The sequence below is a fragment of the Micromonospora sp. NPDC005215 genome, from assembly GCF_040607915.1.
Classification (GTDB): domain Bacteria; phylum Actinomycetota; class Actinomycetes; order Mycobacteriales; family Micromonosporaceae; genus Micromonospora.
The window spans coordinates 1-55,799 of the sequence record NZ_JBEXHQ010000043.1; the positions used below are offsets into that span (position 1 = coordinate 1).

Genomic DNA, 55,799 nt, shown 5'->3' on the forward strand with positions numbered 1-55,799 from the left:
GCCCCACACCGCGGCTAGCGCGCTCCGGCGACGGACGCGGTGATCATTCGCTGCCGGGAGGGACCGGATCACACGAGGATCGGGCGGTCCGGGCCACCTGACTGGCCACGGTGTACGACAGCATCAGCACACTCGACGGTGTGGTCGCGCCGTCGGTCGACGAGCCGACGGCACGCTCGATGCGGCCTGAGCGGATATGCCGGACTTGACTCTGCTCTCAGCCCTCGCCTCGCGAGCGGTGTGCACGTCTGCTGGTTTAGGGTCCCAGAGATGGTCATGAGCGCGCAGGACGTTGTGGGCGTGATCGAGTCAGACCCGGGAGCAATGCGCGTCCTTCGGGCTGTGGCCGACCTTGGATTACCGGACTGGTGGATCGGTGCCGGCTTCGTTCGCAACCGCGTCTGGGACGCGATCAGCGGCCTCCCCGTCTCGCCGGAGCGCGACGTGGATGTCGCCTACTTCGACCCGGACAAGCTGGACCCGCGTGAGGACGCACGCGCCGAAGCCCACGCCATCGTGGCCCTACCTGAGGTGCCGTGGGAGATTCGAAATCAAGCACGGATGCATCTGCGCAATGGCGACGAGCCCTACATGTCCGCCCTGGACGCGATATCGCGCTGGCCCGAAACGGCGACGTGCGTCGCGGTGACTCTGCGGAATGACTCTGTTCGTCTGGTGTCCAGCCACGGTCTGACTGATCTTGTGGGAATGGTTGTTCGCCCGTCTCCGGCCATGGACAACGCGACGGGCCGCGCGACGGTACAGCGCCGCGTGGAGGTCAAGGGATGGCTTCACCGATGGGCCGGACTGCGGCTGGAGATCTAGCGCTCAGACAGCCCGCCAGGTCGGGCCGGGCGGCCCGATATTCGTACGTCCCGCCGGGGTACGTCCACTGGCGTGCCGCCTCAGAATGAGTTTCCGCCTGGGTGCCGGGTTTCGCGGACGAGAACATCCTGCAAGATCGGGACCTGGTCAGCGCCGACTCGCAAACCGTAGGCGGCCAGGTGCTGGTCGGCGTCCCGGTCGTTCCGAAATCAATGAGAGGTGCGGAAGTGCCCGACGGCCGTGACAGCGACATCATCACCAGGATCGGGCAGATCCTCATGTCGATTCTGCCCGACAACGCGGTAGCAATCACCGTCAACGGTGAAGCCGACGTTGACTACGCCAACGCGGCCCTCGAGCTCCGGCGCCCCGACGGTACGCGGCCGTCAGGTCGACGTGTCGGTAAAGATCGACGCGGATTCCCGAAACGTCGATCTCCGCGCCGAACTCCCACTGGAAGCCGATTGCCCGGCGTATCCGCCGCGCCGTGATCGACCCGACGACTCCCCGACCCTGCCCGCTCCGCAGGCGTCCGTCAGGTGGTGAGCGCGGAACAGGCCGTGGCGATCGCGGACGGCAGGCCGGTGTCACCGCAGTCGAGTCCCGCGTCGGCACTGCCGACGAACTGCCAGGCCCCGGTCACCTGCCGCAGGAAGAGCTGGGGCTCGGCGAGGACACTGTCGCCGGCCGGCCTGACGACCACCCGCGCGTAGCCGTTCCGGCAGCCCAGTACGGCAACCTTGGCCACGCTCAGCCCCGGCTCCTTGCCGTCCAGGGAGTCCTTCGCCGCGGCCGACAAGGTCGAGACAGCGCACGAGGCGTCTGCCGTCACCACTGCGGCGGGCCCGGTGGTCACCGGGCGGACCGGCGGGTTCGGTACGGGGTCCGTACCCTGCCTGGTCTCACCCGTCGTCGGCTGGGCAGCCGACGGCGGCCCGGACGGGGTCGGCGCGGACGTGGCGCTCGGGATGGGGGCCGTCGGCGTCGTCGTTGGCGCGCTTGTCGTTCCCGACGCGGTCGGGGGCGGCGAGGCGGCCGTCCGATCCGTACCGCTGCCGCAGCCGGCGCTGACCGCCACCGTCGTGACGACGACGGCCGTCGTCCAAGCGACTCTTCGCATTCCCATGTCCGCTCCTGGTGAGTATCGCCGACCGGCTCGGCCGGGTCGGCCGCTGGCTGGCCCGAAGGTAGACGGCCCACCGGAGCGAAACCTGGAACGAACCTTGACGAGCCTTTCAGCTTTTCGACCATCCCGGACTGCCACTGTGCTCGGGCCACCGTCGGTCCGGACGAGCGCCTGCCGTAGGCGCCGAATCGACGCACGCCACCCTGGCGCGAGTCACGACGGCGGCGGCTATGACCGCGCCCGGTCCCAGGGCGCCCACGGGAGGAGAACGGAATGAGTTTGTCCGACAGACGGTACGGGCCGCGAGGAGTGGCTCGCCTGGTCGCCAGCGCGATGACGCTGCTGGTCCTGGGGGCCGGCGCACTCACCGTCGTCGCCACACCGGCGCAGGCGTCCAGCATCAACGGCCCGATCACCCGGGACGAGATCCTGGACCGGGCGCAGAACTGGGTAGACCGAGGCCTCACGTACACCCAGGACCAGGGCGTCGCGGCCTCCGACGACGAAGGTTCCCACAAGTACCGCCGGGACTGTTCCGGACTGGTCTCCATGGTCTGGCACCTGAACAAGAAGTCGGACGGTTGGGACTACAACACCGACGACTTCCTCCGCGACGGCAACTCGATGTGGTTCACCCTGGGCAGCATCAACGAATTCCAGCCTGGTGACGCCATGGTCCGGGACGGTCACATGGAGCTCTTCGCCTTCTGGGCCAGTAGCAGTGACCACACCAAGGGCGCCTACGTCTACTCGTTCAACCAGACGGGCGAGACGGTGCGGAACCCCTACCGGAACAGCAACATGGGGAATCTGGGCAAGAACACGTGGACGGACCTCCAGAGCTTCCGACCGATTCGCCGCAGCGGTCTGACCGCGCCCACGCCTCCGCCGGCACCCCCGGCCTCCGGCGTCTCCGGTGACTTCAACGGCGACAACAAGGACGACATCCTCGCCCGCAGCGGCAGCACTGACGAACTGTTCCTCTACCCCGGCACCGGATCCTTCACGACCGACCGGATCCTCGGGTCATCGATCCGGGTGGGCACCGGCTGGGGGCAGTACGACCGCATCGTCAGCGGCGACTACAACAACGACGGCAAGTCCGACGTCATCGCCCGCAAGGCCGCCGACGGCACCCTGTGGGTGTACACCGGCACCGGATCGTTCACCACGGACCGGGTGTTGAACTACCCACCCGTACGTGTCGGCACCGGCTGGAACCAGTTCGATGCGATCTTCAGCGGTGACTTCAACCAGGACGGCAAGTCCGACGTCGTGGCTCGCCGGGCCGCGGACGAGGTCCTGGTGCTCTACCCCGGCACGGGAACGCTCGTGACCGACGCCGTCCTGGGGTCCTCGATCCGCGTCGGCGTGAGCTGGGGCCGCTTTGACGTGTTCACCAGCGGCGACTTCAACCAGGACGGCAAGTCCGACATCGTCGGCCGAGCAACCGACGGGGTGCTCTGGCTCTACCCGGGCACCGGTTCGTTCACCACCGACCACGTGGTCGAGCCGGCCATTCCGATCGGCTACGGGTGGAACAGCATGAACGCGCTGACCGCCGGCGACTTCAACCAGGACGGTAAGTCCGACGTCGTGAGTCGCAAGTCCAGCGACGACACCCTCTGGATGTATCCCGGGACGGGCTCGTTCACCTCCAACCGGGTCCTCTCGTCCCCGGGACGGGTGGGAACTGGCTGGGGCGGCTTCGACCGGATCAGCTGACACAGCACCTCGCACGCGGCCGGGCCCGTCATCGACGGGTCCGGCCTGTTCCACGAGCCCGCAGCGGCGCGCCCACGCCGACGTCGCTCGGGTGTCCGAACCAGCCGTTCACTGCATGGGACGCCGGGCAGCGAGCACGCAAGCCCACTGGACGGCGACGTACCCGTTGCCCGCGTTTTCCTCGGCTTCTCTGTCATCGTGGCGACCCAGCCCGATGAGGAGGGCGGTTGGTAAGCAAGCTGTCCGGCCGTGTCCAGTCGCGTCCAACATCTCACTCGCGGCCCCCACCCGATTGCGAGGATTGCCGTCCGGTCCGGGCCGTTCGGCTCCTGACCCAACCCACCAGTCCCCTCGTGATGGGAGCGGTGAATGTCAGAACGTGTTGTCAGCCACCCGCGTACGAAAAGACCGAGCCGCAGGTCCCTGCTCGCGATGGCACTCGCCGTCGTGGCGCCGATGGCCTTCCTCCCGACGGCCGCAGCTGCCGGACCGGTCGACCGGCCGTCCCAGCCCGGGGGCGCGGCGGACCTGCCCCGAACCGATGGCCGGGCAGCCCTGACCCCCACCGGCGGCGTCGCCAACAGTGCCCGGGCGGACGAGGCGGCGGACATGGCCGAGGCGATCGCCGAGCAGCGGGGCATCAGCCGCGATGCCGCCGAGAAGCTGATCAGTGCCGAGAACGCCCAGGTGCGACTCGCCAACCAGTTGACCATTGAGCTGGGTGCCAGCTCGGGCGGCGCGTACCTGTCCGACGGCGACCTCGTCGTCACTGTCACCGACGCCGCGGCCGCCAAGAAGGTGACCGACGCTGGCGCGAAGGCGCGCCTCGTCGCTCGTGGCGAACGGCAGCTCCAGACCATCCAGCGGGCGCTGGAGGCCGCGCCGAGTGACCCGAACACGACCTGGGGGGTGGACCCGGAGACCAACCAGGTGGTGGTGAGCCTGCCGGCGTCGGGGGCGAAGAACGCCGCGCAACGCTCGGCGGCGCGCAAGTTCGGCGCGGCGGTCCGGTTCGAGACCGCCGCCGGCCAGATCCAGCCGAACGTCGGGATCTCCAGCGCGGACGCGTTGGGCGGCTGCTCGGTCGGCTTCACCGCCACCGACTTCACCTTCAACTACATCATCACGGCCGGCCACTGCACCCAGGGCTTCCCGCACTGGACACTGCCGAACGGGCAGGACGTCGGGCCGTCGCTGGAGAGCAACTATCCGGAGGACGACTACGGCCTCATCTGGATGAACGGTCCGTCGGTCTGGGCGACCGGCGTCATCAACCTGTGGAACAACACAAGCCGGAGCATCCACGGTTGGGCGACGGCCGTGAGCGGGCTGTCGGTCTGCAACTCGGGCAAGACCACCGGATTCAGGTGCGGCTCCGTACTCAAGACCAACGTGACGGTCAACGGCGCGGGCGGCACCGTACGCCAGATGGTCGAGACCAACATCTGCACCCTCGGCGGCGACAGCGGAGGGCCGCTCTTCGCCACCAACACCGCGTACGGGCTGAACTCGCACGCCAACCGCAACGGCAGCCAGTGCAACTCCACGCCGCGAACCTGGCACCAGCCGGTGGGAGAGGCGATCAACGGATACCAGGTCGTCATCTACGGCGCGCCGTGACGAGCGGCGACGAGCGAGGGAGACAGGGATGAGAACCGCATTCACCAGAGCCGCACGCCTCACCGCCGCGGTCGTCATGGCGACGGCGGTGGCCCTGACCGTGGCCGTCGGCCCCGCTCAGGCGGACCTCTGGCAGCACACCGACGGGTTCGAGGGGGACCCGGCAGCGGTGTGGGAGTTCCACCGCTCCGGCGCCGGGAGCGGCGCCTTCGAGCTGGGCGTGGGAACAGCCCGGTCCGGCTCGAACAACGCCATTCTCACGACCTCTACCGGCGGCTGGTCCGGGGTGGGCAAGCTGCTCACCGTCCGGCCGCGTACCGCCGGGCACTCCACCACCTGCGGCGGAGGGTTCTTCGTCCGGGCGGTGAGCGGGCCGGCGGTGCTCAACGTCGAGGTGATCGACCCGGCGAGCTGGACCTACCTCGCGCTGCGCACCGTCCGCATCACCGACACCGTGTGGCGGCGGCATGACGTGGCCAGCTACGCGGACGGTCCGACCCAGGTGTTCATCCGGGTCTCCCTGCTCGGCGGCAGCGGTGCCGCGCGGGTGGACGACATGGCCTTCCAGTGCACCTACTTCCGCGCCTGAAGCAGCTTGACCACAGCGGGGCCGGCGCTCGTGGCGCCGGCCCCGCGACCGGTCCTAGGTCAAGCTCGCTGGTCCCGGACGCTCCCGAGCTGCTCCCCCCGGAATCGGATCACCGCCGTTGGTGCCCGCGAGATGGTGCTGGCGAGCTCAGCCGGTGGAGCGGAAGCGCCGCTGGTAGACCGAGGGCGGGACGCCGTAGGACGCGACGAACGCCCGCCGCAGCGTCTCGTCGCTGCCGAACCCGCTGCGCCGGGCGGCCTGCGTGACCGTGCCACCCTGTTCCAAGAAAGCGCGGGCGGCCTCGGTGCGGGCCATCTCGACGTACCGGCCCGGCGTGACACCGAACTCTTGCTGGAAGAGCCGCCGCAGGTGCCGCGGCGTGACAGTGGCGTCGCGCGCCATCGCCTCGATCGAGTACGCCCGCGCCGGATCGGCGGTCACCCGGTCGACGACCCGGCGCAGCCGCTGGTCACCGGTCGGCGGCAGCTCCTGCCGGACCGAAAACTGGGACTGCCCGCCGGGGCGTTGCATGAACACCACGAGTTCCCGGGCCACCTCGCGGGCCAGCTCGACGCCGTGGTCGGCCTGCACGAGGGCCAGCGCCAGGTCGATGCCGGCCGTCACTCCGGCGCTGGTGGAGAGGCGTCCGCTGGTCACGTAGATGGCGTCGGGTCGCACCTCAACCTCGGGGAACTCGGCCCGCAGCCGCGCCGCGTGCCGCCAGTGCGTGGTGGCCGGGTGCCCGTCCAGCCAGCCGGTGCGGGCCAGGACGAACGCGCCGGTGCAGACGGCGGCGAGGCGCGTGGCGGGTCGTACCAGCCGGCCCAGCCTGGCCCGGACGTCGGCCGGATCGGGCAGGGCGGAGAGATCGTCCGCGCCGGTGAGCACGAGGGTGTCCACGGGGCCAGCCTCGTCGAGGGTGGCGTCGGCAATCAGCCGCACCCCGGACGACGTACGGGCCTGCGCCGACCGCCACCCCAGCAGCCGCACCGAGTAGTCCGCGCCGTGCCTGCTCGCCGCCGCGAACACGTCGACCGGCCCGGACACGTCGAGCAACTGCACCCCGTCGAACACCACCACTCCGACCCGGTGCGCAGTGGTCGCGGCCATCGCGTGGCTCCTTTTCCCGGCCCGCCGCGCGGCGGTGCCGACGATGTCCGTATCTGTGGGTCAGGTGTCCTTAGGGACATGGCCCGGTGGAGTCTACCCCCGGAGCATTCGGGGAAGGCCGCGCGTCACCAGCGCGATCACGTACCGGAGGAGCACACGATGACCGAGAGCATCGCCGGGATCAGCATCCCGCAGACCCCCCTCGTCGCCGCCGCGACCGACCTCGTCCGGCAGGGCACCGACGACCTGCTCTACCACCACTCGCGCCGGGTGTTCCTTTTCGGCGCGCTTCAGGGCGAGAGACGCGGCCTCGCTCCCGACCTGGAACTGCTCTACGTGGGCGCGATGTTCCACGACCTCGGCCTGACCGGGCCGTACCGAAGCAGTGACCTGCGTTTCGAGGTCGACGGCGCACGAGCGGCGGAGCGGTTCCTGCTCGACCACGGACGCTCCCCCGCCGAGGCGCACAAGGTCTGGCTGGCCATCGCGCTGCACACCACGCCCGGCGTGCCCGAACACCTGGACCCGGAGATCGCCCTGGTGACCGCCGGTGTGGAGACCGACGTCCTGGGCATCGGATACCGCGATCTCGACCCGGTGCGGATCGCCGAGGTGACCGCCGCCCACCCACGCCCCAACTTCAAGCGCCAGATCCTGGCCGCGTTCACCAAGGGCGTCGCCCACCGACCGCAGACCACGTTCGGCACCGTGAACGCGGACGTCCTGGCGCACTACGACCCGACCTTCGTCCGGGGCGACTTCGTCCAGGTCATTCTGGACAACGACTGGCCGGAGTAGGGCGTACGTACCCGCCGCCGGTTCGGCGTTTCCCACGCCTTTCCCCACGCCGCGCGACGTGGGGAAAGACCGGATCACCTGGGTGGGATCAGGTAGTGGGGCGGCACAGCGAGTTCACGTTGGCGCTACAGTCGCTCAGTTGCAGTGTGTCCACGTGCATGGTCAGGGTCGCCGGTTGCGAACCACCGGCAGGCGCCACCACGGAGATCTGCACGGTGGCCGCGTTCGACGGTGCGACCGCTTGGTGGGACCACTCCAACCAGTTCGACGTCAGGCCAAACGAGCTGCTTGTCGAAGTGGACAGCAACGTGCCGCCGGAGTTGTACCACCGCATGCGCAGCGCGGCGGTGCCGGAGTCAGCGCGTAGCCGGACGAAGAACTTGTAGTTGTGCCCGACCGTCACCGACGGCTTACGGCTCACCACGACCGACTTCTCCGCGGACTGCGGCGAGCTTACGAACTGCAGCGAGCGACGGTTGTCAAAGTAGCGGGCGGAAACGCCGGTGTACGAGCCCTGCGGCGTCACCGAGATGGCGGCCCCGGAGCCGGAGGTGGTGAACCCGGTGGGGTTCGACGTGCCCGGCGTCTGTGCCTCGATGGTCCGCTCCTGCGCGGTCAGCAGGTCGTTGTTGGCACCGACGTCGCAGCACACCGGCGAGGTGAGCAGCGGGTGAACCGCCGCGTTGTCCGTCATCGTCGACGGATAATTGTCCACATAGAACGCCGCGCTGGTCTCGCTCGGGTCGTAGTTCTGGCGGTAGCCCAGATCAAAGGCCCACCAGTCGCCAAAGCACATCGTGATGTCGGGGCAGTATTGCTCGGCCTGCCAGTTACCGTTGGAGTCCTGCCAGACGTGCTCGGACATGTAGGCGTGGCCGGCGCCGAGCAGGTGCGTCACCTCGTGCCCGACGACTCCACTGTCCCACGCCTCAACGACGGAGATACAGCCGCCACCTCCACTGGTCTGGCACCAGTATGCCGAGTTGGATGGCGCGGCGAACTCCGTCAGGACCACGTACCAGCGGTTGCTGTCGTCGTACCCCTTGGCCGTCAGCTCGTTCGCGATCGACCAGAAGTCGGTGATCGTAGTGTCGATCTTCTCCGGCGTCACCACCGCCTGCGCGTACTGGTTGTACGTGCTGGTGGTCGTCGATCTGCAGCTGAACTTCACGTGCTGGTCGTAGTTGCTCGCCTGGTCGAGCAGCCAGTCAACGCGGTCCATGACACGGGCGGCGTTCTCGACGTTGGCCGCGTACTGGTTGCCGGTGGCGTCATTCCACGCGTAGATCACCTGCAGCGCCGCCGGACTGCTGACCGGCGGATTCTTCGGGTCGGTGGCGGTCGTGTCGCACCCAGCCCTGGGCAGGCTGGTGTTGTTCGGCTGAGCGTAGGGCAGGGTCGGCTCGCTGCCGAGGTTGGCGGCATAGACCGGCTGCCCGGACGACACCATCACCACCATGCTCACGAGTAGGGAGGCCAATCCCAGACGGTAACCGCGCCGAAGCAGGCGTCCGTTGCCAAACATGCGCATTCCCCCTTCCGTAGGGCTCTGCTGTGGCGTGCCGTCAGGTATCGACCCGCCGGATGCAGCAGACCCGATCAACCACATTGATCGCTATGTGTTGATGCCAACACTCTTCGTCACGACCAACAGCGGCATCTCGTGCTGAGATGGAACTGTCGGCGTTCCACACCGCACCGTGCGACCTGAGAGCGCGATTCTCATTGCTGTCAGTCGGGTGTGGTGAAGGTGAGGCGGTGTTGGCGGGTGGCGGGTCTGCCTCGGGTGAGGCGGCACAGAGGTCAGGCGGTCTGCCGACGCGTGTAACGGCTCGGTTCGGCTGGCCCGGATGCCGTACTTCGCTGCTGTACTGCTGGCTTCGACAGCTCGGCCTCAACCCTGAGTGCGTGGTGGGGACGGCTTCCCCCGGTTGCCCGGAGGGAAGTCGTCCCGTTGGAGGATGACGACCGTCAGCCGCAGATCGCCTTGTCCACGAACGCTTCGGCCGCGTCGTCGATGTCACCGTCGAAGTTGGGCGTCACCGCGACCGTCACCTGGCGGTGCCCGTCCTGGGTGGAGAAGGAGTAGGCCTGGTAGGCCAGGGCATCGCCGTCGTTGCCGTACACGCGGACTCCGCACGGTGTGTCCCGCCAGGCCAGCCCGAGACCGTACCTGCGGCTCTCGACACCCGGTGTCCTCATCTCGTCGAGCAGGTGCCCCGGTAGGAGGCGCCCACTGAGCAGTACGGCGAAGAACCGGTTGAGATCCTTCGTGGTGGAGATCATTTCGCCAGCGGCGCCGAACACCGACGGATTCATCTGCGTGTAGTCGATGAGCTGCCACCCGCCGTTCTGCTGCCTGATCGGCACGTACCCGTGGGGATGGGGTCCGCGAATCCGCGTCGACGTCCCCGGCAGCCAGGTGTCGTCCAACCGCAACGGCCGGATCACCCGGTGCTCGATCTGCTTGGCGTACGACGTGCCAGTCGCCTTCTCGACGATCTGGCCCAGGAGGGTGTAGCCGGTGTTCGAGTAGGAGAAGGCTGAACCAGGTTCTTCGAACACCGGCGGGTTGGCCAGCGCCCGCGCGACAAGCTCGTCCGCGGTCCAGGTCCGCCACCGGTTGTCCAGGAACGCCGGGTCCGGCGGCAGCGGCAGCGTGGGTATCACGTCGTACAACCCGCTGGTGTGGTTGAGCAGCTGCCGCACTGTGATGTGGTGACCGTTCGGGACGACTCCCGGCAGCCACGACTCGACAGTGTCCTCCAGCCGTAACTCACCCTCGTCGACCAGCTGCAGAACGACGGTGGCGAGGAACGTCTTCGTGATGCTGCCAACCCGGAACCGGCCGTTGACCGGGACCGCCCGCGTCCTGCCGTCCTCGGCGACGCCGCTGGTGCCCCGCCACACGCCATGCTCGTTACGCACCTGCGCCAGTGCGCCGATCGCGCCGGCGGCCACGACCTCGTCGAGCCCACTCTGCAGCCCGGCGCGATCCGCGTCCTGCGGAGCGGCAGTAGCGGCGGCCGGCGCCGCCATCACCGCCACTGCTGTCGTCGCAGTCACCAGCGCTCGAAGCATGTGCTTCATCCGACCCCCCCACGATCAGTTTCTCAAGGCCCAAGCCTGATGGACCGGGAGCGGCATTCCTATGGGGGGCCACCCTGGCTTCGCCCCGAAGGCCGGTACGGGGTCAACCCTTCCGGGTCCAACCGCTCGAAGCGCCATCGGCGCGCCGCGAACGGCATCGGCTTCCAGCTCACCGACGCCCGCCCCGGCAACGATCGAGGTGACCTGCATGGCGGTGCCGAGGTGGCGGAACACGATGAACACCGACACGAGCGTCGGCGCTCGTCGACCATGACGGTGGCGGCGTACCATTTGGCGTCGTCGACGCTCCGCCGCGGCAGAGCGACCGCCTCGTCGCTGATCTGCCAAGCTTCCGCACGTGCCCAGCTCGTGGGCGCAGACGGCCGGGCTCGATTTCGGGTCATTCCTCCGGCGCGATCAGCCGGTCGTCGGTGGCGTCGCGGACCGTGATCGCCTCCACCGGGCACGAGTCGGCGGCGTCGAGGATGACCTCGGCCGGGGCGACGACGTCGGCCAGCGGCGCGGACAGGCCGTCGACCAGGCGGAAGTGCTCGGGCGCGGTACCGGCGCAGATGCTCGTGCCGATGCAGCGGCGCGAGTCCACCCCGATCCGCCACGCGGTACTCACCAGGCCACCGGCATGCCGAGCAGGCCCCGCACCAACATGCCGCGCTTCCACTCCAGCTCGGCTTCCGGTACGGCGAGCCGCAACCCGGGCAGGCGAGTCACGAGGGTGGCGACGGCGACCTGCAACTCCATGCGGGCCAGTTGCGCGCCGACGCAGTGGTGTACGCCGTGCCCGAAGCCCAGGTGCGGGTTCTGCTCGCGGTCGAGATCCAGCCGGTCCGGGTCGGCGAAGACGGTACCGTCCCGATTCGCCGACGACAGTGAGCCGAGGACAGGTTCACCTGCCCGGACCAGCACCCCGCCGACCTCGACGTCCTCCTTGGCGTACCTGGCGAAGGAGGAACCGACGCCGAGCGGCACGTACCGCAACAGTTCCTCGACCGCGACCGGCACCAGCGACGGGTCGGCCCGCAGCCGAGCGAGCTGGTCCGGATTGTGCAGCAGGACGTAGACGAAGTTGGGGATCTGGGTCACCGTGGTCTCGTGGCCGGCCGCGAGCAGCCCTCCGGCCAGCTCCACCAGCTCGGTCTCGCTGAGCCGATCCTGATTCTCGTCGCGGGCCCGCACCAACGCGCCGAGCAGGTCGTCGATCCCCGGCTCGCGGCGGCGCTCGGCGACCAAATCACCGATGTAGCCCCAGAGATTGTTCAGGTACTCCTGGATCATCTCCAGGGGCAGTGAGGTGGTCGAGACGATCGCCTCGGACCAGATGTGGAAGCGGTCGCGGTCGGCGTACGGGACCCCGAGCAGCTCGCAGATCACCTGGATCGGCAGCGGCGTGGCGACGTGCTCCACCAGGTCGGCCGGAGGACCGAGCCGGAACATGTTGTCGACCAGTGCGTCGGCGATCTCCTGGGTTCGGGGGCGCAGCGCCTCTACCCGACGTGCCGTGAACGCCTTCGCCACCAGCCGGCGCAGCCGAGTGTGATCGGGCGGGTCCATGGTCAGCATGCCGCTGTACTGCTGGCGCGGGGTGAGCCTGGGCTCGTCGCGCTGGAGGGCCGGGGCGCGGCCGAACCGCACGTCGCCGAGGACCGTACGGACGTCCTCGTACCGGGTGGCGAGCCACGCCTCCTCGCCGTAGGGGAGCTTCACCCGGGTCATCGGCTCGTTCTCGCGCAGCTCGCCATAGGTCGGATCGACGACGAGGCGGTCGGGCACACTGAACGGGTACGGTCGCGCGGGCGGAACGGTGCGGCCCTCGGTGGTCTGCGCGCTCTCCGTCATCCGGATTCCCTTCGTCGAGACGGCGTGATCCGCAGGCCGGCACCACGTTCCTAGCGACGCCGGATTGCCAACGTCCAGGGCTTGCGGACAGCACGCATTGACGCTAAGTAATCTGTCGGTATCGGATCGTAGCGGGAGACGTCGATGATCGCCATGAAGGCTGGTCCGCGTCCGTACTCGACAACGTTCTCGTGGCGAACCGCTTGCGCGTCCTCGACGACCAGCCATTCCCCCGCGTCGGTCGTCGCGACGTCGACCAGTCGGAAACCTCGTCGGCAACGCGCCTCGGCCGCAGCGACGTAGCGCAGGTCGCAGTGGCTGGCGAACTCGTCCTCGCCGTCGTCGGTGGCATGCGCAGCCCACGGCGGCAGCAGTGTCTCAGCACGGCCTACTTCACGATCGACGTGGCGGCCATGGCTGCGCCCGGACCGCGCGTACAGTGCGCCGCTCGTTCTGCCGCACCCACGGATGGGCGGCGATCGCGCAGCACGTCGCGGACGAACAGTCGTGGCCGGCCGAGATCGGCCCGATCCGCAGCCCGGCGTCGTGAGACTCCTCCATCCGCTGATCTCGCCGAAAACCTCTCGGGCTTCATCGGTCGGTGCGCCAGGCCGTGAGGTGCTCCTGGTTCCAGCTACGCCCTCCTCGGCATCCAGGGGTGGCGCAAACCGCCCTTAAGGGTCGGAACGGTCTGCGAGGATGTGAGCGCCGGAAATGGCCATGGCTCAGCAGTGAGTGGATTCTTCACGAGGGAAGCGGATGAAGGCTGTCGTGTACGAGGAACCGAGGACTGTCAGCGTCAAGGACGTTCCGGACGCGAGAATCGAGAGACCGACGGATGCGCTGATCCGGATTACCACGACGAACATCTGCGGCTCCGACCTGACATGTACGACGGACGCACGGACATGGAGCCCGCTCGGGTGCTCGGGCACGAGAACATGGGTGAGGTGATCCAGATCGGCCAAGGGGTCGATCTGGTCAAGGTGGGCGACATGGTGTGCCTGCCGTTCAACGTCTCGTGCGGGTTCTGCGCCAACTGCAACCAGGTTTGACCGCGTTCTGCCTGGTGGCCAACCCGGCGGCCGGCATGGCCGGCGCGGCCTACAACCGGCAGCTGATGAACCTCATCGCGTCACACAGGGCCGACCCCTCGTTCCTGGTATCCCATGAACTCACGCTGGACGAGGCACCAACGGGGTACCAGAACTTCGATGCCCGCAACGACGGCTGGACCAAGGTTCTGCTGCACCCCGACGGTCGACGCTAGACCCGCCACAGCCGGCATTGGTGACGATGGACGGCGACGGGCCCGGCTAGCGGTGAGGAGCACCGATGACCGACAGCGAACGGAACCGTCCGGAGATCGTCGTCGGACTGGTGGCGACCCCGCCGGACCACCCGGCCCGGGTGGCCGCTCGACTCACCGCCGAGCTGGCCGGCCAGCTAGCCGAGCGGGTGGACGCGGACGTGCGGTGGACCATCCGGGAAGGCTGGGGTGAGGTGGCGCCGCGCCGTGACGGTGGCGTTGAGGCGCTGCTCGAGGATCTTGCCCAACGGCGTGCCGACGACCAGTGGGACGTCGCGATCTGTCTGACCGACCTGCCGCTGCACGCCGAACGGGTGCCGCTGGTCGCGCAGACCTCGGCTCGGCGTGCAGTGGCGATGGTGTCCCTACCCGCGCTGGGACTGCCTCAGCTGCGAGCGGCCCGCGCGGTCGTTCCGGATCTGGTGAGCCGACTGCTCACCGACGCTTCCGACCAGCGGGTGCCGCCGGCAGGCTGGACACCGGCCGAGATCACAAGCCGTGTTTCCGCCATCCACCGGGTGGTCGACGAGGCCGACGGGGAACTGGGCTACGTCGCCTCGCGGCTGATCGGCCGGTTGCGGCTGTTGATCGGAATGGTCCGCGCCAACCGCCCGGGGCGCGCCCTGCTGGGCCTGTCCAAGCTGCTCGTCGGCGCGTTCGGCACGGCCGCGTTCGCGCTCACCACGGACACCATCTGGCAGATGGGCGATGCGCTCGGAGGACTCAGGCTCGCCGTGATCATGGTGCTCGGGCTGACCGCTTTGGTGGCCTGGCTGATCGTCGCCCACGACCTGTGGGAGAAGCCAGACCGGGAGACGCCGGCTGAGCTGGCCCGGCTGTTCAACCTGGGTACGATCCTCACCCTCACTCTGGCCACGGCAGTGTCCTACCTGGTGCTGTTTGCTGGGACGGTGCTCGTCGGGGCGCTGCTGATCGACACATCCGTGCTGGAACAGATCTTGCAGCGTCCGGTCGATCTCACCGACTACCTGACGCTCGCCTGGATCACCAGTTCGCTGGCCACCGTCGGCGGCGCGATCGGCTCCGGGCTGGAGAACGAGGAAACGGTACGGGCCGCCGCTTACGGCTACCATCCCGAACCGGGCGGCGGGCCGCCAGGAAGGTGACCCAACGCGGGCGGCCGAGATCATCGTGTCCCTCGCACACAGCAACGAGGTGCCGCTGCGCCTACCGCTCGGGCGCGAAGCGGTCGAGCGGATCTCGGGCGTGTACCGGCGTGCTCTGGACGAGGTCGAGCGGTGGGCCGAGACTGCCCGCAGCGCCGACTTCGACGGCGTCCCGGCGTCGGTCCGGCCGATCTAGGGTGATGTCATGGCCACCGACGATCTGATGACCAGGGCCCTGGAAATGGTTGGGGATGACGGCCCGCTGTCGGTCGAGTCGAGGTGGCCCGCGACCGCTACGGTCATCGCGTCTACCACGCCGAAGCGGTGCGGCGCCTGGTGTTCCTCACCAGGATGCGGCTGTCCGGGATGCCGATGCGCGACCTACAGCACTACATTTCGCTCGTGGACGCCGGGCAGGACACGGTGCCCGAGCGGCTCGACATGCTGCTTGAACATCGCGACATCATCCGTCGCCGGATTCGTGAGCTGACCCTCTCGCTGGCGGCGACCGAGTACAAGATCGCCACGTATGGCGGCTCGACCGGACCAGACGTTGCGGCCCTCGACACCGCAACCGAACTGTAGGGCCGGGCCCGGCGATCGGTCGGACTGTCTCCGTCAGCCCGTGCGGCGAGCTCGGCAACGCGTTCTGGATAGCGGAGTGGGGCTACCCCGACATCACTGGTTGAACGACGACCTGAGCGGGGGGGCGACGGTAATCGAGCGTGACGGTGGGTGAGCCTTGTGTCCCTACGACTCCCGCACGCGGTTACGGCGGTGGTGCACGATCAGCGCGACCGCGCAGAGCACCGCCACCAGGCCGAACGCCGAGCTGATCCACTGGTTGTCCGCCGCGGTCGACAGCACCACGTTGGCCGCCGCGCTGACGAAGAGCACCAGCCACAGCAGCGGGCGGAGCAGGCCGCCGGGCTTCTCCGGTGCGGCGACCGGGGCCTCGGTGATGCGGTACGGATCGGTCATGACTGCCTCCTTCGGCGAACGTTCCTCGACGCCGTCAACGCTAGGCGGGCGGCGCGGCGGGGACGATCCCGCCAGCTCGACGACAGTGGTACAGCAGGCTGTACCTTCCGCGCCGGGCGTTGCCGGGCGGGGCGCGGGGTGGCCTATGTTGGCGGGGGAGGTGGGTCGATGGCGTACGTGCGGGGCCGGGTTCGTGCCTCGGTCGACGCCCTGGAGCACCTCGTCGGAGGGCTGGGCACCGCCACGCTGGCGCTGGGCGCGCTGCTCTGGGCGGCGATCGTGGCGGTGGCCTGCCTGGGCGGGGTGGGGCTGCTGGCGGTACCCGGTGCGTTGCGGGCGGTGCGTTCGGTGGCCGACCGCGAGCGCGCCCGGCTGTCCCGTTGGGGCGTGCCGATCCCCACCCCGGGGCCGGTGCCGGCCGGGTTGCGGACGGCGGCGCGCGATCCGTTCGTGCGCCGGGAGCTCGGCTGGGTCGCGCTGTACTCGCTCATCGGCCTGGTGACCGGGCTGGTCGGCATCGCGCTGCCAATCTATGCCGTGCAGGACGTCACATTCCCGCTGTGGTACCGGCTGATCCCTGCCGACGCCGGCGCGCCGACGATCGTCTGGTGGCGCATCGACGGATTGTCCGAGGCACTCGCGGTCGGGTTGCTCGGGGTGGGCTGGCTGGCCGCCGCGATCTGGTTCACCCCGGTCCTGTCCCGTCTCCAGGCATGGCCGGGCCGGCGGCTGCTGCCTCCACCGCCGGGTGTCGACCTGTCGCTGCGGGTGGCCGAGCTGACCGCCACCCGCGCTGCGGCGCTGGACGCCCACGCTGTCGAACTGCGCCGGATCGAGCGGTCGCTGCACGACGGCACCCAGAACCGGTTGGTCGCGGTCAACGTGTTGCTGGGGGCCGCGCGGCGGGCCCTGCGCCGCAATCCGGACCGCGCCGACGAAATCCTCGGAAAGGCGCAGGACGCTGCGGAACAGGCACTCGGCGAGCTGCGTACGGTGGTGCGCGGGATCCTGCCGCCCGTGCTGGACGACCGGGGTCTCGCCGGCGCGCTGGCGGGCCTGGCCGGCAGCAGCGTGGTGCCCTGCCGACTTGAGGTGGACGTGGCTGTGCGGTGTGCGGCCTCGGTCGAGGCCACCGCGTACTTCGTGGTGGCCGAGGCGCTGACCAACGTCGTTCGGCACAGCGGTGCGAGCCAGGTGGACGTGGCCGTGCGCCGCGAGCGCGGCCGGCTGCTGGTGAGCATTGAGGACGACGGGCACGGCGACGCGGACGAGACGCGGGGCTCCGGTCTCACCGGTATCCGGCGGCGGGTCGCAGCGTACGACGGCCGGATGACACTGACGAGCCCACGCGGAGGGCCGACGAGAATGGACGTGGAGCTGCCATGCGGATCGTGATCGCCGAGGACGACCCGCTGCTGCGTGAGGGGTTGGCGCTGCTGCTGCGGGCGGAGGATCTGGACGTGGTCGCCACGGCCGGCACTCCGGGCGAGTTCCTGGTCGCCGTCGACGAACACGCGCCGGACGTCGCGATCGTGGACGTACGGATGCCGCCGACCCACACCGACGAGGGCATCGTGGCCGCGGTGGAGGCGCGGCGGCGCCGCCCCGGCCTCGCGGTGCTGGTCCTGTCGGCGTACGTGGAGCAGGCGTTCGCCACCGACCTGTTCTCGGTCGGCGCCGTCGGGCTGGGTTATCTGTTGAAGGAGCGGGTGGGCCGGGTCGAGGAGTTCCTTGCCGCGCTGCACCGCGTCGCGGACGGCGGCAGTGTGATCGACCCGGAGGTGGTGGCGCAGTTGCTCGCCCGCAACCGCCGGACGGACACGGCGCTGAGCGAGCTGTCGCCGCGAGAGCGTGAGGTGCTGGGGCTGATGGCCGAAGGGCTTGGCAACAGCGCGATCGCCGAGCGGCTGTTCGTCACCGACGGCGCGGTGCACAAGCACATCCGCAGCATCTTCTCGAAGCTTCAGCTTGCACCGGACGACAGTGCCGACCGCCGGGTCACCGCGGTGCTGCGCTACCTGAACGGCGATCGGCGGTAGCGCCTGCTGTACCCGGACCTGGCAGCCCGCGGGATGGTCGCCGTTCTCCCACGTCAATAGCGTTTCTGGTGCGCGCAGTTCTTGCCGATGACACGGAGAGAGGCCACCAGAATGCCGGATTATCCGGGACAGACCATCGAACCGGCGGTACGCGTCGAACAACTCACCCGCGTGTACGACGCCGGCCGTAACCAGGTGACTGCGCTTGCGGGCATCGATGTCGGCTTCGACCGGGGCACCTTCACCGCGGTGATGGGGCCCTCGGGCTCCGGCAAGAGCACGCTGCTGCAGACCGCGGCCGGGCTCGACCGGCCCACCTCCGGTCGGGTGGTCATCGGAGGCACCGACCTGTCCGGGCTGTCCGAGACCCGCCTGACCGAGCTGCGTCGTACACGGATCGGGTTTGTCTTCCAGGCATTCAACCTGATCGGCGCGCTCACCGTCGAGGAGAACATCGTGCTGCCCCTGCGCCTGGCCGGCGTCCGTCCGGACCGGGCCTGGCTGACCCAGGTGGTCGAGCGCGTCGGCCTCACCGACCGACTGCACCACCGGCCGGCCGCGCTCTCCGGTGGCCAGCAGCAGCGGGTGGCGATCGCCCGGGCGCTGGCCACCCGCCCCGAGGTGATCTTCTCAGACGAGCCCACCGGCGCTCTCGACTCGCGGAGCGCGGCGGAGGTGCTGACGCTGTTGCGCGCGGTCGTGGACGAACATGGGCTGACCGTGGTGATGGTGACCCACGATCCGATCGCCGCGTCGTACGCGGACCGCGTGCTCGTGTTGGCCGACGGCGCGATCGTCGCCGACCTTCCGCAGCTCGGAGCCGCCCGTATCGCCGAGCACCTGGCGTCGCTGGATCGGCGGGCCCTCCGATGACCGGGCTGGCCGCCCGCCTGCTGCGGCACCGCGCCGGCCCCGCCGCCGCGACCCTGCTGGCGCTGATCGCCGGCGTGCTGATCCTGGTGGCGATGGGCACCCTCGTCGAGTCTGGGCTGCGTTTCCGGGCGGAGCCACGGCTCTGGGCGACGGCCGACGTGGTCGTCGCCAACCGCACGGTCAGCCACACGTTCGAAGAGTTCGACGGCGAAACCACCACGAGCACCGTCACGCTGCCCGAGGGCGGCACTGTGGACGCGGCCCTGGTGGACCGGATCCGCCAGGTGCCGGGCGTCGCGGCCGTCACCGGCGACGAAGGGGTGCTGATCGGCTCACCCGCTGCCGTGGGACACGGCTGGGACACGTACGCCTTCACCGGTCGTCCCATCGGCGCGGGTGCCGCGCCACGGGCCGACGACGAGGTGCTTGTCGACACCCGGCTCGGCGTGGCACCCGGCGACCGCATCGACCTGGTCGTCGGCGGGGTCGGGCGGTCGTACCTGGTGAGCGGAACCGCCGAGACCGGTTCGGCGGCCGTCTTCTTCACCGACGCGCAGGCCGCCCGGTTGTCCGCCCACCCGGGCCGGGTGGATGCGATCGGCGTGCGGATGGTGCCCGGCGCCGACCTCGGCGCGGTACGCGAGATCGCGTCGGCGGCCGGTGCCACGACATACGCCGGGAAAGACCGTGGGAACGTCGAGCAGTCGGAGAACCAGGCCGCCCAGACGTTGCTGGTCGGGGCCGGATCGGCTTTCGGGGGGTACGTCGTCCTGCTGATCGTCTTCGTGGTGGCCGGCACTATCGGGCTGTCCGTCCGGCACCGTCGACGTGACCTGGCGTTGCTGCGCGCGGTCGCGGCCACGCCGGGGCAGGTGCGCCGCATGCTGATCGCCGAGGCCGCGCTGCTCGCCCTGGTCGGCTCTGCGATCGGCGGCCCGGCCGGCCTGCTGGCGGCCCGCTGGGTGCACGGCGAACTGGTCGGGCGGGGGTTCGTGCCGGCCAGCTTCCCGATGGCCGGCGGCCTGTTCGCGGTGCCGGCCGCGGTCGGTACGGCGGTCCTCGTGGCGGTGCTCGCCGCGTTGGTCGCCGCACGCCGGGTCACCGGGATCAAGCCGATCGAGGCGCTCGGCGAGATCGCTGTCGAGCCTCGGCGTAGCGGCCGGGTGCGGCTGATCGCCGGCGTGCTGACGCTGGCGGCGGCCGGCACCTCCGGGGCGTTCACGCTCGGCGCCGCCGGGTCGACCGGGGCACTGGCCGGCGCGGTCGGCATGCTGTACCTGTTCGTCATCGCGGTGGCGCTGCTCGCACCGAGGATCAACGCGTACGCGGCACGCCTGCTCACACCGTTGTTGCCGCGGGTGTGGCGGGTCAGCGGCTACCTGGCTGCGGCCAATCTGCGGGCCAACGCGCAGGGCATGGCGACCGTCCTGACCGCCCTCGTGCTGTCCGTGGGGTTCGGCGGCTCGGTCTGGTTCCTGCAGACCAACCTGGAACGGCAGACCACCACGCAGAGCAGCGCGGGAACCCTCGCCGAGCGGGTGCTTGTCGCTCCGGGTGGGCTGCCGGCGGGCGCCGCGCGGGAGGTCCGCGAGTTGGCCGGGGTGCAGGCGGCCACTGGTGTGCACCGTACGCAGGTGCTGGTGCGGGGGCTCGACGGAATCGAGCCGGTCGGCGCGCAGTCGGTCGACCCGGCGGGCATCACGTCGACGATGGACCTCGCCGTGCGCGAGGGCAACCTGGCCGACCTGCGCGCGGGCACGGTCGCCGTGTCTGCGATGCAGGCGTCCTCGTCCGGCTGGGAAGTCGGCGATCAGGCGGAACTCTGGCTGGGCGATGGCACCCCGGTCACGTTGGACGTTATCGCGGTCTACGGCCGTGGCCTCGGCTTCGGCGACGTCACACTGGCTGCCGAGACGGTCGCCGGGCACACGGCCGGGAACACCAACGACGAGGTCCTGGTCAGCGCCGGCCCGGAGGCCGACACCGCGTTGGCCACGTGGTCGGCAGGGCAACCGGGCACCGAGGTTCTCGACGCCGCCACCCGTACGCGACTGATCAGCACCGATCTGGCGCTCGGCGCCTGGCTGAACCGGCTGCTGATCGGCGTGATGGTGGGGTACGCGGCGCTGGCGGCGGCCACCACGATGGTGATGGCCGCGCTGGCCCGCCGCCGCGAGTTGGCGTTGCTACAACTCGTCGGGGTCACCCGCCGTCAGATTCGCGCGATGGTCCAGGCCGAACAGGCCGGGCTGCTCGGCACCGCGGTGCTGATCGGCGCGACGATCGCGGCGCTGACCCTCAGCGCGATCGTCAACGGACTGACCGGCAGCCGGATCCCGTACGTCCCGCCGCTCGGTTGGGTGGCGGTGCTCGGCGGCACGACACTGCTGGCGTTGGCAACCACTGTGTGGCCCGTCCGACGGCTGCTCAACGCCCCTCCGATCGACAACATCGGTGTGAAGGAGTAGGCGTCGCGGCTCGAATATCGGCGACCGTGCCGCCTTCGCAGACATCGCTGAGGCGGCACTGTCGCCCTGGTGTCTCACCGCGAACTGATGGACACCGTGGGGCAGCGGGTCGAGGAGCTGGAACGCCGCGGCGGCGGGCTGTCTGGCGTGGACCTCGACCTCGTCCACCTGCGGCGAAACCACGAAGAGCGGCGGCATTGGCTTGCCAAGAACCTCGACCGCTCCCCGAAAACGTTGTCCGCCAAGGTGCCCACCTGCTGCTCGGTGACGTCGGACGGACCGACACCCCAACCGGCTGGGCAAGCCTTCGAGCGTGTGACCGGGACAGCATCCGCTCATCGGGTAAGCCGCGAGCGGTGGCTGTCGTACCCATGTGTGAGGCTCCGGGGCATGGCGACTTTCGTTCTGATCCACGGCGGCGGGGGCAGCGCCTGGGACTGGCATCTCCTTGTCCCCGAGCTGACCAGCCGCGGCCACGACGTGGTAGTACCGGAACTGCCGATCGCGGACACGTCCGCCGGGTTCGCCGAGTTCTGCCAGACGGTCGTCAACGCGATCGGCGACCGGAGCGATCTCGTGGTCGTCGGACACTCGTACGGTGCGCTCACCGCGCCGCTCATTGCCGACAAGCTGCCGGTACGGCTGATCGTCCTGCTCACACCGATGGTCCCCAAGCCCGGTGAGAGACCCGGTGACTGGTGGGCCAACACCGACTACCGCAGCGCAGAAGGGCTCAGCGAGGAGCAGCAGTTCTACAACGGTGTGCCGGCCGAGATCGTCGCGGAGGCAGCAGCACACAGCCGGGACCAGGTCAGCGCGGAAGGAAACGAGCCGTGGCCCCTGGACGCCTGGCCGGACGTGCCGACGACGGTGCTCATCGCACGCGAGGACCGGTTCTTCTCGCCGGACTTCCAGCGCCGTGTGGCCGCCGACCGACTCGGCGTCACCCCGGACGAGATAGACGGCGGCCACTCGGTAGCGCTCAGCCACCCGAAGCAACTCGCCGACCGGCTAACCGCGTACCTGCTGCCCTGAAGTCGGGACCACCCCGGTCCGAACCTTCGGGCACCTCAGGGAGACGAAGATGGTCGCACAACAGCGAGCTCTCGGCGGCATGTGCGGATGCCGACGGCGAGGCAGAATCTGATCCCGGATATGTTCGTGCGATGAGTGACCGGTTACCAAGCGGTGGTATCCAGGTATCGCCGGGCGACCTTCCGGCACTCGAAGCCCGCTGGGCGGGATGCTGGACGCCGCACGAAGTCGGACAACGCCTGGCCGGCATCTCCGTGCCCTGGTACGTGGCGGCGGGCTGGGCGCTTGACCTGTTCCGCGGTGAGCAGACCCGCGACCACCACGACATCGAGATTGGCGTACCCGCCGGGCGGTTCCCGGAGATTCGCGAGCGCTTCGCCGAGTTCACCTTCGATGCGGTCGGCGACGCCCGGATTTGGGAAGCGGCGACGCCGCAGGTACTGAATGCCACTCGGCAAACGTGGCTGCGCGATCCGGCGACCGGACGCTACCTGCTTGATGTCCTCCGTGAGCCGCACGACGGCGAAATGTGGATCTGCCGAAGAGACGAGACGATCAGGCTGCCCTACGCCGAGATCATCCGGCACACCGTGGACCGGATCCCCTACTTGACACCCGAGCTCGTCCTTCTCTTCAAGGCCAAGCACGTGCGCCCCAAGGACCAGGCCGACTTCGACGGCGTACTCCCGCTGCTGACCCGTACCCAGCGCAAGACGCTGTCCCGGCTGTTGACGCGAACACATCCAGGACACACCTGGCTGGCGGCCTTGTCGACCCCGTTCGCAGCGGGCCACGGCACTGGTAGCCCGACGTCCCCGTACTGATCTCGGAAGATGGGGATCTCGCTGCCGCCAAGGACACCCCCGGACCTCGACGCCTTCGGATCCGCCGAAGCGGTCATCACAGAGGACGCGCTGGTCACGGCGTCGTGGCATAGCGGACGCGCCCTACTGCCTCCCAGCGCTGACGCCTCCGGGTCCGCCGAAGAAGCCACCACAGAGGATGCGCTGGTCAGGGCGTCGCGAGTGGGATCGGTGTGGCGGTCGATGCTGGCGGCGTACCCGTCGCAGGTCGGGTCGTTCCTCGACCCGACCACCTTCCTCGACGTGGTCGTAGCCGGCGGTGAGAGCGTCACGCGATTCCTCGACATCTGGGGCCTCACGCTGAGCTCGGCGGCAGATCACCACCTAGCCGACACGGTGCACGGACTCAACGTCGCGGAACGGAGGCCGGCCGCACTGGCTACCTGGCTGCGCCGCGAGACGGTCCGCGACCGGCTGTATCGGACGTTCGAGCGTGACCACGCCACGCCCTGGGGTGACGACCTGGCCCGGGTCTACGACCTTGGCGATGCCGATCAGCGACGAGCTGTGACGATCCAGGCGCGCGAGTCGAAGTACACGCCACCGTCGGTCTGGTGGGCGTCGAGGGTGGCGCGCAGCCGCGTGCGGGCCTGCTCGGCGGCCGCTGCGTCGAGGGTGGCGAGCAGGTCTTTGAATTCCCACAGACGAAACACGGCATCGAAGGCGGCGGCGCTGTCCGGACCGTAGTACACGGGTACGTGCACGTCAGTGAAGTTGACATCCGCGAAGCCGGCCGCCACCAGGATGCCTTCCGTGACGGTCGGGTCGGCGAGGGAGAACGGGCCCGGACCGCGGGACTCGGCTGAGGCGGTGGTGAAGGTCCCGCGGATCGCGGTGGCCCACTCATTGCAATCGCGGTCTTGCCACACCAGCAGCACCAGGCGCGCGGCGGGACGCAGGGCGTGGCTGATATTGGTGAACGCGGCGACCGGGTCGGCGAAGAACATCGTTCCGAACCTGCTGATACAGAGGTCGAAATGCGTAGGTGGGAAGCGGTGAACCTGGGCGTCCGCCTGCTGAAAGGTGATGTTGGGCAATCCTTCGTCGTCAGTGAGCTGACGGGCTCGTTCGAGCATCGGCGCGGAGAGATCAACGCCTGTCGCGCTTCCGTTCACAGCGGCGCGGGCGGCCTCGCGTGTTGTCTGGCCGGTGCCACAGCCAATGTCGAGTACGCGGTCGTGAGAGCCGACGCGGGCAGCGGCGCGGAAGAGTTCGTTGTGCAGGCGCAATTCGGCGTCATAGTCGAACAGGTCGGACATCACCGTCACCGGATCCTCTCGATACCCCTTTTCGACCGGGCCGCCGAGCCTACGCCTTCGCTGCCACCGGCAAGGCCCGGTTTCCGGTCGAGCTGTTCCGCGATCGAGAAGCACGTCCGGCGTACCTGCTGCGGCGTGCGGCCCAGCCCGTAGGCAGCGTGCCGCATCGCCGCCCACTTCGGGCGGCGATCTCCGCCTGCCGGGTCACGGCCTCGTCGTCGGACGCGTCCGGCGGGATGTCGGCTCGGTAGGCATCGTCGGCGGCGAATCCGCAGCTCACCGGTGCCGAATGTAAGCCGCACATACGGGAAAGCCCGTCACCGGCTACTCCGGCAACGGGCTTCTGACCTGCACAAACTCAGGGTGGGCGATGCTGGTATCGAACCAGCGACCTCTTCGGTGTGAAACAGGACGCCGCACCTGCTCTGACCTGGGTAAACGTGGAGCCGCAGGCAGGGGTGGGTGCAGTTGAGGAACGTTCGATGCCGTTGGGCGCAGTTCAAGGCTGTTCAGGGCACCCCGTTGCTCCCCACCTGCTCCCCCAAACCGGGCTCGCGGTAGCCGGCGGCGGATGCGGATCCGGTGGGCGGCGCCCCGACGTCTTGGGCGCCGTCGGCGGCGGCATCGGCGGTCGGGCTGGTGTCGCGCTCGATCGCGGACGGATCTATGCCGGCTCGCGCACACCGCCGGCGTTGCCACCATCGTCTGGCATCGGTTCGGCCGGGGCTTCGGGCAGTTCGTCCGGCGCGCCAGGCAGAAGGACGCCCGCGTCGTCGGGCACCGGTTCACGCGGGTCGATGGGCGGATACTGTTCGGGGTCGAGATCCGGTCCAGTCATCAGGCGAGTATCCGTCGTCTTCCGGACTGCCGCTCGTCGGGCCCGCGAGCCGGGCGGCCTTCCCCTCGCCTTAAGCGACTGGCGGCACTGATCCGTCGGCTGCCTGTCACCTCGGGCGGTGCTCATCGGCGTCGGCCAGAGCCCACTCGCCCCGATGGCCACGGTGGCGCGGGCCGGGCTGTGCGGCTACCGGGGTGTTGATCGGATCATCACCACTTGTTGAATAGATCCTGACAAATTTCAACCAAGCTTGGCAGCATGGCTATCACTTACCGACGCCTCCTCGCCGCCACCCTCGTGGCCGGGCTGACACTGCTCGCGGCCTGGACACCGGCACGCGGCGCGGAGCCCGCTCCCCCGGCGCCCACCGCCACCGCACCCAACATCATCTTCGTGCTCGTTGATGACCTCGCGTGGAACCTCGTGCAATACCTCCCGCAGGTGCAGCGACTACAGAGCGAAGGAGTCACCTTCACCAACTACACGGTGACCGACTCGCTGTGCTGCCCGTCCCGCTCCTCGGTCCTCACCGGCCAGTTCCCACACGACACCGGCGTGTTCACCAATGGTGGAGCCGACGGTGGATTCGCGGTCTTCAAGGGCCGGGGTAACGAGAACAGAACCTTCGCGACCGCATTGCAGGGCAAGGGCTACCGAACCGGTTTCATGGGCAAGTACCTCAATGGCTACCTGCCGGCGGATACACAGGGTGGTTCGCTGCCGTACGTCCCACCTGGCTGGTCGGAGTGGTACGTGGCGGGCAACGGGTACTCCGAGTACAACTACGACCTCAACGAGAACCACACCGTCGTCCACTACGGCGACCAGCCGGCCGACTATCTGACCAACGTGCTGTCGCGCAAGGGCAAGGACTTCATCCAGCGCTCGGCGGCGACGAACACTCCCTTCCTGCTGGAGGTCTCGACCTTCGCCCCGCACAGCCCGTTCACCCCGGCCAACCAAGACCTCGACGACTTTCCCGGCCTCACCGCCCCGCGCACTGCGGCGTACGACCGACTGCCCACCAACCCGCCGTCCTGGCTGGCCGGCAACGGGCCGCTGAGTGCGCAGGAGAAGAGCACCCTGGACGCGAACTTTCGCAAGCGTGCCCAATCGGTGCAGGCGGTCGATCGACTGATCGGCAACCTGCGCGCCCAACTCACCACCAGCGGCATCGCCGACAACACCTACGTGGTGTTCAGCTCCGACAACGGCTTTCACATGGGCGAGTACCGGCTGACCGGGGGTAAGCAAACCGCCTTCGACACCGACGTGCGAGTCCCGCTCGTCGTCGCCGGGCCGGGCGTCGTCCAAGGATCGCAGCGTGCCGAGATCGTGCAGAACATCGACCTGGCACCAACCTTCCAACGCATAGGCGCCGCCGACGTCGGCACGCACGTCGACGGGCGCAACCTGCTCCCCCTTGCCCAGGGCGATCCGGGGCCGAACTGGCGTACCGGGGCGTTGATCGAGCACCACGGCCCCAACCAGGCATCCGACGACCCCGATGCCCAGGACCGGCGTAACGGCAGCCCAGTCACCTACGAGGCCCTACGGACAGCGACCTACACCTACGTCGAGTACTCGAACGGCGAACGGGAGTACTACAACCGGACCATCGACCCCCACCAGCTCAACAACATCGCCGCCGGGCTCTCGATAACGCGACTGGCGGCGCTGCACGATGCGCTTGCGGCGTACGTCGGCTGCCACAGCCACTCGGCGTGCTGGACGGCAGGTCACGTGCCTGCCTGACGGCGCACCAACCGACACCGGCCCTGACCTGCGGCTTCGCGCTGTTGCAGGCCAGGGCCGATCGCCGTCCTCGCCGGGCCGGGACGCATGTGGCGCACGGTCAACGTTCACGCCCTGGTCGCGGTCGGCGTCAACGCCGACGGGCAGCGGGAGGTATTGGGTCTGGACGTCGCTTCCGAGGAAGACGGAGCCGGGTGGCTTGCGTTCCTGCGGTCGCTGACCGCCCGCGGCCTGACTGGCGTTTAGCTCGTCATCTCCGATGCCCACCGCGGTCTCATCGCCGCGATCGGCGCCGCCCTACCCGGGCGGCGTGCAACGCTGCCGCACCCACTACCTGCGCAACCTGCTGACGAAAGTCCCCAAGTCGGCGCAGCCGTGGATCGCGACGCTGGTGCGCACGGTCTTCGACCAGCCCGACGCCGACGCTGTCCGGGCCCAATTCGAACCGCTCAGGCACGGTGACGGGTATGGGAGGCGAGATGCGCCGTGTCCGGGGCAGCTGAGTGCGCCCGGTCTGCCTTCCCGTCAATGACGCGCTGACTCCTTGCGCGAGGGGCTGACGGTTGTTGGTGGCGCCGGAGGTTGACCGGCACGGCAAGGATCATCAGTCGCGTTCGGTGAGGGCCAGGTCCGTGCGTCGCCCCGGACCGGGAGAGAGTTCTGGGGCATCACATCGCGTCCTCGGTCACCTGACCCGCTGCGCCGCGGCTGCCAACGACTGGAGCCAGACCCGGATGGACTCGGCCAGCAACCTGCGAGCCTGCTCGGGGTCGGCGTCCACGGGTGGGCCGGCCCAACTTTCCTCGGTAACGACGCGCGTTCCGTCGCCGTCGGGGAAAAACGTCCAGACGTGCCGACCCTCGATGCCGGCAGCCGGACCACCCCACACCGTACGGTGCTGGGGCTCGACAGCACGGATCGTCGAGTCGATGGAAAGCCCGCCGGTCTCCCAATGGAAGACCGCCCCGGTGGCGAACGTCCCGTCGAGCCGGGCGACCGAGACGTCGTCCCGCCAACTGGTCCAGCCATTGATGTCAGTGTGCAATCGCCATACCTCGGCGATCGCCGCGTCGATGCGGATTTCGTCTCGCACGATCACCGGCGCACTACGGTCGACGTCGAACTCGGTCATTCGCCATCCTCCATGTAGATCAGCAGTTCAGTCTTCTAGCATCGGCATCACCCGACCGTGGCTGGTTCACCGGCGCCCCGGCCTCGTGTGTGTGCAAGTACCCCTTGTCGTCAAGGTCAGAAACGGGCAACTACCTCAGGCACCGACGCGCCCAATCAGCGGCCGTGATCGAGTGCGCTGTCATCGGCGGCCCGCGCACTCGCGCGCGGGTCGCTTCATGATCGTCTGCATGGAGGGTGAACGGGTTCCGGAGCTACCGCCGGCACTATCGGCGGTAGAGATCCACAGGTGGTCCCGGTTCTCGCGAACATCTCGGCACAACGGCGCAGGCAACGTGGCGCCGAAAGTCGCGAACAGCTGGCGCCCGAACTCGCGAACGAAGCCAGACGGCCTTGCCGGAGAACGACATGTGGAGCTGGCGGGTCAGTTGCTTGTGGATGCCGTGTTTGTGGATGCACTGGTCGCGGCGACGCGGGGTGCGCCAGAGTTGCCTCGGCTGCGGAGGAGTGCGGTGGCGACGGCGAGTTGCCAGATGACGATGGTGTAGACGGAGCCGCGTTCGATCGCGCCCGAGGGCAGGCCGGCATCGAAGGTGAGGAAGAGAGCGGTTACGGAGGCCAGGCCGAATGCTCCGGCGACGATGCTGACGAGGCCGATCAGCCGCGTCTGGGGAGTCTTTCGCCAGTGGATGCCCAGGACGAGGGCAAGCACGTTCCCGCCGAGGATCGCCAGCGTTGCCCCGGTGAAGTGCAGGGGAAGCGTGCCGTTCTGCTGCGCCTGCAGGGAACCGTGGAAGGTTCCGACAAGGATGTAGCCGATCATGGTCACGATCCCCGTCACGGCGGTGAAGGTACGCAACCGCCCGCTGATCATCCGCGACAGCAGCACTGTGGCGATCCCGAAGAGCAGGCCCTGAACGATGAATCCGGAGTTCATGACGACGTGCAGCGGCGAGTCGAGTTCGCGGCCTTGGAACACCCCGGCCGTTGCGGATCCGAGGTCGCTGATCCAGTTGTCGGCGTAGCTGTAGCTAGGCGATTTCCACGCCGCGGCCGTGATCGCTTCGGCGGCGAGATAGATCACCGGGCCCAGCAGGAAGGCGGCAGCGGCGAGGGGCCGGAGCTTGTTCATGATGTTTCCATTTCCGTCTAGGTGACTGATTGGGGTCAGTCGTATTTGGAGGGAGAGGTGTGTTCGGAGGCTGAGTGACAGCGGTTTTAAGGTGACACACTCGCCCGTAGGCGATGAAGCGCTGCACGGCTTCGGGACCGGCGCCGGACGTCAACCCAACGAGCTGCGTGGTCTTGGCGAGGCCCGCGACGGACCGCATCGCGGCTCTCCGGGATGATGACCCTCCTGCCAAATGAGCCGCGATCATCGTGGCCCCAGTCGTCGTTCGAACCAGAGGTGGGCCAGGACTATCAGGGCCAGGTAGACCACGAGCATTCGGCCGCTGACGGCGGTGGCGAGCAGGCCGAGCAGGAGCGGGGCCGCGATACCCGTGATGACCCGTGAGACCGTCCTCTGCAGGTCGGAACTGTGGCTGACGACGCTGGTGAGCACGCCGAGGGTGAAGTAGGCCGCGACCGCGCCGCACAGCAGCCAGCGGCCTTGCTCGGGCAGCGGGTCGGCGCCGTGCCTGACCACCATCGAGAGCGGCACGGCGACGGTGGCGACGACGCCCGTGACCAGGCAGTGCAGGCCGAGGGCGGCGCGGGTGGGGATCCGGCCGGCGCGCAGGTGCGGCAGGCCGGCGTATCCGAAGACCACGGACAGGCCGAACATGCCGGCCAGCAGAACAAAGGACGCCATGGCGGTGGCCAGCAGGCCGATGCTGTACCGCGCCTCGCTGGCGGCGGTCACGACCTGCACCACCGACTCGCCCAGCACGATGATCACGAAGAGTCCCAGCCGCTCGGAGAGGTGGGCCGGCTCGACCGACACCCCGTGCACGACCGGTCCCGTGCTGTCGGGGCGGACTCCTGATCGTGGCCGACGCCGAGTATGTTCCTGCGCGGTGAGGTACGACTGGACCCGCTGGAGAACCCTGCTGGCGGAGAGGACCAGGATCAGCAGCAGGTCGAGGCCGACTCCTACTGCCCAGAGCGCGAGCTTCCAGTGCCCGTGGACCCAGAGCGACGCGAACCAGGGCAGCAGTCCTACCGAGTACTGCACCACCGGGAAGTCCAGCAATACTGCGCCGCGTTGCCATGACTTGGACCCGTAGACGCGGGTGGCGATGTATGCGATCGCGAAGACGTTGAGCGGAAAAACGTCGCTGCCGTGCTCGAGCACGGTGTGCGCCACGCCTGGCACGGACGCGGCCATCACCCCGAGGCCGAACATGCCAACCATCAGCCGTAGCACGCGGGTCTGGCCGGCGGCGACGTTGCTGTACAGCATGAACGTCGTCCAGGACAGCCACAGCGCCAGGAACAGCAGTGCATAGAGACCGAGCGCCGTGGCGTCCAGTTCGGATCCGAGCACGTGTGCCAGGGCGGCCACGCCGGCCACCGCCACGAGGTCGAAGAACAGCTCGGCCCAGCTCGCGTGCCGCTCGATCCTGGTGTCCTGGGGCTCTTCGTCGATGTTCACCACCAGTGGCCGCCGGGTGGTCGTGTCCGGGTGATCGTGGGTGCACGCGTGATGCTGATGCCGGTCCTCCGCGATGATGTGGTCGGGTTCGTCGACGATCCGTCAGCGGGCGACGGTGCTGCTGCTGGTGACGGCGTGCAGGCCGCGGTCGAGAAAGTCGATCATCCAGGTGAAGCTGTCGTCGACGGATGCGTCGATCTGGAACCCGCCGGCTGCTTCCAGGGTCGAGAACCCGTGCAGGGCGCTGCGGAGCATCCGCAGGGCGTGAATCTCCTGGCTGGAGTCCAGGTGGTAGCCGCGCAGCATGGCCGCCCAGGAGGCGACGACCCGTTCGACGGCGGGGATGATCGGGTCGTCGGGCCCGGTCGGGCGGGAAGCAGCATCGCCGGCCGCGTACTGGCCGGGGTGTTCCCGCACGTAGGTCCGCATCGCCTGGGCGCCGGCGGCGAGGGCGTCGCTGCCGGCGCGACCCTGGATGGCGTCGCGAATGGCGTCAGCGAACTCGGCCATGGCCCGGACAGCGATGCGGTGGGCCAGATCGGCCTGGCTGGTGACGTGTTTGTAGAGCGCGGGGGTCTTGACTCCGAGCCGTTCGGCGACCAGGCCCATGCTGAGCTTCTCGAAGCCGATCTCGTCGATCAGGGCGGCGCCGGCCTCGGTGACCGACAGCGCGGTGAGCCGGGCCCTAGGCATTCGCCAGCGTCTTGTTCAGGAAAGGCCGGGCCAGCGCGAGGACCTGATCCGGTGTCTGCACGTGCGGGTAGTGACCGGCACCCTCGATGACGGCCAGCTCACCGAGACCCCCGGGCAGATCAGCGATGATCTTCTCGCCCTCGGCGCGGGGGTCGGCCCAGTCGGGGTCGAGGCTGCCCTCGATGACCAGGACCGGGCAGGTGACATTGGCCAGCTGCGCGCCGGCGTCGGTCGGGCTGGTCTTGCACATGGCCTGCAGGACCTTCATCCGGCCGGGCTCGTTCAGCTTCACCTCGATACGCGTCAGTTCGGCGTCCCAGTCGGTGGGCTTGACCGGATACGCCGCGTCGAGGTACTTCTTCCAGCTCGCCAGACTTCCCCGGACCATGACCTGCGCCATCTGGCTGTAACCGCGCCGGAAGCGCTTCACCCGCATCAGCCCGCCAAGGTCGAAGGGTTGTACGCGGGTGAATGGCGCCAGCTCGATGACGCCATTGATCAGATCGGGCGCGGTGGCTGCCGCGATGGTCGCCGCGCCGCCGCTGATCGACTGGCCGATGATCACGGCGGGGCCGCCGAGGTGGCGCACGACGGCGACGAGGTCGCCCGCGATGTCGGTGCGGCTGTAGCCGTTCCAGTCGAGGCTGGAGTCGCCGCAGCCGCGGATGTCGACGTTGGCGACCCGGTACCCGGCGGCGGCCAGGGCCGGAGCGAGGAAGCGGTAGGAGTGCCGGCTGTCGCCGATACCGTGCGCCAGGACGACGAGAGAGCCCCGCCCGGACACCTCGTAGGCGAGGGTGTTATCGGCGATGCTCAGGTACTCGGTCATGGCGACCTCCATAGGACTGGTTAACGGCGTTATCCGTTAGTTAGCGGCGTTAACTGCGCGCGTCAAGCGATCTTCCTCGACGGTCCCTCCCCGCAGCTTGGCGCTCGACCCGTCATCAACCACGCCGGTGTGTGGACGTTCACATGAGCGCGACATGGCGTCGTGCCCGACCGCCACCATGGACCCGCCGCCAGCTACACGGCCGCGCCGACGCACGCCCGAGCGAGCAGACGAAACCGTTCACCGGCAACGAACTGCTCACCGCCGACCGGTACGGCACTGAAAGCGAGCCGGGCCGGAGCCAGCCTCAGCGTCCTCGATCCGCCTGCTCACAAACCGGTTCGTCTCAACTCGGCGGACAAACTTCGATGGCAGAAACCCTCACGGGGACAAAGTCCGCTGGTACGAGGACATACCTCAATGGCAAGGACAGGTGATGTAGAGACATCCTGCGCTTATCCAGGGGGACAACAACGACGTGGCCAAGCCAGTCAAGGATGGCGAGCGCGAGGTCCAGTCCCGGAGGAACGGCGGCCAACACTCGCAGCGATCGTCGACTTGCCACAGAGGTTGAAAGGCCAGGGGTCGCGCTATCTCGGTGGTTCGGGTTCGAGGGTCATGCCGGTGCTGGCGAAGAAGCCGGCGAGGAGATCGGTCTGTTGCTGACACGCGCGTAGCCGACGTTTGACCAGTTCAGCGAGGTGGTCGACACCGCGGGCGGCGGTGTTGGTCAGGCCGCGTTTCATCCAGCGCCAGACGCCTTCGGTGGGGTCGAGGTCTGGTGCGTAGGCGGGTAGCCGGATCACGGTCAGCCACGGCCGGGCGGCGGTCGATACAGACTCCTCGAACATGGTCGCGGCCTGGATCCGGACCTTCTCACGCCGGACCCGGGCTGCCGCATTCATGCCACCACCAGCCGGATACCTCATACCTCCGGCCTACCGAACCCATCGACCCAGATCAGGCCGACACGCCGACGGACATCAGCCTTTCAACCTCTGTAGCCAGCAGTCCCCACTAGGGGCTGCAAATCAGGTCACGCAGCCGGGCGGGGTCCATGCCGGTCCGAACCCAGAGCCAGCCGCGCTGCTCCCAATCTGCTCCCAATGTAAGCCACACATACGGCGAAGCCCGTTACCAACGACTCCGGTAACGGGCTTCTGACCTGCACAAACTAAGGGTGGGCGATGCTGGTATCGAACCAGCGACCTCTTCGGTGTGAAACAGGACGCCGCGCTCATTCTGATCTGAGAGGCCACGGGTGGGGGCAGGTGCAGTTGAGCGCCGTTGTGCGCTATCGGATGCGTCAACGCCGTTCAGGACACCCGGCTGCTCCCACCCTGCTCCCCCGATCCCGGGCCCGTGGCCCTGGCGTCGCCCAGGCGCCTTGGGGCTCCGCTTCGGCACGTCTCCAGCGAGCAGTGCGAGGCCGACGACTCTGCGATCCAGCGTGACCGACCTGACCCCGGACGTCGGGCCCTAGGCCACTCCCCGGACCCGCCACCAACCACCCTAAACCCCTGGTTCGAGCGGCGCGTTGACATAAAGGGGGGCCAGGACAGTGCGCAGCTCATTCTGTGAACTCGCCTTGCGCGACGTCGTTTGCTGGTTGGGGAAGTCGGCGCGGCGGAGCCTATAGACCCGCTGCCGAGCCAACTTTCTCGCAAGCGACCCGAGAACGCCTGAGCCGGATCCCGCTGGGCCGCTGATCCTCACGACCGCGCCGGGCCCGGCCGGTCCGACGATTCGCCGGTTGTCAGTGCGGCGACCAGGGCGGGCAAGCGGCCGAACGCGCGGGCACCGGCCACGTGGTCGACGTAGTCGCGGGACTCGACGATCTCGCCGTCGCGGACCCGCACCACAAAGATGCACGGCATCGTGAAGGTGCGGCCGTCGATCACGCCGGCGTACCGGAACTCGAAGATCACGACCTCGGGATCGGCCGTCGTGTACACGTGGTCGTCGACGATGTCATAGCGCAGGACCCCAGTGGGGCGGCCAGGGCCGGCGGAAAAGTGTTCGCGCAACGCAGCCCGGCTGCACAGCGGGGTGTCGCCGAGGGGGTTCAGCGGGTGCCGCACGTCGGTGCGCTCGGCGTAGCAGGCGGCCAGTTCGTCGAACTGGGCCGCCTCCTCGGCCGCGGTGAGGCCGCCGCGCATGAGGCGACAGACCCCGACGGCCACGGTGCGGACGGTTTCTTCGGGTGTGCGCATGGTCTCTCCCTCTCAGCGAAGTCTGGACTCCGTTTACGATAGCAAAGTCGAGACTTCGGTTAGAGTGCTCCCATGCGCCAGGATGCACGGGAGAACCGCGAGCGCATCCTCGCCGCCGCCGACCACGTCTTCGGCACGCGTGGCGAAACCGGCTCGACCGAAGAGGTAGCGCGGCTAGCCGGCGTCGGCATCGCCACCGTGTTCCGGCACTTCCCGACGAAGGAGGCACTGGTCGAGGCCGCGCTGGTGCGGCACTTCATCGGCCTGCTCGGCCGCGCCCGGGCCGCGGCCACCGCACCCGACCCGTCTGCGGCACTGTCCACGCTGATCCACGAGATGATCGAGAGAGGCGCCAGCAAGCTCACGCTGGCCTCGATGCTGGGCGACCATGCGCCGCCGGCCATCGTCGCGGTGTCGACCGAGCTCAAGTCGGCGGTCGACACGGCGCTGCGCCGCGCCCAGGCCGCCGGCAGCGTCCGGCCGGATGTCGGTGTCGAGGAGCTCTACCTGCTAATCCGCGGCCTGGCCCAGACCACCGCGGCGACGCCAGTTCCGGCAGCCGTGCTCGATCGCGCCGTCGAGGTTATCCTGGCCGGCTTCGCCACCCGGTGATCTTCGGCGGACGGGGGCCGCCGCCTGGGCCGCGATGCGCAGAGACAGATATCAATGGGCTCCTTCCAGCGCTGATCCGTTCCAACGGCCGGCGCGAACCGGCGAGGCGGTCAGATCCATCGGGCCTGCAGCTTGACCACTTCGGTGCTCTCTGGGAGGTCACGCCGGACCGCTCGCCCACATCACCACAGGTCAAAGCCCTCGGCCCCGTCCAGCGTCGGTGAGCACTCCGGGCGCGATGACCACTTCGCCAACCGGCACCCAATCTGCTCCCGCTCGCGAGGCACGGCCATCTAGCAGCTCCTTACCGCCGCGGCCTGTGCACACACCCTTACGAGGGGACATAGAGCACTGTCGACTGCTGCGCGAAACTGCGGAGCACTGTGCGGGAAACAGGACGCCTCACCTGCTCTGACCTGTGCGAACTGCAGATGGGGGACGTTGGACGCCGTTGGGTGCAGTTCTAAGGACTTTCAGTGCACCCTGTTGCTCCCAGCCTGCTCCCCCGGTCATGGGTCCGCACCGGACCACCTTCGGATCGTTGACTATCCATCAACACCCGCATGAAGGCCTCTGGGCTTGAGGAACGAGCCCTCAACCCGCGTCGACGATTTCCACCGCAGGTGCGAAGTGTCGGATCGACGCCTCAATGCTCGGGCGGTTCAGCCGCCAGAAAGTCGCCGGCCGGCTGTCGGCGAGTACGGCCGGCGGTACGTGCGGGACGAGCGCCTGGTTCATCCGCCACAGGCCGCGCGAGCGCGCCGAACCCGGCAGAGGCGGTAAGCCGGGGCGCCGCCGCAGGCCGACGTACGGGACTGTGGTCGGGCCGGCCTGTTGCGTCCACAGCACGACAGCCTCAATGTCGGACCACGGCACCATCGCGGTGTGTGAGGACGGCCAGGGCGGCGTTTGTCCCAGAGTGACCCCGGCCGCGTCGACGCGCAGCGCCACGCGGCAGCTCAGCACGCTGAAGAGCCGCAGCAGCAGGAACACGCCGCCAAAGACGATGGCACCCAAGCCAGGGAGCGGTTCGTCGCGGAGAAGCGCAATGCCGACGGCGACGAAGACCGCGCTGCTAGGCATCAGGAGCAGATCGCGGCGGGTGAAGCCGAACCGCTCCTCGTACACCTCGCCCGGCTCCATCAGGCCACCCTCGGCGGCCTTGCCGCCAGACAACGGCGCCGTGGGTCGCTGAGTAACGGTGACGTAGGCGAAGGCTCCCAGCCAGCCGGCCACCGCGAAGCTGACCGCACCGTCCCATGGGGACGGCAGCCCCGCCAGGACCAGCCGGTACAGCAACAGGTAAGCAACGATCGTCACCGTCAGACCGACGCCAAGCGCCCACCAGCGATGCCGCGGACGGACCACCACCTGCCACCACAACAACACCAGCGGGCCGCCCGGAGCCAGCACCGCCGGACGCAACCACAGTCCCGGGTCACTGCCCCTCGCCGCACCGACCACGACGACAACGCCAAGCATGAGGAGCATCGCGAGGGGTGGCCCCAAAATCGCCCAGCGAAGGCGCAGGGAACTCGCATCGTCCGGCACACGGGAACAGTACGGGAGACCGTCCACCACGCCCGCCACTCACCAGCGCGCGTCTTCACCAGCCAACCCTGCCACCACCGTTGTCAACGCCTAATGCCGCCAAGATCAGGTGCTCTCTCATTGGCACGTCCGGACGGCACCCGGGCCAGCTCGGTGAGACGCTGGGTGGCACGCGGAGCGGCAGATGCGGTCACGGCCCCATCGATGGGACGCTTGGTCGGTGAAGGACGAACCGTGTGCCAGTCCGGACCCGGGCGCGCGGCCCGCGTAGGGTCCATATCGATTGGCGTCCGACGATGGACCCGTCACCGAGCCCAGGGTGCTCCTTCCGTCAGCCCACGATCCGAACATCAGCCCGGCCGTACCGCGGAGGAGAATCGGATGGGAGAAATCGGTCAAGTCGTCGTCATCGGCACCGGACTGATGGGGACCTCGGTGGCGCTGGCCCTGCGCAGAGCCGGGATCGGGGTGTGGCTGCGGGACCGCGATCCGGCCGCCCTGGAGCAGGCCGTCCGGCTCGGCGCCGGTCTGGCGTCCGACCCGGGCGCGCCGGTGGACCTCGCCGTCCTCGCCGTGCCGCCGGCGGCCGTCGCGGCGACGCTCCACGACTCCCAGCGAGACCGGATCGCCGGGTTCTACACCGATGTCGCGAGCGTCAAGTCATCGGTGTTCGCCGCGGCCGCAGCACGCGGCTGTGACCTGGCGACGTATGTTCCGGGCCACCCGATGGCCGGTGGGGAGAAGACCGGGCCCGGAGCGGCGCGCGCGGATCTGTTCGACGGTCGCGCCTGGGCCATCTGCCCCACCGCCGCGGTCCGTCCACGGGCCGTCGCGGTGGTGCGCTGGGCCGCCGAGCTCACCGGGGCGGTGCCGTACGAGATCGGCGCCGAGGAGCACGACCGGGCCGCCGCCCTGGTGTCACACCTGCCGCACCTGGTCTCCAGTGCCCTCGCGGCACAGCTCACCGCGGCCGACCCGGCGGCGCTGCGGTTGACCGGCGCCGGCGTGCGCGACGTAACCCGGGTCGCGGCCGGTGACGTCCCGCTCTGGGTGGACATCCTCCGCCAGAACGCCGACCGGGTGGCGGAGCGGATCGAGGCCGTCATCGAGGACCTGCAATCGGCGGCGACCGAGCTGCGGGCGCACGCCGCCGATCCCGTCGAGGCACCGGCCGACCGCGTGGCGGCCTTGGCAGCGTTGTTGCGCCGAGGCAACGACGGGCGCCGGCGCCTGGTGGCCGGGCAGGTCGCCTGACCGGATGTCCGTGACCGTGGTGATCCAGCGGACGGACCGGGCGCCGCGCGAGGCGGCACGGGCGCTGCTGCTGCGTACCGTGTCGGACCGCACCGGCCGCCCGATCCGCACCATCGAGGTCGCCCACGAGCCGGGTGGGCGGCCGTACCTGACCGGCATCGACCTGCACGTGAGCGTCAGTCACACCCGCGGCGCGGTGGCGGTCGCCCTCAGCACCCGGGCGGCGGTCGGTGTCGACGTCGAGCCGATCCGCCCGCTGCCCGTCGTCGCCCTGGCCCGCCGATGGCTGCCGCCCGTCGAGGCCGAATGGTTGACGGCTCAGCCGGAGGACCGCCGGGTGGCCGCCTTCTTGCGGCTCTGGACCGTCAAGGAGGCGATCGGCAAGGCGCACGGGCGAGGGCTCGGCGGTGGATCGCTGCTGCGCCGGCCCGTACCGCTGCCGGAGGGCGACGCGGTTCTCCGCCCCGTGCCGGACCTCCCCGGGACCATGGTGGCTACGCCGGGCGCCGGCGACGGCCTCGTCCTTGCGGTCGCCTGCCACGGCGGCGACCAGGCGCCGGCCGAGGTCGCCGTCCGGCACCAGGCGGCGTACGAATCCTCAGCGTAGGGTCACCTCGGCGTCGGCCAGCACCGGTGCGTCCTCGCGTTGCGCGGCGGTGGCGGTGAGGCGGATGCCGGCCGGCTCCGCCCACAGGCGTACCCGGAGGGTCTCGCCCGGATAGAACACGCCGGCGAACCGCGTCGTGTAACCGGCCATCCGCGTCACCTCCCCGTCGAGCAGCGTGTCGGCGGCCGCTTTGAGAGCGATGCCGTAAGAGCACAGTCCATGCAGGACCGGTCGGCTGAATCCGGCGGCGACCGCGGCCGCCGGGTCGGCGTGCAGAGGATTCAGGTCGCCGCACAACCGGTAGAGCAGAGCCTGGCTCGTTCTGGTCGGGCACTCCACCACCAGGTCCGGCTCTCGGCCCGGCGGGGGCACCCGGCGGAACGGGCGGCGGACGGCGCCGGGCGCCCGCTCGCCACGCACGATCAGCTCCGACTCGGTGCTCCACAGGGGGCCCGCATCGTCGTCGACGTCCGAGCTCAGTGCGAGAACCGTCGTCCGTCCGGCGTCCCAGACGCCGGTCACCCGGGTGCGCCGGCGTGCCGAACCGGACCGGGGCAGCGGTCGATGCACCACCAGCCGCTGCGCGCCGTGCAGCACCGCCCCCTGATCGACGTCGATGCCCGGCAGGGACAACCTGCCCGCCTCGAACGGGCTGCCGACCACCGCGGTGCCGAAGCTCGGCAACACCTGCAAGCGGTCCTCGAGCACATAGCGCAGCTCGCTCTCGTCGGCGGCCTGCTCGCCGGCGCCGATGGCCAGGTGGTAGAGCTGCACGTCGCGAGCGCTCCAGGTGAGCGTGGCGTCGCGCGCGTCGCCGGACAGGGCCAGGTCCTTTTCGATCGTCATCGCGACCTCTCGTTCGTTCTTACCGCCGGCGCGGCCGGCGTCCTCACTGTCGGCGCGGCCGGAGGAACAGCGCCGAGAGCGCGGCCACCGATCCGCAGATGGCGCAGGCGAGGAAGACGCTCAGAAGGCCGCCCGTCGTCATCCCGTGTCCCGCGGCGAGGATGGCCCCCAGCCCGGCGATGCCGACGGCGCCGCCGACCTGCCGGGCGGCCATCAGCAGACCGGAACCGGCAGCGAAGCGGTGCGGTGGCAGCGAGACCGAGGCGACGACCGACAACCCCGTCAACGTGGCGCCGATGCCGACACCGCCGACGAGGCCGGCGGGCAACCACACCGCCAGGAAGGCCGGTGAGTCGCCGAGCAGCAGGTACATGCCGGCCACCGAGGCGGCGAAGACCAGCGCGCCGAGAACGGTGGCGATCCACTGCCGGCCGCTCGGCACCAGCCGGCCGACGGCCAGCGCCGCCACCGCAGCGGTGAACGCTCCCGGAGTCACCGCCAGACCGGCCTTGATCTCCGAGTACTGCCAGACCACCGTGAGATACAGGATCGCACTCAGCAGGTACGCGTACATGGCGGCGCCGAAGAAGAAGGCCGTCACGTTGGTCGCCGTGAACGTGCGATTGCGCCAGAGGGTGACGTCGATCGCCGGCGCGGGATGACGTCGCGCCCGGGCCAGGCTGACGACGGTGAGCGGCAGGCCGATCCCGATGAGCCCCAGGACGCTGACGCTTCGCCATCCCCAGTCGCTTCCCTGGGTCACGCCCAGCGCCACACACCCGACTCCGCAGGTGATGCCGAGCACGCCGATCGGATCGGGCAACGACTCGCCGGACCGCACGTCGCGGGGCAGACCGAGCAACGCGCCCAGGAGGATCAACAGGCCGAGGGGCAGGTTGATGAGGAAGACGCTCCGCCACCCCCAGGCGTCGACCAGGAGACCGCCGAGGGTGGGGCCCACCGCCGCGGCCACGCTGCCGGCGGCCCCCACCAGACCGATGGAAGTCATCCGCTGTGCGGGCGGAACGAGCGCGAGCACCAGGCTCAGCGCGGCCGGCATCATCCCCGCCGCGGCCGCACCCTGCAGGGCCCGGGCCCCGATGAGCGTCGGGAGGTTGGCGGCGGCGGCGCAGAGCGCCGACGCGACGGCGAACAAGCCCACCGAGCCCAGGAACAGCAACCGCCGCCCGACCACGTCGGCGACCCGCCCGGCCGGGGCGAGCAGGGCGGCGAACGGCACGGCGTAGGCGGTCACCACCCAGGTCAGCAGTGCCACCGAGGCATTGGTGAAGCTGCGGTGCAGGTCGGGGAAGGCGATGTTGACCACGGTCGTGTCGAGCACGGCGAGGAAGGTCGCCGCGGACGACAGCAGCAACACCAGGCCGACGCGGGGGGCGGCGCCGGTGTCTCCCGATGCGGACGTGCCGGCGGCGAGCGCCGAGGCGGGTTCGGGCCGGTTCATGACGGCTACGGACCGCGATGTCCGGGTGTGCCGTGGAGCCGACCGGCCAGCCAGTCGACCGCCTGCCGCACTGCCCGGGCGCCGGCGTCGACGACACCGCCCATGGCGAAGAAGCCGTGCACCATGCCGGGGTAACGGGTCAGCTCGACCGGGACGCCACTGTCGCGCAGCCGGTCCGCGTACTGCTCGCCCTGGTCCCGAAGGGGGTCGTACTCGGCGGTGATGACCAGGGCGGCCGGCAGGCCGGACAGGTCCTGGGCGCGCAGCGGCGAGACGAGCGGGTCGTTGCCGTCGGCCGGATCGGCGAGGTAGTGGGCCCAGTACCAGTCCACGGATCGCCGGTTGAAGAACGCATCGTCGTCGTTCTGCCGCATCGACGCTGTGTCCGACCGGTAGTCGGTGTTCGGATAGACCAGCAACTGGGCGGCGATGGACGGGCCGCCGTCGTCGCGCGCGAGGAGGGTGACCGCGGCGGCCAGGTTGCCGCCCGCGCTGTCGCCGCCGACCGCGATCCTGCCCGCGTCGGCCTCCAGTTCGGCGGCGTGGGCGGCGATCCACCGGACTGCCGCGTGGCAGTCGTGGACCGCGGCCGGGTATCGGTGCTCCGGGGCCAGCCGGTAGCCGACGGACACAGTGACACAGCCCACACCGTTGGTGAGCGCACGGCAGATCGCGTCCGAGGTGTCCAGGTTTCCCAGGGTCCAGCCGCCGCCGTAGAAGTACGCGAGCACGGGGAAGGGGCCTGCTCCGGACGGTCGGTAGATCCGGATCGTAAGCGGGCCGCCGGGGCCGGGGATCTCGCGGTCGAGGACCCTCGCCACCGGTTCCGGCGTGCCGGCGCCGGCGCGGATGTCGGCCAGGTCGGCGAGCCGCGCCTCCGGCAGGCTCATCTCGTAGAGCGGTGGGCGCCGATCGGTGCGGCGTTGTCGCCGCAGCGCCTCCACCTGCGGGTCCATTGGCATCAAGCACTCCCGGGATCGGAACATTCGGCTGGCCGATTTGCATTTCATTGGGGGTGGGCTCGCATGCTACACGGGTGCCCCGCTCCCCGAAGGCCCGCTTTTTATCGCGATCTTTTCTAGTTGTTATCGGAATCTTTCCTAGCTGATCGATCGCGCGTCCAGAACCTGAACAATGTGTATCCACAGTTGACTCCCGCAGACGGCCGCTGCTACGGTCGATTCAGATCGACCTATGTGATCTTGTGCGGTCGAATGTGGGTGCACTGCTCGACGCTTGGGTGCGCCGCTCGACGCTGCTGCGGTCGAGTGCGAGGCAGCAAAGCCCGTTGGATATATGCAGTTCAGCACATTACGGGGACTATATGAATGCAGTTTCACTCTTAGCCGACGGGCCGGTCCCGCCGGACGGCCCGTGGGTGGACGATTTCCTGCTGGCCGGACCCGACGACGAGTGCTGCCTGGTCCTCGACCAGCCGATCACCCGGGCAACCCTGCGCAACCTGGTGACGGAACGCCAGACCCACCTGCACGCCGCCGGGCTTCGCGCCGGCGGGACGGTGGCGCTCTGCCTGCCACCTTCGCTGGCGGGTATCACCACGATGCTTGCCGCCTGGCGAGCCGGCGCCCAGGTCACGCTCCTCGATCACCGCCTGGCCGCTGCCGAGATCTCCCAGGCGCTGTCCCGGCTCACCCCACAGTTCCTCGTGCGGCCGACGACGCCGGTGGCCGGGGTGTTCCGCGGTTTCTACGAGGTGGAGTCCGACGTCGTCGCGCAACTCGGCGGGCTGCCGGCTGCCACGCCGCACGCGCTCTACCAGCTCAGCTCCGGCTCGACCGGGCCGTCGAAGATCATCGGGCGGACGGCGGCGAGCCTCGTCGCCGAGGTGCGGCGATATGCGCGGCTCGACGACTTCCCGCGCCCCGGGGAACGGGTCGTGCTGCTCGGTTCCATCGTCCATGTCCTGGGCCTGGTCGGTGGGCTGCTGTACGCGCTCGCCGCCCGGGTCCGTCTGGTGATCCCGGCGCGGGTCAAGGCCGATGCCATGCTGGCCGCGATCACCGCCGAGGACCTGCCGACCACGGTGATCGGCGTCCCGTTCCACGCCGAGATGCTGGCCAGCGTCCAGAACCCCGGCGCGACGGCCCGGTTCCACCGGATGATCACCGCTGGTGAGCTGGTCCGCGGCGGCTTGCGGGATGCGTTCCGGGAGCGCTACCCGGCAACGCTTCTCGGCAATATGTACGGGATGACGGAGGTCGGGGTGATCGCCACCGATCTGTCCGGACGGCATGCCCCCGCCGTTCAGCCGGCGCCCGGCATGGAGGTGAGTGTCGCGGCGGGCCAGGTGCTGGTGCGCACCGAGACGTCGCCGTACGTCGGCCCGGTCGACCCGTCCCGGTGGGTGGACGGCTGGCTGCGCACTCGGGACGCCGGCACGTTCGACGCGGCGACCGGCCTGCTCACCATCAACGGCCGGCTGGACTCGCAGGTCTCCATCGGTGGCCTGAAGGTCGACCTGGCCGAGGTGGAGGCCGTGCTGGCCGGCCTGCCCGGGGTCACCAGCGCGATCGTGCTGTACGACAAGGTCATCATGGCCTACGTGACCGCCGTCGGCGGCCGGACGGCCGAGGAGATCCAGGCGGACCTCGACGAGCGTCTGGCCGCTTACAAGCGGCCCCGTTCGCTGCATGTTCTGGGCGATCTTCCCCGCACCGCCACCGGCAAGATCGTCCGGGATCCAGCCGCACTGCGCAACGTGGCACGGGACGCCGCTGTCCGCTGACGGGCTTGGGCAGCGCACGCTCCGAGGTAGCCGAAAGTTCACCGAAATGGCACGCCGAATCAAGCGGTCGCGCCATGCCAACCGAAGGGAATTCGTATGTCTGCCGACGTATTCGCGTTTCTTGTCGACGCGCTCAAGAACATGAACTATGACATCTCCTCGGTGACTCGGGAAACGGCGTTGGGCGCCAACGGTCTGGGATTGGAGTCCCTGGCGGTCGCCGAGATCTCCATTCAGGTGGAGGACGCCTACGGCGTGCGGTTCGACGAGGACGAGGCCGAGCGGCTGGCCATGATGACCGTGGGTGACCTGGCCGATGAAATCACCGCGCGCATGGAGCAGAAATGACCGCTGCCGCGTCTCTGGACCGGCAAGGCGTCATTGAGATCCTCGCCGAATATCACCAGCGCCCGGCCGACGAGGAGGACGCCGACGCCATCGACTCGCTCGAGTTGGCCTGGCTGATCCATCAGGTCGAGCAACGGTACGGGGTCGAGCTCGATCTGCCCGACGAAACGTTGCTCCAAATGTCCACTGTGGACCGAGCTGCCCGTCTGCTCCGACAGTCGCTGGACGGACAATCGAGATGACCTCAGGGAAGGCGGAAGTGGTCGCGCCGCCCCGGTGCCGTCCGGTATCGATCACCGGCCTGGACGTCATGACCGCCTGCGGACGGGGCGTCCAGCCGCTGGCGTCGGCTGCCTTCGCCGGGGAGCCGGCGTTCTCGTCGGTGAGCCGGTTCGCCACGGACGGCCGCCGCGCCGGGCACGCCGCCGAGCGGAAGGACGCCGGCTCCCTCTTCGACGAGCTGGCCAGGGTGACGCAGAACGCGTGTGAGGCCGCCGGGCTGACGGCCGGCGCACGCGCGGAGGTCCCGTTGTTGCTGGCGATGAGCACCGATCCGGCGGTCGCCTGGCCGCCGGGGACGGCCCGGGCGGACCATGGCGCCGGGGCGACCGCCGCCGAGCTGGCGCGCCGCTGCGGGCTGGCCGAGGCGACACGTGCGTACACCACCGCCTGCGTCGCGGCGAGTACGGCGGTGATCGACGCCGCCGTCATGATCGGCACGGGACGCGCCGAGCGGGTGCTTGTCGCGGCGGGGTATCTCGTCGACCCGAACCGCTTCGCGCTCTTCGACGCGGGCCGGGCCCTCGCGCTGGACGGCCGGCAGCGGCCGTTCGACGCCGGGCGCGGCGGGATGCTCCTCGGCGACGCGGCGGTGGCCGTCCTGCTCGAGTCGGAGGCGGCCGCCGCCCGGCGCGGCGCCCAGGTGCTGGCCCGGCTCACCGGCTGGGGCAGGTCCGGCGACGCGTACCACGTGACCCAGCCCCGCCCCGACGGCGCCGGACAGGCCCGGGCCATCACCACGGCGCTGCGGCGGGCCGGCCGGACCCCGGCGGACCTCGGCTACGTCAACGCCCACGGCACCGGTACGCCGGCCAGCGACCGTGCCGAGAGCGTCGGTCTGCGCCGGGCGCTGGGTGTCCACGCGGACGTGGTGCCGGTCAGCTCCTCCAAGTCCGTCCACGGCCACACGCTGGAAGCCAGTGCCCTGGTCGAGCTGGTCGTGACGACCGAGACGATCCGGCAGGGCAGGCTGCCCGTCAACGCCGGCCTGCTGACGCCGGCGGACGGGTGCCCGGGCGGTCTGGTGGACCGGCCCCGCTCCCGCGAGGTCACCTCGGCGTTGACCGTCAACTTCGCCTTCGGTGGCGCGAACACCGCACTCCTTGTCGAGGCGGCATGAGCCGGCAGACCTGGACCGCGGCGCACGCGGCTCGCGACATCCCGGCCATGACAACGCTGGCGGTGCTCGCCGCCGGGCACTGGCCGGCCGAGCGGGATCACGGGTCGCCCACCCCGCCGCCCGGCTTCATCGGATCCTCCTTCATCGGGCTGGCGGCGGAGCTCGCCCGGCGCTGCCTCGCGGGGCACCACGCCGAGAAGCCGCTGCCGCCGGCGGAGACCCCGCGGACGGCGGTGGTGCTGGTGAGCCCCCGGGGCGACGTCGCGACGGCCGCCGCCGTCACGCGGGCCGTCGACACCGGCGGGCGGGTGTCTCCGCTGCTCTTCTTCCAGTCGGTGCCGAACTCGGTGGCCGGCTGGATCGCGGCCCACTGGGGGCTGGACGGGCCGGTCGTCTGCACCAGCCCGGCCGCGGACCCGGTGGCCGATGCGGTCAGGACGGCGGAGCTGCTGCTCGACGACGGCGAGGCGGACCGGGTCCTGTTACTCCTCGTGGACCAGGCCGGCCCGGAACACGAGTTCGACCAGGGTGCCGGCGTGCTGCTCGCGAGGCGTCCGGCCGTGCTGACGAACGCCCCCACGACATCTTCCAGGGAGCCGAGACATGGACGTTAAGAGAATGCGGGCCGAGCTCGCCGCGGATCCGGCGCTGGGCACCGGAAACCTGCTGACCACGCTGATCGCGCGTGGTGAAGGGCTGGACGACCCGGCGCTGACCTTCGACACCCCGGTGGACGACCACCCGTCCTGGCAGCCGATGTCGCTGAACGAGCTGGAGCATCGGGTCACCGCCCGAGCCGCCGAGCTGCACCGGCTGGGCATCAGGCCGCGGGATCCGGTGGCGGTCTACGTCCGCGCCTCGGCCGACCAGGCGCTGAGTTTCCTCGCGCTGGCCCGGATCGGCGCCGTTCCGGCCCTGATCAACGGCAACCTCGGCAGTGGTCTCGCCGCCGAGTACATCCGGAAGCGGCTGGCCTCGCCCGTGGTCATCACCGACGCGGCGCACCGGCAAGCACTGCGCGACGAGGGGCTCGCCAGCCAGTCGATGGTCGATGTCGCAACGCTCGGCGCCGGCGACCCGCGGCTGGCGCCACCGCCGTTCCAGCACCACCCCGACGATCCGGTCGTCATCACCCACTCGTCCGGGACCACCGGTCTGCCCAAGGCGGTGGCCCACTCGCACCACAGCCTCTTCGCGGCCGTACGGCACCGCCTGACCCTGCCGAAGGCGGCGGCGCTGGACCGGATGCTGGTGATCCTGCCGCCCGGGCACGCGGCCATGGTGATCGCGCTCAGCGTGGCGCTGTGCAATCACGTGGAGCTGGCGTTGTGCTCCCGGCAGAACGGCGCGTACGTCCTCGACGTGATCGAGAAGTGGCGCCCGATCAGCGTGCTCGGCTTCTCGGCGACGTGGTCGGATCTGGCCGGCGTCGACCTCGCCACCCGTGACCTCAGCTCGGTGCAGGCCTGGTGGAACACCGGGGACTGCGCGCACGAGCCGCACATCCGCCACCTCGTCGGCGCCGGCCGGCGGTACGTGATGACGAGCGAGGGCGTGACCCAGAAGCCCGGTTCGGTCTTCATCGACGGGCTCGGCTCCTCGGAGATGGGTCATTCGCAGTTCTTCATCACGCACACCCCGGACACCGATCGGTACCGGCGTTGCATCGGCCGGCCGCACGTCTACACGGACGCTGTGGTGTACGACGACGAAGCCCGCGAGCTACCGGCCGGGCAGGTCGGTCAGCTCGGCATCAAGGCGCCCACCCTCTCGCTCGGCTACTGGAACGACTCGGAGCTGACCTACCGGACCCGCCGCAACGGCTACTTCCTCACCGGTGACCTGGTCTTCCGGAACGAGGCGGGCTACTTCTTCCACGTCGACCGGCTTGTCGACGCGGTCGACATCGGCGACGGGAACTGGGTGTACACCGCCCTCGCCGAGGAGCGCGTCCTTTCCGCCTGCCCGGAGGTGCTCGAGTGCACGGTGGTGGCCGTCGGCGAGCCCGGCGAGGTCCGTACGGTGATTCTGCTGACGCTGCGTGACGGCGGCGAGCCGGAGCCGGACCTGGTGGCGAAGGTGACCGCGGCGCTCGAACCCGCGGTGGCGGCGACCGTGGCAGGCGTACTGACGGCCGACGACGGCGTGCTGCCGTTCGGTGCCACCGGCAAGGTGCGCAAGGCGTTGCTGCGCGACCGGCTTGTCAGCGGGGAACTGCTCGACGCCGCCGCGGCGGCGGTGCGGTGATGAGCGCCCGTCCCGTCATCACCGGCATCGGTTTCTTCACCCCGGTCGGGCGTGCCGTCGAAACGGTGTGGGATGCCGTCTGCGCCGGCAAGTCCGGCATCCGGCAGGTGCCCGCCGACCATCGGCTCGCCCCGGCCATCGACTACGCCGGCTTCGCGCCGGAGATCAAAGCGTCCGAGGTGCTACCCCCCACCGAGGGCCGGCTCGTCGACCGGTTCGTGCTGATGGCTCTCGCCGCCGCCGCGGACGCGATGGCCGACGCCGGGCTGACCGTCGGCACCGACGTGGATCCCGACCGGGTGGCCGTTGTCGTCAGCAGCGGTGCAGGCGGCCTGGACATCTTCGAGGAGCAGACCCACGCGTACGCCGCCCGCGGCCGTACCGCGGTGAGCCCTTACATGCTGCCGGGCTTCCTGGGGAACATGGCGGCGGCCCGCATCGCCATCCGGTACGGAGCGCACGGCTTCAGCTCCGCCATGTCGACGGCGTGCTCCGCCGGCGCCCACGCGATAGTGGAGGCGTTCCGCCTGATCGCACACGGGGACGCCGACATGGTGATCTGCGGAGCGTCCGAGGCGCCACTGAACCCGACCGGCTCGCTGAGCTTCCGGCACGCCCGCGCGCTGGCGACGCGGTGGCCGGATCCCACCGCCGCGAGCCGTCCCTTCGACGTGCGCCGCAACGGTTTCGTGCTCGCCGAGGGCGCGGGCATCCTGGTGGTCGAGCGAGCCAGCGACGTGGATGCCCGGGGCGCGGCCGGATACGCCGACCTGCTGGGCTGGGGTGTCACGACCGACGCGCACCGGCCGACGACGCCCCTTCCGGACGGCGCCTACGCGGCCAAGGCGATGGCGGCGGCCCTGCGTCGCGCCGACCTCCCACCCGGCGAGGTCGACTACGTCAACGCGCACGGAACCAGCACCAAGCTGGGTGACGTGGCCGAGGTCAAGGCGCTGCGCACGGTCTTCGGCGCGGTACCGCCGGCGGTCAGCAGCACCAAGTCGGTGACCGGTCACCTGCTCGGCGGATCAGGTGCGGTGGAGGCCGCGATCACGGCGCTGGCCGTGTCCCGGGGCGTGCTGCCGCCGACGTACAACCTGGACGAGGTCGACCCCGAGTGCGAGGCGGACCACGTACGGAAGCAGCCGCGCACCGGCCGGGTGCGCAACGCGATATCGAACTCCTTCGCCTTCGGCGGCCACAACGTGAGCCTGCTCATGGGTGAGGCCAGCACGCGCCGTCGTCGTACCGCGGTGACCGCCGGCTGACCCGCGCCAAACCCGACATCCTGAAGAGGAGCCAGCAATGCAGATCAACGACATCGACCACATCGAGTTCTATGTCGGTGATGCCCAGCAATCGGCCTTCTACTGGTGCACCGCCTTCGGATTCCAACTGTGCGGCCAGGCCGGCCCGGAGACCGGCCTCGCGGACCAGCGATCGCTGCTGCTGCGGCAGGGCGACGCGCGGTTCCTACTCACCTCGGGCCTGACACCCGCCCACCCGGCGGCTCGCTACGTCGCCAAGCACGGCGACGGCGTGGCGAACATCGCCTTCGCGACGCCCGATGCCGGCCGAGCATTCGAGGAGGCCGTCGCCCGCGGGGCGAGAGCCGTCGAGCCGTTGTCCACTGCCGCCGACGACGAGGCACGGGTGGTGACCGCGACTGTCGGCGGTTTCGGCGACGTCCATCACCGCCTCGTCGAGCGGCACGGCTCGGAACGCGCCTTCCTTCCGGGGGTCATGGACATCCTCACGTCCGAGCCGGAGCCCCGCGAGCAGCATTTCTCCCTGGTCGACCACGCGGCGGTGTGCCTTCCCACCGGAGACCTCGGGCGGACCGTCAAGTACTACCGTGACGTGTTCGGCTTCAGCCAGATCTTCGAGGAGTTCATCGAGGTCGGCGCCCAGGCCATGGACTCCAAGGTGGTACAGAACGACGCGGGGACCGTGACGTTCACCCTGATCGAGCCGGCGCCCGGATACCGGCCGGGCCAGATCGACCGGTTCCTGGAGCAGCACCAGGGCGCGGGCGTGCAGCATCTGGCGTTGCTGACCGGCGACATCGTGGCCGCGGTGAGCGACCTGGACGTCCGCGGCGTCCAGTTCCTGAGCACGCCGGCCAGCTACTACCACTCCATTGAGGAGCGGCTCGGCCGGACCGACGTCCCCATCGAGCGGCTGCGGGCCACCAATGTTCTGGTCGACCGGGACCACTGGGGCGAGCTGTTCCAGATCTTCACCAAGCCCGTGCACGTCCGGGGCACCTACTTCACCGAGCTCGTCGACCGGCACGGCGCCCGCTCGTTCGGCAGCAGCAACATCAAGGCGCTGTACGAGGCCGTCGCCCAGGACACCGAGGTGAGCGCGTGACCCCCGGCGACGACACGACCCGGCGCCTTCGCAGAAAGGTATCCCGATGACCTCGCAAGTTGACTCGTTCGCGCTGACCGACGAGGAGCACGACCTGCTGCCGTCCGACTCCGACGTGCAGTTCTACCTCGAGCACGGCTGGTTCCTCTCCCCTCGGATCTTCAGCGACGCCGAGGTCGACCTCCTGGTGACGGCCAGCGAACAGTTCTACGCCGGTCATCGCGATCGGGTTCTGCCGGTACGCCCGGCGAGGCTGGCCTACTGGGAACCATCCGCCGGCGCCGTCCAGCGCCACAACGACTACATCCACTACGAGTCGGCCGCCATCGGCGAGATCCTGCGCAAGCCGCTCATCGGGGCCATCGCGGCGCGACTGGCACAGGCGGACGCGATCCGCATCTTCCAGTCCACCCTGATCTACAAGCCGGCCCAGCCCGCGGAGGAGACGAACATCGTTCCGTGGCACTTCGACAGGCACTACTGGGCGACGTCCACGTCCGAGCGCATGCTCACCGCGTTCCTCCCCTTTCACGACTGTGACGAGGAGATGGGCACCATCACCATGGTGGACGGCAGCCACCGGTGGCAGGAGATCGGTGGGAACGACGCGACGTCCCGGCACTTCGCCGACCGCGACCGGACGCAGCTCGAGGAGATGCTGCGGGAGAACGCCGAGGCGAACGGCACCGAGGTCCGCAAAGTCCCGATGATCATCCCGAAGGGGCATGTCAGCTTCCACCACTGCCGCACCTACCACGGCAGCGGGGCCAACGTCAGTGACCGTCCGCGCCGGGCTATCTCCCTGCACCTGCAGGACGGGGACAACGCGTACCGGGAGTTCAAGCTGTCGGACGGGTCCCAGGTCAGCTACAACCATGACGTGCTCGTGCGTCGCCAGGCGGACGGCACTCCCGACTACTCCGATCCGGAGTACTGCCCGACGATCTGGCGCGGATAGCCGTCCACGATGGCCAGGAGACTACTGACCGCCTCGTCCGTCCGGACGGGCCTCAACATCGCGTCCTGGATAGCGCCGGCGCTCGCCGGCCACGGCGCGTACGTCACCTTCTGCAAGACCTGGAGGCGGGCGAACCTGCGGGTCACCGAACAGGAGGTGCACGCGTCGGCCATCCGGGACGTCGTGGTGGTCAGGGGGAAGCGGGTCGTCACGTACCGCTGGGGTGACGGCGTGAAGCCGGTGCTGCTGCTGCACGGCTGGCGCTCGCGGGCGTCACGGTTCGCCTCCTTCGTTCCCCGGCTGCTCGCCCACGGGTACAGCCCGCTGAGTTTCGACGCCCCCGGCCACGGCCACTCGGGCGGCGAGGCCACCACCGTGGCGGAGTACGGCCGCGTCATCGACGAGGTGCAGCGGTGCTTCGGAACCTTCGAGGCGATCGTCGCCCATTCGTACGGCGTGCCGTGCGCCCTGCTCGCCGTACGCAACGGCGTGCGGACCCGGAGACTCGTGGCCATCAGCGGTGTCGCGGACCTCGGGTTCATGGTCGACGAGTTCCACCGGCGGCTGGGGGTGAACGAACGGGTCGTGCGCCGCCTGCACCGGCGCGTCCAGCAGGAGATCTTCTCGGCCGGGCAGGGCGGCGGGCAGCAGTCGCCCGGCGCGCGAGCCGAGGCCGCCGTCCCGATGCTCGTGATCCACGACGGCTCCGACACGACGGTCGGCATGGATCACGCGAACCGGCTCATCGCCGACTACGCCGGCCCGGCCCGGCTGCTCGTCACCGACCGGCTGGGCCACCAGCGCATTCTCATCGCCCGTGAGGTCGTGCAGGCGGTGGTCGAGTTCGTGGACGAGGCGCCGAGCCCGGCGTCGCTGGCTCTGGCTCCCAAAGCCGACGACTGATCGTCTCCGGAAAGGACATCGTGCACTTCTCGGATCCCCTGGCCAGCACCGTCGCCGACGAACTGGCGCGGTGCGGTGTCACCGACGTGGTCGCCTCGCCCGGCCTGCACTCCGGAGTGCTCGCGCACGCCGTCCACCAGTGCCCGGGCATACGGCTGCACGTACGCATCGACGAACGGTCCGCGGCCTTCCTCGCGCTGGGGCTCGCCCGGGCGAGCGGCCGCCCCGCCGCCGTGGTGTGCACGTCGGGGACGGCGGCAGCCAACCTGCATCCCGCCGTGCTGGAGGCCCGGCACAGCCGCGTGCCGCTGGTCGTCATCACCACCGATCGGCTGCCCGCGCTACGCGGCACGGGAGCCAACCAGGCGACCGACCAGGTACGGCTGTACGGGACGGCGACGCCCCACTACACGGAACTGCACACCGAGCCACCCACCACGGCCACGGTGCGGTACTGGCGATCCGCGGTGTCCCGGGCCCTCGGCAGCTGCGCCCACGGGCCGGTGCATCTCAACATCGGCCTGCACGAGCCGTACGACGCACCGGCCCCACTGCCGGACGAGGCGGCCCTCCTGGCGTCGGCGCGCCCACCGGGGGAACCCTGGACCCGGGTCCGGCATGCTCCGGAGCCACCGCACACGCTGGACGTGCCCGCCCGCGGGGTGATCGTCGTCGGCGACGGCGCGAGCGATCCGCACGCCGCTGTCACCTTCGCCGAGCAGGCCGGGTGGCCGTTGCTGGCCGAGCCGCAGAGCGGTGCGCGCTACGGTGCCAACGCCATCCGGACGTACGGCGACCTGCTCAGCCATCGGGGGTTCCGGAAGGGGGCCGAGCCGGAGATGGTGATCACCATGGGGCGGCCCGGCGTCCACCTCGCGGTTCTCGACTACCTCGGTCAGGCCCGCGACCATCTCGTCGTCGATCCGTCCGCCGACTGGGCCGACCCCACCCGCGGCGCCACCGAGGTGCTGTCCCGGCTCGGTACGCCGAGGCTGCGTGACCAGGATCCGGATTGGCTGCGCCGGTGGCAGGACGCCGACAAGGCCGCCGGTGGCGCGCTCGACGTGATGCTGGACCGTACCGATCTCAGCGAGCCGCGCATCGCCCGCGACCTGGTGGCGGCGATCCCGGACGGGTCGCTGCTCTTCGCCGGCTCCAGCATGCCGATTCGCGATCTGGAACAGACCATGCGACCGCGTCGGGACGTCCGGATCCTCGCCAACCGGGGACTCAGCGGCATCGACGGAGCGGTGTCCAGTGCGATCGGTGCCGCGCTGGCGCACCAGGCGCAGGGCGGCGGCCGAGCCTACGCGCTGCTCGGCGACCTGTCGCTGCTGCACGACCAGAACGGACTCGTCACCGGCCTCGGCTCACCGCGGCCGGACCTCACCATCGTCGTGGTCAACAACAACGGCGGCGGCATCTTCTCGCTGCTCCCGGTGCGGCGGCCGATCGACGACTTCGAGGTGCTCTTCGGTACGCCGCACGGCGTCTCCTTCGAACAGGTGGCGGCCGCGTCTGGCTGGCCGTACACGCGGGCCGCCGGCACGGCCGATCTGCTCGCGGTGCTCGACCAGCCCGGTCCCCGGCTGATCGAGGTGGTCACCGATCGCCGGGACAACGCCTCGCTGCACCGGCGCCTCACGGTGGCCGTCATGTCCGCCGTCGGAGCGGCCCTGTGAGCGGAGCTCCCACTCACTCCACGTCTGCCCGCTGGGGGAAATGATGTCGACCTTCCACGCTCAACCGGACCACACAGTGGCGGCGGCCCCGCCACGGGTGCGACTGACTGACGCCGCACTGGTACAGACCCTGCTCTCCGGGGCGTGGCTCGGCCAGGCCTGCTACACGGTCGCGAAGCTCGGCATCGCCGACCTGCTGGCGGACGGTCCGGAGACCGCGCCGAACCTGGCCGCGCGGTGCGGCGCCGATCCGGACGCGCTGCTGCGCCTGCTGCGGGCACTGGCTTCCGTCGGACTCTTCACCCAGCGGGGACGCGAGACGTTCGAGCTCACCGGCGCTGGCTCGCTGTTACGGAGCGACGTGCCCGCATCCGCCCGGGCCAGCGCCATCATGCTGGGCGAGGAGGTGTTCCGCTCCTTCGCCGAACTGCCGCACGCGGTCCGGACCGGCACCCCGGCCTTCGACCAGGCGTACGGGCAGCCCATGTACACCTACCTCGCCACTCACCCCGAGGTCGCGCGTACGTTCCACGCCGCCCTTGGCAGCCATCGGACGGTACCCGCCGCCCTGTCGCGGTGTGACGTCGGCGGGGCCCGCACCATTGTCGATGTCGGTGGCGGCGACGGCGCGCTGCTCGCCGCCCTCCTCACCGGCCGGCCGGAGGCCCGTGGCGTCCTGCTCGAGCTGCCGGAGGCGATCCGGCAGGCGAGCACCCGCTTCGCCGAGGCCGGTGTCGCGGACCGGGTGACACTTGTGGAAGGCAGCTTCTTCGACCGGGTGCCCGGCGACGGCGATCTCTACCTGCTGGCGCGCTGCCTGCACAACTGGAGTGACGACAAGGCCGTCGCCATCCTGCGGACCGTACGCGAGGCGATGCGACCCGGAGCGCGCCTGGTGGTGCTGGAGAAGGTGGTCCCGGACGGCCCCGGACCGAGCCAGGCCAAGATCTTCGATCTGCTCATGCTGGCCATGGTGGAGGGGCGCAACCGGACCGACGGCGAGTACCGGGAGCTGATCGGCCGCAGCGGCTTCGATGTGGTGGCCGTACACCCGGCGTCCCGGCACGATCCGCGGGCCGAGAGCGCGATCGAGGCCGTCGCGGTGTGAGACCCGCAGCAGTCGCTGTCCTGAACGCGCTGTGCCGGCGCGCTGACGCCGGCACGGTCGAGAGGAGACCGTATGTCCGTACGGAAGGCCGACTTGCACCGGAGTCTCGCCGACCCGGTGCTCGACACGATGACGTTCCTGAACGAGATCACCATGCGCTATCCCGAAGCAATCTCCTTCGCCCCCGGCAGGCCGTACGAGGACTTCTTCGACACCGAGGACATCTTCACCTACCTGCGTCGCTACCTGGCCCACCTGGAGCAGGACGGCTGTTCGCCTGAGCAGATCCGCACGATGATGTGCCAGTACGGCAGCACCGCCGGGCAGATCCGTGACATCGTCGCCGCCGCACTGCGCGCCGACGAGGGGATCGACGTGCCGGCCCGGTCGATCGTGATCACGGTGGGCGCACAGGAGGGGATGCTCCTGGTGCTGCGGGCGTTGTTCGCCGGGCCGCGGGACGTGCTGCTGGTCTCCAGCCCCTGCTACATGGGTATCACCGGGGCGGCGAGCCTGCTGGACATCCCGGTCGTCGAGGTCGAGGAGCCGGAGAGCGGCTTCTCCGCCGCGGTGGTCGCGGAGGCGATCCGCCGGGAACAGGCCGCCGGACGCCGGCCGGCGGCGTTCTACCTGGTGCCCGACCACTCCAACCCCTCCGGGCGTACGGTCGGCGAGCGGGAGCGGGCCGAGCTGCTGGCCGTGGCTGAGCGACACGGGGTGCTGATTCTCGAAGACAGCCCGTACCGGATGGTCAGCCCCGGCGACCGGGTTCCCGCGCTGAAGGCCATGGACCGCGCCGGGGTGGTGGTGCACCTGGGTTCCTACTCCAAGACGGTGTTCCCCGGCGCCCGGGTCGGTTACGTGATCGCCGACCAGCCGGTCGACAGCGGTGAGGGCGGCCTGCTCGCCGACCAGCTCGTCAAGATCAAGAGCATGACGACTGTCAACACGTCGCCG

55 protein-coding genes and 2 pseudogenes (1 of these 57 running past the window's edge) are annotated in these 55,799 nt (G+C 69.7%); 36 read left to right on the forward strand and 21 right to left on the reverse strand.

Features of this window, described 5'->3' with window-relative positions; all coding sequences use genetic code 11:
• Positions 1-270 precede the first annotated feature (270 nt).
• Together ABZU25_RS26260 and ABZU25_RS26265 are read left to right on the forward strand one after the other, a co-directional pair.
• Complete coding sequence (locus tag ABZU25_RS26260) at positions 271-825, forward strand: nucleotidyltransferase family protein (protein ID WP_355032031.1); 555 nt, start codon at positions 271-273, stop codon at positions 823-825.
• 101 nt (positions 826-926) lie between these two features.
• Positions 927-1,316 carry a hypothetical protein gene (locus ABZU25_RS26265; RefSeq protein ID WP_355032032.1) on the forward strand — a complete coding sequence of 130 codons (390 nt, stop codon included), beginning with the start codon at positions 927-929 and terminating at the stop codon, positions 1,314-1,316.
• Positions 1,317-1,360: 44 nt separating this feature from the next.
• Here the strand turns inward: ABZU25_RS26265 and ABZU25_RS26270 are convergent, their stop codons facing one another.
• On the reverse strand, positions 1,361-1,681 hold the full coding sequence (locus ABZU25_RS26270) for a hypothetical protein (protein ID WP_355032033.1): 321 nt from the start codon (positions 1,679-1,681) through the stop codon (positions 1,361-1,363).
• 46 nt (positions 1,682-1,727) lie between these two features.
• A complete protein-coding gene (locus ABZU25_RS26275) occupies positions 1,728-1,931 on the reverse strand; it encodes a hypothetical protein (RefSeq protein ID WP_355032034.1) in 204 nt (67 codons plus the stop codon).
• A 293-nt stretch (positions 1,932-2,224) separates the two neighbouring features.
• Here ABZU25_RS26275 and ABZU25_RS26280 point away from each other — a divergent pair, with 293 nt between their 5' ends.
• The 3 genes from ABZU25_RS26280 to ABZU25_RS26290 all read left to right on the forward strand — a co-directional run bounded on the left by ABZU25_RS26280 (position 2,225) and on the right by ABZU25_RS26290 (position 5,885).
• The gene (locus tag ABZU25_RS26280) at positions 2,225-3,676 is read left to right on the forward strand and encodes a VCBS repeat-containing protein (protein ID WP_355032035.1); all 1,452 of its coding nucleotides are present in this window, start codon (positions 2,225-2,227) and stop codon (positions 3,674-3,676) included.
• 369 nt (positions 3,677-4,045) lie between these two features.
• The gene (locus ABZU25_RS26285) at positions 4,046-5,296 is read left to right on the forward strand and encodes a S1 family peptidase (RefSeq protein WP_355032036.1); all 1,251 of its coding nucleotides are present in this window, start codon (positions 4,046-4,048) and stop codon (positions 5,294-5,296) included.
• A 28-nt stretch (positions 5,297-5,324) separates the two neighbouring features.
• A complete protein-coding gene (locus ABZU25_RS26290; protein ID WP_355032037.1) occupies positions 5,325-5,885 on the forward strand; it encodes a hypothetical protein in 561 nt (186 codons plus the stop codon).
• A gap of 147 nt (positions 5,886-6,032) precedes the next feature.
• Here ABZU25_RS26290 and ABZU25_RS26295 read toward each other — a convergent pair whose 3' ends face one another.
• The gene (locus ABZU25_RS26295) at positions 6,033-6,995 is read right to left on the reverse strand and encodes a DJ-1/PfpI family protein (protein WP_355032038.1); all 963 of its coding nucleotides are present in this window, start codon (positions 6,993-6,995) and stop codon (positions 6,033-6,035) included.
• A gap of 159 nt (positions 6,996-7,154) precedes the next feature.
• On the opposite strand from ABZU25_RS26295, the gene ABZU25_RS26300 reads away from it, so the two are divergent.
• Positions 7,155-7,793, forward strand: coding sequence for an HD domain-containing protein (locus ABZU25_RS26300; protein WP_355032039.1), 639 nt, complete (start codon positions 7,155-7,157; stop codon positions 7,791-7,793).
• Positions 7,794-7,881: 88 nt separating this feature from the next.
• Here the strand turns inward: ABZU25_RS26300 and ABZU25_RS26305 are convergent, their stop codons facing one another.
• From ABZU25_RS26305 to ABZU25_RS26320, 4 genes are all read right to left on the reverse strand, one after another.
• Positions 7,882-9,273: a hypothetical protein gene (locus tag ABZU25_RS26305; RefSeq protein WP_355032040.1), complete on the reverse strand. Its 1,392-nt coding sequence runs from the start codon at positions 9,271-9,273 to the stop codon at positions 7,882-7,884.
• A gap of 491 nt (positions 9,274-9,764) precedes the next feature.
• Complete coding sequence (locus tag ABZU25_RS26310) at positions 9,765-10,859, reverse strand: serine hydrolase domain-containing protein (RefSeq protein ID WP_355032041.1); 1,095 nt, start codon at positions 10,857-10,859, stop codon at positions 9,765-9,767.
• A 424-nt stretch (positions 10,860-11,283) separates the two neighbouring features.
• Positions 11,284-11,511 carry a ferredoxin gene (locus ABZU25_RS26315; RefSeq protein ID WP_355032042.1) on the reverse strand — a complete coding sequence of 76 codons (228 nt, stop codon included), beginning with the start codon at positions 11,509-11,511 and terminating at the stop codon, positions 11,284-11,286.
• Entirely contained in the window at positions 11,508-12,737 is a 1,230-nt protein-coding gene (locus ABZU25_RS26320; protein WP_355032043.1) for a cytochrome P450, read from the reverse strand. The genes ABZU25_RS26315 and ABZU25_RS26320 overlap by 4 nt, the downstream gene beginning before the upstream one ends.
• Before the next feature lie 908 nt (positions 12,738-13,645).
• Between ABZU25_RS26320 and ABZU25_RS26325 the strand changes: the two genes are divergently transcribed.
• The 5 genes from ABZU25_RS26325 (at position 13,646) to ABZU25_RS26345 (ending at position 15,758) form a co-directional block, all read left to right on the forward strand.
• A complete protein-coding gene (locus tag ABZU25_RS26325) occupies positions 13,646-13,792 on the forward strand; it encodes an alcohol dehydrogenase catalytic domain-containing protein (RefSeq protein WP_355032044.1) in 147 nt (48 codons plus the stop codon).
• Entirely contained in the window at positions 13,759-14,007 is a 249-nt protein-coding gene (locus ABZU25_RS26330) for a hypothetical protein (RefSeq protein WP_355032045.1), read from the forward strand. The genes ABZU25_RS26325 and ABZU25_RS26330 overlap by 34 nt, the downstream gene beginning before the upstream one ends.
• Before the next feature lie 65 nt (positions 14,008-14,072).
• Positions 14,073-15,173, forward strand: coding sequence for a hypothetical protein (locus ABZU25_RS26335; RefSeq protein WP_355032046.1), 1,101 nt, complete (start codon positions 14,073-14,075; stop codon positions 15,171-15,173).
• Between the two features lie 25 nt (positions 15,174-15,198).
• Positions 15,199-15,369 carry a hypothetical protein gene (locus ABZU25_RS26340; RefSeq protein WP_355032047.1) on the forward strand — a complete coding sequence of 57 codons (171 nt, stop codon included), beginning with the start codon at positions 15,199-15,201 and terminating at the stop codon, positions 15,367-15,369.
• Positions 15,370-15,452: 83 nt separating this feature from the next.
• Complete coding sequence (locus ABZU25_RS26345) at positions 15,453-15,758, forward strand: MerR family DNA-binding protein (RefSeq protein ID WP_355032048.1); 306 nt, start codon at positions 15,453-15,455, stop codon at positions 15,756-15,758.
• A gap of 165 nt (positions 15,759-15,923) precedes the next feature.
• Here the strand turns inward: ABZU25_RS26345 and ABZU25_RS26350 are convergent, their stop codons facing one another.
• Positions 15,924-16,154: a hypothetical protein gene (locus ABZU25_RS26350; RefSeq protein ID WP_355032049.1), complete on the reverse strand. Its 231-nt coding sequence runs from the start codon at positions 16,152-16,154 to the stop codon at positions 15,924-15,926.
• Positions 16,155-16,322: 168 nt separating this feature from the next.
• Between ABZU25_RS26350 and ABZU25_RS26355 the strand changes: the two genes are divergently transcribed.
• From ABZU25_RS26355 to ABZU25_RS26385, 7 genes and pseudogenes are all read left to right on the forward strand, one after another.
• Positions 16,323-17,549, forward strand: coding sequence for a sensor domain-containing protein (locus ABZU25_RS26355; RefSeq protein ID WP_355032050.1), 1,227 nt, complete (start codon positions 16,323-16,325; stop codon positions 17,547-17,549).
• The gene (locus tag ABZU25_RS26360; protein ID WP_355032051.1) at positions 17,537-18,193 is read left to right on the forward strand and encodes a response regulator transcription factor; all 657 of its coding nucleotides are present in this window, start codon (positions 17,537-17,539) and stop codon (positions 18,191-18,193) included. The genes ABZU25_RS26355 and ABZU25_RS26360 overlap by 13 nt, the downstream gene beginning before the upstream one ends.
• A gap of 111 nt (positions 18,194-18,304) precedes the next feature.
• Positions 18,305-19,066 (forward strand): ABC transporter ATP-binding protein, encoded by a 762-nt coding sequence (locus ABZU25_RS26365; protein ID WP_355032052.1) that lies wholly within the window; start codon positions 18,305-18,307, stop codon positions 19,064-19,066.
• Entirely contained in the window at positions 19,063-21,534 is a 2,472-nt protein-coding gene (locus tag ABZU25_RS26370) for an FtsX-like permease family protein (protein WP_355032053.1), read from the forward strand. Before ABZU25_RS26365 ends, ABZU25_RS26370 begins: the two co-directional genes overlap by 4 nt.
• Positions 21,535-21,621: 87 nt before the next feature.
• Positions 21,622-21,768 (forward strand): annotated as a pseudogene (locus ABZU25_RS26375) (DUF5984 family protein); the annotation flags it as partial.
• A 156-nt stretch (positions 21,769-21,924) separates the two neighbouring features.
• The gene (locus ABZU25_RS26380; protein ID WP_355032090.1) at positions 21,925-22,569 is read left to right on the forward strand and encodes an alpha/beta hydrolase; all 645 of its coding nucleotides are present in this window, start codon (positions 21,925-21,927) and stop codon (positions 22,567-22,569) included.
• 131 nt (positions 22,570-22,700) lie between these two features.
• A complete protein-coding gene (locus ABZU25_RS26385; protein WP_355032054.1) occupies positions 22,701-23,393 on the forward strand; it encodes a hypothetical protein in 693 nt (230 codons plus the stop codon).
• Positions 23,394-23,926: 533 nt separating this feature from the next.
• Here ABZU25_RS26385 and ABZU25_RS26390 read toward each other — a convergent pair.
• A complete protein-coding gene (locus ABZU25_RS26390; RefSeq protein ID WP_355032055.1) occupies positions 23,927-24,691 on the reverse strand; it encodes a class I SAM-dependent methyltransferase in 765 nt (254 codons plus the stop codon).
• A 664-nt stretch (positions 24,692-25,355) separates the two neighbouring features.
• A complete protein-coding gene (locus ABZU25_RS26395; protein ID WP_167457586.1) occupies positions 25,356-25,529 on the reverse strand; it encodes a hypothetical protein in 174 nt (57 codons plus the stop codon).
• Between the two features lie 258 nt (positions 25,530-25,787).
• On the opposite strand from ABZU25_RS26395, the gene ABZU25_RS26400 reads away from it, so the two are divergent.
• Positions 25,788-27,284, forward strand: coding sequence for a sulfatase (locus ABZU25_RS26400; protein ID WP_355032056.1), 1,497 nt, complete (start codon positions 25,788-25,790; stop codon positions 27,282-27,284).
• Between the two features lie 93 nt (positions 27,285-27,377).
• A pseudogene (locus ABZU25_RS26405) lies at positions 27,378-27,702 on the forward strand (transposase); the annotation flags it as partial.
• 267 nt (positions 27,703-27,969) lie between these two features.
• Here the strand turns inward: ABZU25_RS26405 and ABZU25_RS26410 are convergent.
• The 7 genes from ABZU25_RS26410 to ABZU25_RS26440 all read right to left on the reverse strand — a co-directional run bounded on the left by ABZU25_RS26410 (position 27,970) and on the right by ABZU25_RS26440 (position 34,746).
• Positions 27,970-28,416 carry an SRPBCC family protein gene (locus ABZU25_RS26410; RefSeq protein WP_355032057.1) on the reverse strand — a complete coding sequence of 149 codons (447 nt, stop codon included), beginning with the start codon at positions 28,414-28,416 and terminating at the stop codon, positions 27,970-27,972.
• Between the two features lie 423 nt (positions 28,417-28,839).
• Entirely contained in the window at positions 28,840-29,499 is a 660-nt protein-coding gene (locus ABZU25_RS26415; protein ID WP_355032058.1) for a DUF998 domain-containing protein, read from the reverse strand.
• Between the two features lie 291 nt (positions 29,500-29,790).
• On the reverse strand, positions 29,791-31,011 hold the full coding sequence (locus ABZU25_RS26420) for a low temperature requirement protein A (protein WP_355032059.1): 1,221 nt from the start codon (positions 31,009-31,011) through the stop codon (positions 29,791-29,793).
• Positions 31,012-31,113: 102 nt separating this feature from the next.
• Positions 31,114-31,704: a TetR/AcrR family transcriptional regulator gene (locus ABZU25_RS26425; protein WP_355032060.1), complete on the reverse strand. Its 591-nt coding sequence runs from the start codon at positions 31,702-31,704 to the stop codon at positions 31,114-31,116.
• The gene (locus tag ABZU25_RS26430; protein WP_355032061.1) at positions 31,697-32,533 is read right to left on the reverse strand and encodes an alpha/beta hydrolase; all 837 of its coding nucleotides are present in this window, start codon (positions 32,531-32,533) and stop codon (positions 31,697-31,699) included. Before ABZU25_RS26430 ends, ABZU25_RS26425 begins: the two co-directional genes overlap by 8 nt.
• Before the next feature lie 590 nt (positions 32,534-33,123).
• Entirely contained in the window at positions 33,124-33,438 is a 315-nt protein-coding gene (locus ABZU25_RS26435; protein ID WP_355032062.1) for a transposase, read from the reverse strand.
• 807 nt (positions 33,439-34,245) lie between these two features.
• A complete protein-coding gene (locus ABZU25_RS26440; RefSeq protein WP_355032063.1) occupies positions 34,246-34,746 on the reverse strand; it encodes a nuclear transport factor 2 family protein in 501 nt (166 codons plus the stop codon).
• A 72-nt stretch (positions 34,747-34,818) separates the two neighbouring features.
• Here ABZU25_RS26440 and ABZU25_RS26445 point away from each other — a divergent pair, with 72 nt between their 5' ends.
• Positions 34,819-35,358, forward strand: coding sequence for a helix-turn-helix domain-containing protein (locus ABZU25_RS26445; protein WP_355032064.1), 540 nt, complete (start codon positions 34,819-34,821; stop codon positions 35,356-35,358).
• A gap of 594 nt (positions 35,359-35,952) precedes the next feature.
• Here the strand turns inward: ABZU25_RS26445 and ABZU25_RS26450 are convergent.
• Positions 35,953-36,909, reverse strand: a complete 957-nt coding sequence (locus ABZU25_RS26450) for a hypothetical protein (protein ID WP_355032065.1) — start codon at positions 36,907-36,909, stop codon at positions 35,953-35,955.
• Positions 36,910-37,290: 381 nt separating this feature from the next.
• Between ABZU25_RS26450 and ABZU25_RS26455 the strand changes: the two genes are divergently transcribed.
• Together ABZU25_RS26455 and ABZU25_RS26460 are read left to right on the forward strand one after the other, a co-directional pair.
• Complete coding sequence (locus ABZU25_RS26455; protein ID WP_355032066.1) at positions 37,291-38,163, forward strand: prephenate dehydrogenase; 873 nt, start codon at positions 37,291-37,293, stop codon at positions 38,161-38,163.
• Positions 38,164-38,167: 4 nt separating this feature from the next.
• Positions 38,168-38,770, forward strand: a complete 603-nt coding sequence (locus tag ABZU25_RS26460; RefSeq protein WP_355032067.1) for a 4'-phosphopantetheinyl transferase superfamily protein — start codon at positions 38,168-38,170, stop codon at positions 38,768-38,770.
• On the opposite strand, the gene ABZU25_RS26465 is transcribed toward ABZU25_RS26460, so the two are convergent.
• The 3 genes from ABZU25_RS26465 to ABZU25_RS26475 are packed head-to-tail and all read right to left on the reverse strand — an operon-like array spanning position 38,762 to position 42,040.
• Positions 38,762-39,616, reverse strand: coding sequence for a MaoC/PaaZ C-terminal domain-containing protein (locus ABZU25_RS26465; RefSeq protein ID WP_355032068.1), 855 nt, complete (start codon positions 39,614-39,616; stop codon positions 38,762-38,764). The two genes, ABZU25_RS26460 and ABZU25_RS26465, sit on opposite strands and share 9 nt — an antisense overlap.
• A gap of 43 nt (positions 39,617-39,659) precedes the next feature.
• The gene (locus ABZU25_RS26470) at positions 39,660-41,078 is read right to left on the reverse strand and encodes an MFS transporter (RefSeq protein WP_355032069.1); all 1,419 of its coding nucleotides are present in this window, start codon (positions 41,076-41,078) and stop codon (positions 39,660-39,662) included.
• 5 nt (positions 41,079-41,083) lie between these two features.
• Positions 41,084-42,040: an alpha/beta hydrolase gene (locus ABZU25_RS26475; protein ID WP_355032070.1), complete on the reverse strand. Its 957-nt coding sequence runs from the start codon at positions 42,038-42,040 to the stop codon at positions 41,084-41,086.
• Between the two features lie 362 nt (positions 42,041-42,402).
• Between ABZU25_RS26475 and ABZU25_RS26480 the strand changes: the two genes are divergently transcribed.
• The 13 genes from ABZU25_RS26480 to ABZU25_RS26540 form a co-directional block, all read left to right on the forward strand.
• The gene (locus tag ABZU25_RS26480; protein WP_355032071.1) at positions 42,403-43,824 is read left to right on the forward strand and encodes a class I adenylate-forming enzyme family protein; all 1,422 of its coding nucleotides are present in this window, start codon (positions 42,403-42,405) and stop codon (positions 43,822-43,824) included.
• 96 nt (positions 43,825-43,920) lie between these two features.
• Positions 43,921-44,172: a phosphopantetheine-binding protein gene (locus tag ABZU25_RS26485; RefSeq protein WP_355032072.1), complete on the forward strand. Its 252-nt coding sequence runs from the start codon at positions 43,921-43,923 to the stop codon at positions 44,170-44,172.
• On the forward strand, positions 44,169-44,414 hold the full coding sequence (locus ABZU25_RS26490) for an acyl carrier protein (RefSeq protein ID WP_355032073.1): 246 nt from the start codon (positions 44,169-44,171) through the stop codon (positions 44,412-44,414). Before ABZU25_RS26485 ends, ABZU25_RS26490 begins: the two co-directional genes overlap by 4 nt.
• Entirely contained in the window at positions 44,411-45,571 is a 1,161-nt protein-coding gene (locus tag ABZU25_RS26495; RefSeq protein ID WP_355032074.1) for a beta-ketoacyl synthase N-terminal-like domain-containing protein, read from the forward strand. Before ABZU25_RS26490 ends, ABZU25_RS26495 begins: the two co-directional genes overlap by 4 nt.
• Positions 45,568-46,185 (forward strand): beta-ketoacyl synthase chain length factor, encoded by a 618-nt coding sequence (locus ABZU25_RS26500; RefSeq protein WP_355032075.1) that lies wholly within the window; start codon positions 45,568-45,570, stop codon positions 46,183-46,185. Before ABZU25_RS26495 ends, ABZU25_RS26500 begins: the two co-directional genes overlap by 4 nt.
• Complete coding sequence (locus tag ABZU25_RS26505) at positions 46,175-47,818, forward strand: class I adenylate-forming enzyme family protein (protein ID WP_355032076.1); 1,644 nt, start codon at positions 46,175-46,177, stop codon at positions 47,816-47,818. Before ABZU25_RS26500 ends, ABZU25_RS26505 begins: the two co-directional genes overlap by 11 nt.
• Positions 47,818-49,086: a beta-ketoacyl-[acyl-carrier-protein] synthase family protein gene (locus tag ABZU25_RS26510; protein WP_355032077.1), complete on the forward strand. Its 1,269-nt coding sequence runs from the start codon at positions 47,818-47,820 to the stop codon at positions 49,084-49,086. Before ABZU25_RS26505 ends, ABZU25_RS26510 begins: the two co-directional genes overlap by 1 nt.
• 37 nt (positions 49,087-49,123) lie before the next feature.
• The gene (gene hppD, locus ABZU25_RS26515; protein ID WP_355032078.1) at positions 49,124-50,191 is read left to right on the forward strand and encodes a 4-hydroxyphenylpyruvate dioxygenase; all 1,068 of its coding nucleotides are present in this window, start codon (positions 49,124-49,126) and stop codon (positions 50,189-50,191) included.
• Between the two features lie 46 nt (positions 50,192-50,237).
• Positions 50,238-51,149 carry a phytanoyl-CoA dioxygenase family protein gene (locus ABZU25_RS26520; RefSeq protein ID WP_355032079.1) on the forward strand — a complete coding sequence of 304 codons (912 nt, stop codon included), beginning with the start codon at positions 50,238-50,240 and terminating at the stop codon, positions 51,147-51,149.
• Between the two features lie 9 nt (positions 51,150-51,158).
• Entirely contained in the window at positions 51,159-52,052 is an 894-nt protein-coding gene (locus tag ABZU25_RS26525; RefSeq protein WP_355032080.1) for an alpha/beta hydrolase, read from the forward strand.
• A 20-nt stretch (positions 52,053-52,072) separates the two neighbouring features.
• Positions 52,073-53,734 (forward strand): 2-succinyl-5-enolpyruvyl-6-hydroxy-3-cyclohexene-1-carboxylic-acid synthase, encoded by a 1,662-nt coding sequence (gene menD, locus ABZU25_RS26530; protein WP_355032081.1) that lies wholly within the window; start codon positions 52,073-52,075, stop codon positions 53,732-53,734.
• Between the two features lie 40 nt (positions 53,735-53,774).
• Entirely contained in the window at positions 53,775-54,842 is a 1,068-nt protein-coding gene (locus ABZU25_RS26535) for a methyltransferase (protein WP_355032082.1), read from the forward strand.
• 72 nt (positions 54,843-54,914) lie between these two features.
• Positions 54,915-55,799 carry the 5' portion of a PLP-dependent aminotransferase family protein gene (locus ABZU25_RS26540; RefSeq protein ID WP_355032083.1) on the forward strand. The gene runs 423 nt beyond the window's last position, so 885 of the gene's 1,308 nt are visible here — the first part of the coding sequence; it begins with the start codon at positions 54,915-54,917; its stop codon lies off the right edge, out of view.

Bases quoted from the DNA above. Each gene is read 5' to 3' on its own strand.
- ABZU25_RS26465 (WP_355032068.1), bottom strand. From the start codon at position 39,616: ATGACGATCGAAAAGGACCTGGCCCTGTCCGGCGACGCGCGCGACGCC.
- ABZU25_RS26280 (WP_355032035.1), top strand. From the start codon at position 2,225: ATGAGTTTGTCCGACAGACGGTACGGGCCGCGAGGAGTGGCTCGCCTG.
- ABZU25_RS26535 (WP_355032082.1), top strand. From the start codon at position 53,775: ATGATGTCGACCTTCCACGCTCAACCGGACCACACAGTGGCGGCGGCC.
- ABZU25_RS26320 (WP_355032043.1), bottom strand. From the start codon at position 12,737: ATGACGGAGAGCGCGCAGACCACCGAGGGCCGCACCGTTCCGCCCGCG.
- hppD (WP_355032078.1), top strand. From the start codon at position 49,124: ATGCAGATCAACGACATCGACCACATCGAGTTCTATGTCGGTGATGCC.
- ABZU25_RS26500 (WP_355032075.1), top strand. From the start codon at position 45,568: ATGAGCCGGCAGACCTGGACCGCGGCGCACGCGGCTCGCGACATCCCG.
- ABZU25_RS26335 (WP_355032046.1), top strand. From the start codon at position 14,073: ATGACCGACAGCGAACGGAACCGTCCGGAGATCGTCGTCGGACTGGTG.
- ABZU25_RS26360 (WP_355032051.1), top strand. From the start codon at position 17,537: ATGCGGATCGTGATCGCCGAGGACGACCCGCTGCTGCGTGAGGGGTTG.
- ABZU25_RS26370 (WP_355032053.1), top strand. From the start codon at position 19,063: ATGACCGGGCTGGCCGCCCGCCTGCTGCGGCACCGCGCCGGCCCCGCC.
- ABZU25_RS26475 (WP_355032070.1), bottom strand. From the start codon at position 42,040: ATGCCAATGGACCCGCAGGTGGAGGCGCTGCGGCGACAACGCCGCACC.
- ABZU25_RS26425 (WP_355032060.1), bottom strand. From the start codon at position 31,704: ATGCCTAGGGCCCGGCTCACCGCGCTGTCGGTCACCGAGGCCGGCGCC.
- ABZU25_RS26460 (WP_355032067.1), top strand. From the start codon at position 38,168: ATGTCCGTGACCGTGGTGATCCAGCGGACGGACCGGGCGCCGCGCGAG.
- ABZU25_RS26445 (WP_355032064.1), top strand. From the start codon at position 34,819: ATGCGCCAGGATGCACGGGAGAACCGCGAGCGCATCCTCGCCGCCGCC.
- ABZU25_RS26355 (WP_355032050.1), top strand. From the start codon at position 16,323: ATGGCGTACGTGCGGGGCCGGGTTCGTGCCTCGGTCGACGCCCTGGAG.
- ABZU25_RS26520 (WP_355032079.1), top strand. From the start codon at position 50,238: ATGACCTCGCAAGTTGACTCGTTCGCGCTGACCGACGAGGAGCACGAC.
- ABZU25_RS26350 (WP_355032049.1), bottom strand. From the start codon at position 16,154: ATGACCGATCCGTACCGCATCACCGAGGCCCCGGTCGCCGCACCGGAG.
- ABZU25_RS26395 (WP_167457586.1), bottom strand. From the start codon at position 25,529: ATGACTGGACCGGATCTCGACCCCGAACAGTATCCGCCCATCGACCCG.
- ABZU25_RS26300 (WP_355032039.1), top strand. From the start codon at position 7,155: ATGACCGAGAGCATCGCCGGGATCAGCATCCCGCAGACCCCCCTCGTC.
- ABZU25_RS26400 (WP_355032056.1), top strand. From the start codon at position 25,788: ATGGCTATCACTTACCGACGCCTCCTCGCCGCCACCCTCGTGGCCGGG.
- ABZU25_RS26455 (WP_355032066.1), top strand. From the start codon at position 37,291: ATGGGAGAAATCGGTCAAGTCGTCGTCATCGGCACCGGACTGATGGGG.
- ABZU25_RS26480 (WP_355032071.1), top strand. From the start codon at position 42,403: ATGAATGCAGTTTCACTCTTAGCCGACGGGCCGGTCCCGCCGGACGGC.
- ABZU25_RS26285 (WP_355032036.1), top strand. From the start codon at position 4,046: ATGTCAGAACGTGTTGTCAGCCACCCGCGTACGAAAAGACCGAGCCGC.
- ABZU25_RS26325 (WP_355032044.1), top strand. From the start codon at position 13,646: ATGGAGCCCGCTCGGGTGCTCGGGCACGAGAACATGGGTGAGGTGATC.
- ABZU25_RS26435 (WP_355032062.1), bottom strand. From the start codon at position 33,438: ATGAATGCGGCAGCCCGGGTCCGGCGTGAGAAGGTCCGGATCCAGGCC.
- ABZU25_RS26470 (WP_355032069.1), bottom strand. From the start codon at position 41,078: ATGAACCGGCCCGAACCCGCCTCGGCGCTCGCCGCCGGCACGTCCGCA.
- ABZU25_RS26380 (WP_355032090.1), top strand. From the start codon at position 21,925: ATGGCGACTTTCGTTCTGATCCACGGCGGCGGGGGCAGCGCCTGGGAC.
- ABZU25_RS26440 (WP_355032063.1), bottom strand. From the start codon at position 34,746: ATGCGCACACCCGAAGAAACCGTCCGCACCGTGGCCGTCGGGGTCTGT.
- ABZU25_RS26390 (WP_355032055.1), bottom strand. From the start codon at position 24,691: ATGTCCGACCTGTTCGACTATGACGCCGAATTGCGCCTGCACAACGAA.
- ABZU25_RS26490 (WP_355032073.1), top strand. From the start codon at position 44,169: ATGACCGCTGCCGCGTCTCTGGACCGGCAAGGCGTCATTGAGATCCTC.
- ABZU25_RS26385 (WP_355032054.1), top strand. From the start codon at position 22,701: ATGAGTGACCGGTTACCAAGCGGTGGTATCCAGGTATCGCCGGGCGAC.
- ABZU25_RS26495 (WP_355032074.1), top strand. From the start codon at position 44,411: ATGACCTCAGGGAAGGCGGAAGTGGTCGCGCCGCCCCGGTGCCGTCCG.
- ABZU25_RS26505 (WP_355032076.1), top strand. From the start codon at position 46,175: ATGGACGTTAAGAGAATGCGGGCCGAGCTCGCCGCGGATCCGGCGCTG.
- ABZU25_RS26290 (WP_355032037.1), top strand. From the start codon at position 5,325: ATGAGAACCGCATTCACCAGAGCCGCACGCCTCACCGCCGCGGTCGTC.
- ABZU25_RS26510 (WP_355032077.1), top strand. From the start codon at position 47,818: ATGAGCGCCCGTCCCGTCATCACCGGCATCGGTTTCTTCACCCCGGTC.
- ABZU25_RS26430 (WP_355032061.1), bottom strand. From the start codon at position 32,533: ATGACCGAGTACCTGAGCATCGCCGATAACACCCTCGCCTACGAGGTG.
- ABZU25_RS26295 (WP_355032038.1), bottom strand. From the start codon at position 6,995: ATGGCCGCGACCACTGCGCACCGGGTCGGAGTGGTGGTGTTCGACGGG.
- ABZU25_RS26410 (WP_355032057.1), bottom strand. From the start codon at position 28,416: ATGACCGAGTTCGACGTCGACCGTAGTGCGCCGGTGATCGTGCGAGAC.
- ABZU25_RS26485 (WP_355032072.1), top strand. From the start codon at position 43,921: ATGTCTGCCGACGTATTCGCGTTTCTTGTCGACGCGCTCAAGAACATG.
- ABZU25_RS26260 (WP_355032031.1), top strand. From the start codon at position 271: ATGGTCATGAGCGCGCAGGACGTTGTGGGCGTGATCGAGTCAGACCCG.
- ABZU25_RS26365 (WP_355032052.1), top strand. From the start codon at position 18,305: ATGCCGGATTATCCGGGACAGACCATCGAACCGGCGGTACGCGTCGAA.
- ABZU25_RS26525 (WP_355032080.1), top strand. From the start codon at position 51,159: ATGGCCAGGAGACTACTGACCGCCTCGTCCGTCCGGACGGGCCTCAAC.